We start from the raw sequence: 57671 nt of genomic DNA on the forward strand, positions 1-57671 counted from the left end.
CTACAATAATTTAAAGCCGGTATTTTCACATAACCCTACACTATTTTAGAGCGCCTATTTTTGTAAGTTTTCGTATTCTGATACTTTGTTTCCTATGATAATGATATCTCCTTGGATCACAATCGGTCTTTTTACTAACATACCATTTGAGGCAAGTAATTCAATCAATTGTTCTTCTGTATATGTTTCGCGTTTTTCTTTTACATTTAATTCACGATACAACATACCACTTGTATTGAACAATTTTTTTAATTCCACACCACGATCAATCCAACTTTGAATCTCTTCTTTTTTTGGATTATCTTCTTTAATATTTCGATATGTAGCTTCAATACCCAAATCTTGTAGAGCTTTATATGCCTTTTTACAAGTTGAACAAGGAGGATAGCCAATAAACAATGTTTCCATATTAGTCATCAAATGCGTGTGCTAATACTTCTGATAATGAAGAATTTTCTTCAACTGCATGAATCAATCCAGCTAACAATGGTGCCATTGAAAGAACAGTCATTTCTGGATAATTTTTTTGGTTTTCTGTTTGATCAATTGTATTTGTACAAACGAATCCAGTTAACTTAGCAGCTTTTAAACGATCGATAGCAGGTCCTGAAAGGATACCATGTGAACATGAAGCATAAACCGCTTTAGCTCCCTTGTCTTTCAACATTTTGATACCAGCAGTTAATGTACCAGCTGTATCTACCATGTCATCGATGATGATTGCAGTTTTACCATCAACATCACCAATTAGGTTCATAGCTTCAGCTACATTTGGTTTAGGACGACGTTTGTCGATGATTGCGATAGGTGCACCTAATGCATTTGCTAAGTTACGAGCACGTACAGCTCCACCGTGATCAGGAGATACAACTACGATTTCACCTAATCCTTCTTGGTGTTTGAAGTAATCAGCAATCAATCCATTCGCAGTAATATCGTCTGCTGGAATATCGAAGAATCCTTGAATCTGAGTAGCGTGTAAGTCAACTGTAACTACGCGATCAGCTCCAGCTCTTTCTAATAAACTAGCAACTAATTTAGAAGTGATTGGTTGGCGAGGTTTCGCTTTACGATCCTGACGAGCATATCCAAAATATGGAATGATAGCCGTAATGCTTGCAGCACTTGCACGTTTACATGCATCAATACCAATTAAAATTTCCATTAAATTTGAGTTTACAGGTTTATTTGTACTTTGTACAAAATATACGTGTTTTCCACGAACAGATTCTCCAAGTTCTACTAAGATTTCTCCATCCGCAAAATGTTTAACTTCACATTTACCTAATTCCAATCCTAATTCTTTACAAATATCTTCTGCTAAACCAACGCTAGATGATAAAGCAAATACAATAGTGTTTTTCATGATTTATCCTTTCTCATACCCTATCAGGTTTATTTTATGGTTTTATTATTGCTTACATAAGACATAGGCCCTACAACAGAACCTTCTTCTATGCAAGAATTGACGACTTTACTTGAATCTACAATTGCACGATCTTCAATTTTCGAATTATTCAAATAAGAACCTGGTAAAATCTCAACGAAATCACCGATTTCTGTATGTCCAAGAATTTCAACATTTGGATGAATAATTACATCATGTCCAATCGTTACATCTTTTCCAATAACTGTTCGCAATGGGTCTACAATCTGTACCCCTTCTTTCATCCAGTTATTGTTGATTCGATTGCGCATCCATTCATACGCTTTATGTAATTCTACACAATCATTGATTCCCATGACTTCATCACGGTCTTCAACTACCAACCCCTTAACAACCTTTCCTTGATTTGCCAAAATCTTAACCAAGTCTGTTAAGTAATACTCGTGTTGAGCATTATTTGTTGTTAATTTATCAAGATTGTCAAATAAATCTCTGTTCTTGAAACAATACATACCTGCGTTGATTTCACAAATTTGTTTTTGTTCTTCTGTACAATCCTTTGCCTCTACAATCGCTTGAACATGACTATTTTCATCACGAACAATACGACCATAATGAGCTCCATCATCCAATACAGAAGTTAATAGAGTTAATGATGCATCTTGATTGGTTTGGAATAGTTTTTCCAATGTCTCAGGCTGAATACATGGTCCGTCTCCATTAATAATCAATGTATCCCCATCTTCATCCTTTAATTGTGTAGCTTGCATAACCGCATGACCTGTCCCCAATTGTGGTTGCTGCAAAGCAAATTCAACATCTGGAAAAGCTTCTTTGATACTTTCAGCCTGATATCCGACAATCACTACAATTCTTTCTACAGATACCGCTCTTAAAGCATCAATAATGTAAGCCAACATTGAACGATCAATAATCGTATGCATTACTTTGCTACGATCTGATTTCATTCGAGTTCCTTTTCCTGCCGCCAGAACAATCGCATTACGCATATTTTCACCTGACTTTCTGTATATATTCTAACAAAAATCACAAGACATTAAAAGGTCACACAAAGAAAAAGACAATACATTTTGTATTGTCTAATCTAATTGATTCAATTGATTTTGATAATCATTGATTTGTGAATTCAATGAATCTACTTTTGATTGTGCATCTGTTACATCTGAATTTGCACTATCCAATTTCGTCTTCGCTGATTTTAACTTATTCTGTAAAGAAGAAGTATCCGAATTCTTTTGTGCAGCACTTAATGCCGTTTTTGCATCAGCCAAAGCCGATTTTGTTGTGTTTACATTATCAACCAATCCCTGATGTTCAGCATATAATTGCTGTAACTCTGTATATTGATCTTGCGTCAATTCGCTATTTGGAATTTGCTCCAATTCACTGCGACGATTCTCACATACCTGTAGCGCACTTTGTGCATTATCGTAATCCGCTTGTGCACTAATTACAGCACTTTGAGCATCACTTACACTGCCACCTGCAGAATCAATCTGAGACTGTAATGAATCGACATCACTTTGAGCTGAAGACTGTGCATTCTGCGCATTTTCTAATTCTGATTGTGCACTCAACAACTGCTTTTTAAGATCATTGATTTTTTGTTTCAACTGCGCTTTCTTTTCAGCAATTTCAGTGTTGTTGTTGTCTTTTTTCGTACTTGTCTTCTTATTTGCACTCGCAAGTAATTCATTGAAAGTTTTACCGGTAACCTCTTCTAAAATTTCATCAATCTTCTCTCTTTGTTTACGCGTTAAACTGTTATATTTACTTTCAAAACCAATAATTTTCTTTTGGTCACTTGAAGATAAATCATCATAGTTGTTTGCAAAATCTAATAATTCCTGGTAATTCTTCTTTTGAACCTCCGATGTTTTTTCATCAGAACTAGACAATCCACCAGTCATTAGTTTCATGCCACCAAATATCAATAATGAAACCAACAACACACCTACAACACCTAAGGCAACATACATTCCAGTTTTAGAATGGCTCTTTTTTGGTGCTGATTTCTTTTTGCTCGGCTCTTTTTTCTTGTTGATTACTTCTCTTTTTAATTGAGGACCCTTACCCTCCTCTAACAGAGACTGAATTTCATCATCATCAATCACAACAGTTTGATTTGTAGAATCTGCTTCCTGTTTTAAATCATCCGCATTCCACATTACTGTACGAGTTGCAGAAAGATCTTCTTTTGACTCATTTAAATCCTTTGATCCAACCACAAACGTATCTCCTAGTGAAGGTTCCTCTTTTTTTGCTTGAAACGGAATTTCCGGTTCAGGTTTATGTTTTTCTACTCGACTACGAGTTTGATTCTTTGTGAATTGATCCATTTTTTGTTCTAACGTATCTTCCTCGTTTGTTTGAAATGAATCTAATAATTGAGAAATCTCATCATTCTCATTCTTTCTTTTCTTATCCATAGCTTCTATCGCCCCTTTTAGAATATTTTACCAAAACCCCTTTGATTTGACCACTATGTTTTCTTGATTTGCCAAAATCCAAAGTGGATGTGCCGCTAAAACAAACATGCAGTCCGGATGGATCAACTGCTTTGCGGCCAATAGTGTGCTTCCAGTTGTACAAACATCATCCACCAACAATATTTTCTTTTTAGGCAATGGATACAATTGTTTCAAACCCAATACATTCTTAATTTGTGATCTTTGCAATTTTGTTGCTGAAGACTGCTTTATATCCTTCTTTTTGTAGAAAGGAGAATGAACAAAAACATCTAACGACGAATACATATCAATAGCTGGTTCAAATCCCCTTTCCATACGTTTTGCATCACTACTGCATAAAGTACAGACACAATATTTTTTAAAGATATTCTTTAAATATAAGTGTTCACACAAAAAAACATCTTTTAATACAACATCCCTTTGTTCCTTATACTGAAAAAACAACCTCTCTAAAAACTCATCATACTCATAGAGAACATATAAAGGGATACCATCTATATTATAGACTTGTTTATGTAGCTTGAAATTTTTTGAACAATCCGGACATATCAAAAGATCATTATAAAAGAAAATCTCAAAATTGCGAATTGCACTCATTTTTTTGTGGCAACATAAACAGTATCGTTCATCTTCGTAATTTGACTCACACAATCTTTGATAGATTCGCTTGAAGCTTGGCATAAACACACACCCTTTCCCTCTGGATCTTTAAAACTTCGTCCCACACGTCCAAAAATCTGAATAAGACTGGCCGTGGTAAAGACTGAATGATCTCCTTTAAAAACAACAACTTGAACGCTTGGAATCGTGATTCCTCTTTCTAATAGTGTGGTACAAACTAGTGCACTCAATTCTTTATTGCGAAAACAATCTAAAATTTCATCTTTATTTTGTGTAGAAGAATGAATAAAATCTGTCTTCACAAACACATTAAGAATCAGCTTCATCCACTTTCCATCTTTTTTTCGAGGGACAAAAACTAATGTTTGTTTTCCCTCTTTTTGGAATTTTATGCACAAATAAATTACAATCCATACTTGAATTAAAATAGATACCTGTATCACTTTAGGCACAATCAACGGGTGTTTATGTGGCCTTTCAAACAAACACACAAGCTCTATTTTATTTTGTTTCACAAGTTCCATACTCTCTTTGTCTGGTGTTGCACTCAACATTAGTTTTTGTCCAATACACGCCTGATTAGCTATGGCCTGAAGCACTTCGTTGCCCACAAAAGGAAAGGCATCTAACTCATCTAAAATTAATAAATCAAAGGCATATGGATAACGATACAACTGGTGTGTAGTACATACAATAAGGTCTGCATCTGTAACTTGGGTATATCCTTGAGCAACTTCACATACACTTAATTCAGGAAACGCTATCCGCAAACGATTTGCGATTTCAAGAACAACCTGTCTTCGACTGATCGCAAATCCTACTTTCTTTCCTTGTGCTAAATATCCACAGATACTTTCAAAACAAATTTCTGTTTTGCCTGGCACCTGTACTGGCGTAAAGTATTACGTCTTTTCCTTTACTTAAATATTGATATACTTCGTGACTTGCACATTTTTGCGAAGCAGTAAGTTCATAATCAAGTTTAGGTTTACCCTTCCACGTTCTATGCTTCAATTTAACCGGATTTATTTTTTCATTAACCTCCAACCTAGAAAAATCAATGCATTTACGACAATAATAAACTCCATGATCATACGCAAATAATTTAGGATCTTCATTTTGACATCGATTACACTTCATATACTCTTATACGAAAAAAAAGTGCAAATTTTTGCACTTTACTTAAAAATTTCAGATTTTTTTATTCTTTCTGCCGCTTTTTGGATATCCTCAATATCTTGAACAAGAGCTAAACGCACATATCTAGTACCATGAACGCCAAAAGCCTGGCCAGGTGTAACGACAACACCTGTTTTTTCCATCAAATCTTTTGTGAAGGCATATGAATCTTCATATTGATCTGGAATTCTTGCCCATACGAACATTGTTGCAGGACTCTTATCAATATGCCATCCTACTTCATCAAATGCTTCACATATAGCATCTCTTCGATCTTGATAAGCCTGACAAGTTGAGTGAATGCTTGCGCCTCCATGTCTTAGTGCTTCAATACCTGCATATTGTATAGGTAAGAAGATTCCATAATCCATATTTGATTTAAGGGTATTATAACAATCAATCACTTCTTTATTACCAACACACACACCAAGTCTTGCACCAGCCATTCCATATGTTTTCGAGAAAGAATTTAATTCAATTCCTATTTCTTTAGCTCCTTCAAAAGATAAGAAACTCTTTCCAACTTTACCATCGAATACAAGTTCACTATATGCATTATCATGTAAAACTACAATATCATATTTCTTTGCAAACTGAATCAACTCTTCATAGAATGAATCTGGTGCTATAGCACAAGTTGGATTGTTTGGATAAGATACAATCATAATCTTCGCTTTTTTCGCAATTTCTTCATCAATTTGATCCAATTGAATGACATAGTTATTCTCTTGCAACAAAGGCATATATTCAACTTTAGCCCCTGCAATCTTTGGCCCATCACTAAAAATTGGGTAATAAGGGTCAGGCACCAATACAATATCACCTGGATCACACATAGCTAAAAACAATGTGCTTAAAGCTTCTTGAGATCCTTGTAGACAGATCATTTCATCATATGTTAGCTCTACATTATAACGGTTCTTATACCAATCGTGGATTGCTGATTTCATTTCAGGTAATTCATTGATCGCATACTTATAGTTTTCTGGAACCATAATTGATTCTTGCAGTACCTTCATAATGGATGGTTCAGGCGCAATATTTGGCGATCCAACTGAAAAATCAATTGTTTCATTTCCTGTTCTTTGTGTATAATCCAGCTTCATATTTTTCAATTCTGTAAATATAGAAGATTGAAATACATCCATTCTTTTAGCTCTTTTCACTTTAATACACCTCACTATTTTTAATTTATTTTCTTTATTATAAACGTAGCAATAGAAGTTTTCAAATACCACAGTTATTCTCGTGTAAATTTGATAATTTTAATATAACCGAGCAAGCTTGAAACGTCTATTTTAAAGTATATTTAATTTTTAATAACGATTTTTTTATAACCAAAATAAAAAACAGTGCCATTTCTGACACTGTCATTATATTACTACTTCAAACCATATTTCTTGTTAAATTTCTCAATACGTCCCTGAGCAGCAGCGAAACGTTGACGACCTGTGAAGAATGGGTGGCAGTTACTGCAAGTATCTACACGTAATTCATCACCTTTGATTGTACTACCTGTTTCGAATTCTGCACCACAAGATGTACAGATACATTTAACTTTATGATAATTAGGATGAATTCCTTGTTTCATATTGATGTATCCTCCTTCCGCCTTAAGTCATATTGACCCAAAGTAAGTGCTATACAATTATAGCAAGCCTTTTTTCAAATCGCAAGATGTTTTTTTAAAATTGTGAATCGTCTGCTTTTTCAAACCATTCGCGAACCAATTGAACAGTATCTTTTAAGCATCCTGATTCAAAAGGAACCTTTAATCCTGCTTCTTTTACAATTTTTCTGAATGGCAATGTTCCACCAATCTTACAAATGTGTTTGTAATCTTCGAAAGCCTTTTCATCATTCTTTTGAATACGAGCCCAGAACTGCAACGCGCATACTTGAGCTAATGTGTAATCAATATAATAGAATGGATCCATGAAAATGTGAAGCTGGCGCATCCACCATCCACCTTTTTCTAGAATATCAATACCTTCATAGTTTTTATGAGGCAAGTATTGTTTTTCCAACTTTCTCCAAGTAGCCAATCTTTCTTCACAAGACATTTCTGGTTTTTCATATACTTCATGCTGGAAGTGATCTACTAAAACTCCATAAGGTAAGAACTTAACAGCTCCTGACAAATGATTGAAATAATATTTATCTACATCTTCTTCAAAGAAAGATTTCATCCATGGATATGTAAAGAATTCCATAGACATAGAGTGGATTTCACAAGATTCATAAGTAGGCCATACACAATCGATTGGGAAAATATCCTTACTTGAATACACTTGGAAAGCATGTCCTGCTTCATGTGTTAGTACTTCAGCATCATGGCTAGTCTGATTAAAGTTTGCGAAGATAAATGGAGATTGATAATTTGGAATGAATGTACAATATCCACCAGCTGCTTTACCAGGCTTTGAATCTAGATCTAATAATTCTCTTTCTGTCATAAATTCAAAGAATTCACCTGTTTTAGGATCTAGTTCTTGATACATCTTTAATGCACGTTTAACTAATTCTTCACGAATATATTTAGGGGCTGGATTTCCTGAAGTGAATTCAAACTTTTCATCCCAAGCATGCAAAGTATCATAACCCAAACGTTTTTGTTGACGAGCATACAACTCATTATCTAAAGGAACAACATCTTCTAATACTTGTTTACGATAGTTTTCTACATCATTTTTATTGTAGTCAAAACGCATCATGCGATAGTAACCAAGTTCAATATAGTTTTCATATCCTAATTTTTTAGCCATACGCGTACGCACTTGCACTAATTGATCATAAACTTCACCGATTTCTTTAGCATGTTCGTCATACCATCCCCAATAGGCTTGCATTGCACGTTTACGAGTATCTCTATCTTTATCATTTGTCTTTACTTCTAAAGCAGCAAGAGTATATGTTTCACCATCAAACTCAATTTGTGCACTCGCAATGATTGCTTGGTATTTAGAAGCTAATTTATTTTCTTCTTGCATTTCAGGAATGATAATTGGATCAAATGATTTTTCTTCCATTTCTCTTTGTAAGAAATATGTTTCTGGTACTTCTTTCTTTAATTCAGATACAAAAGAACTTTCCATTACAGCCTTATTACAATTCACAATATCTTCCTTTAATACTGGAAGCATTTCATTTAAAAAGTCATTTTCTTTTGTATAATATTCATCTCTTGTATCTACTGTATGACGCACTTCAACAAGAGTCTGATTAGTATTGATATATTTATTTACGTCATTCAATTCAATAAACGCATTTTTAAAATCATCATAAGAAGCTGCATTCTGTAATTTTGTACAAATCGCCTTTAATTGTGCCTGCAAAGCTTCAATATCCATATGTTCATATTTATAATCTGTAAATTTCATATCTTTCTCCTAAAAAAATAGAGAAGCCGAAAGCTTCTCGTATTATGCAAAGATGGCATTCCAACCAAAAATTAATAGCGCTAAAATAACAATGGCACCTAATAAAATTGGCCAGAATGTACTACTAGCTGCAATTAATAAGGCTAGAAAATCCCCTTTTTCAAGACGATCTTCTTTACCTTTTTGTTTATCTTTTTTTTCTAACATCTCACGCATAGATGGGCGCTTAGACATTAGAATTCACCTCCAAAGTGACACTTAACAAAGTGATTTGGCTTAACCTCTTTTGTTGCTGGTTCTTGTTCACGACAAATGTCTTTCGCAAATGGGCAACGAGGGTTGAATTTACATCCCTTAGGAATGTTTACGTTACTTGGAATTTCACCTTGAATCACTTGCATTTCTTTACGTTTTGTAGGGTCTGGTAAAGGAATTGCACCAATCAACGCTCTTGTATAAGGGTGTTGAGGGTTAGAGTATATTTCATTCTTATCTGCAAGTTCCATCATACTACCTAAATACATTACACCTACACGGTCAGAAATATGTTTTACAACTGACAAGTCGTGTGAAATGAAGATATAAGAAATGTTCTTTTCTTCTTGCATATCTTTCATTAAGTTGATGATTTGTGATTGGATAGAAACGTCCAATGCACTTACTGGTTCATCACAAATAATGAAGCTTGGATCTAATGCTAAAGAACGTGCGATACCAATACGTTGTCTTTGTCCACCTGAGAATTGGTGAGGATAACGATAGCAATAGTAGCTTGGCAAACCACAACGGTCCATTAGGTTTTTAACATATGCATCTAGTTCTGGACCTCGTTTGAATTTCCCGTGAGCAATCAATGGTTCAGCCAAAATATTGAATACAGTCATACGTGGATTCAATGAAGAATATGGATCCTGGAAGATAAACTGCATTTCTTCACGTAAAGCACGCATTTCTTTACGAGATTTCTTCGCTACATCTTCACCTTCGAAGATTACCTCTCCGCTTGTTGGTTCATAAAGACGAATGATTGTACGACCTAAAGTAGATTTACCACATCCTGATTCACCTACTAGACCTAATGTTTCACCTTCGTATAAGTCGAAAGTAATATCATCTACGGCCTTAACACATGGATCACCATCTTTATATTTTCCTTTTTTTAGAGGGAAGTATTTTTTTAAGTGTTTTACTTCAAGAATTTTTCTTTTTTCTGCCATGACTATCCCTCCTGTTTCATTTCTTCTTCAACTTTGAAGCACCATACGTGGTGACGTGATTTAACTTTTGTATCTACTGGTTGACCTTCTTTACAACGATCTGTTACATATGGACAACGATCTGCAAAGTAGCATCCTTTTGGTAAATACAATGGGTTAGGTACACTACCTTCAATTGTATTTAATCGTTTTCCTTCTTCTGCTAATGAAGGCATTGAATTCATTAATCCAATTGTATATGGGTGTTTAGGGTTGTTGAACAATTCTTCTACTGGAGCTGTTTCAACAACTTTACCTGCATACATAACGTTAACGTTATCAGCAACCTGAGCAACTACACCTAAGTCGTGTGTGATCAACATGATAGATGTACCTGTTTCATTCTTTAATCTGTTCATTAAAGAAAGAATCTGAGCCTGAATTGTAACATCTAGAGCTGTTGTAGGTTCATCGGCAATCAATAATTTTGGATGACAAGATAAAGCCATCGCAATCATAACACGCTGACACATACCACCTGATAATTGGAATGGATAGTTATCAACAACTTTTTCTGGACGAGAAATACCAACTTCTGCCAACAAATCAATTGCGCGTTGTTTAGCTTCTTCTTTAGAAACTTCTTCGTGCGTCAAAATGTTTTCCATAATCTGATCCCCAACTGTAATAACTGGGTTCAAACTTGACATTGGTTCCTGGAAAATCATAGAGATTTCGTTACCACGAATGTGACGAATTTGTTCATCTGTAGCTGTAGCTAAGTTTAAACCATCTTCATCACGGTCCACATTTCCCATATATACGATTTTTGATCCAGGCATAATTTCTCCTGGTTCACTTACTAAGCCTAAAATAGACATGGCAGTTACTGATTTACCACAACCTGATTCACCTACAATCGCAAGTGTTTCATTTTCATACATTGTAAAGTGGTTTCCATCAACTGCTTTTGAATCACCTTTTTTTGTATGGAAGTATACACGAAGGTCTTCCACTTTAATTACTTTTTTATTTACAGACATTGTGTATCCTCCTTACTACTGTAATTCTTTAGGGTCGAATGCATCACGCAATCCTTCACCAATCAAGTTGATTGAGATTACAGTTAACAAACACATTAAACCTGCAGGCATCCATTCCCAAGGATAGTTTTGGAACACGTAAGAATCACGCGCTAAGTTCATTAAGTTACCCCAAGAAGGAGTTGGTGCAGTCACACCCATACCTAAGAATGATAAACCAGCCTCAGTCAAAATAGCACTTGCCATTTGTAGTGTAGCATTTACGATTACTAAAGAAATAACGTTTGGAAGTAAGTGTTTAAAGATTTTTGAGAAATCTGAAATACCCAAAGCTTCACAAGCTTGCATAAATTCTTGTTCACGCAAAGTCAAAATCTGTCCACGAACCAAACGTGCTAGTCCTGGCCATGATAACAAACCAATTAATAATGATACAGTATACATTTTTTGACTTTGTGGAACCCACAACATAGTTGAGGCAACCGCAATAATCATTGGTGTAAATGGCAATGAATAAACGATTTCTGCAAAACGCATTAATACGTTATCTAATTTTCCACCATAATATCCTGAAATGCCACCAATTGTACATCCTAAGATGACAGTAATAACAGCAGCAATAATACCAACCATGATAGAGATTCGTCCACCTAAGAATAAACGGAATAAGCAGTCACGACCTTGTTTATCTGTACCTAATAAGTGTTCTCCTCCTGGAGCTAAATTAGGATTTGATAAATCATAGTCATTAACGCTATATCCAAGCATTGGTGGTATAACAATAACAGCAACAACAATTAATACAAAAATAATCAAACCAGCCATGGCAACACGGTTTTGTTTGAACTTACGCCATGCTATGGTCCAAGGACCTATAGATTCGATTTTTTCGCCAGATTCTAATACTACAGCATTTTTTTTAGCCATCTATAGTTCCCTCCTATTCATCTACCTTGATACGTGGGTCAACTAATGTATAACAAATGTCAGACAATAAGTTACCTAATAACATCAACAAGGCACTAAACATCAAACAAGCCATAACTAAAGAGTTATCACGTTGGTTGATCGCATCAATTAACACTTTTCCAATTCCTGGCCAGATAAATACAGATTCCAAGATTACGGCTCCTGAGAATAATGATGGAATGTATAATCCTAGTAATGTTACTAAAGGAATTTGTGCATTTTTAAATGCATGTTTGTAGATAACAGTCTTTTCTTTAAGACCCTTTGAACGTGCTGTACGAACATAATCCATGTTGATGACTTCAACCATAGAGTTACGTACATAACGTGAGAACGAAGCAAATGAACTAAACGCCAATACGATTACAGGTAAAATTGAGTGTAAAGCTATATCTCCAATTTCTTGGAAAATACTTGAGTAACCAAAGCTTGATAGCATTGTGTCACGCATTCCGTTGATAGGCATACCTGGAATCTGCAAACCTACGAAGAAAATTAATACTAAGGCAAAGAAGAATGTTGGAACACTTATTCCTAACAATGAGAATACAGTCCAGAAGTTATCAAACACTGTACCTTTCTTTACTGCCTGTTTTATTCCAACTGGAATGGCAAAAATCAAAGCCACAATTAATGATACAACATTCAAATAGAATGTATTCCATACATAGTCACCAATGATAGTTCCAACTGGTTTTTTAAGGGTAATACTTGATCCTAAATCTCCTGTACACATACGTCCAACCCAACGTACATATTGTTCAGGTAACGATTTATCCAATCCTAACAACTCACGAACGTGATCACGTTGTTCTTGTGTAACCTTTGAACCGGCTCCAAAATAAGCTGTTACCTCATCACCTGGCATCGCCTTTACAGTACCGAAAATAACGATTGAAATGATGAAAAGGACAGGAATCATCGCTAAAATTCTTTTAAATACATACTTTAGCATAGTTATCGATCCTTTCTATCCACTAAATGCATATAAGAGCAAGTCAATACGGCTTGCCCTTAATTTTATAAACAATCCACGAGTTTTTCATGCAGACTATTTAACGTTGCCACGTTTCTGTTAATGAACATTTGTCCTTTAACATCAACTATTTTAACACACCTTTGTGCAAATTTTAAATTATTTTACAGTAATTGTATCCATTGATTGAGACCAGTTACGCAATGTTCCTGTTCCAGTCAAGTCAACTTTCTTATTGTAAAGGTTGAACATCATACCTGAGTAAACTGGCATGTATCCTGCATCATCAGCAGCCATCTTCATAGCTTCAGCATAATCAACTTTTGATTGTTTTTCATCAGAATCAGCACGAGCTTTTGTCAATTGATCAATCAATGCTTGATCATTGATACGAGAGTAGTTATTTACAGCCATGTTTTCTGGATCATTTGAATATGAATCATTAGCTGAACTATCTTGGTTACTTGTGAAACTAGTAGCTAAGAAACACATATTCCACTCACTATCGTGACTAGTATCTTGAACGTTACTTAATAATGTAGAGAAATCAACTGTAGTTTGTTTTAGATCAACACCTAAATCTCCCCAAGTTTTCTTAACAATAGGAATTAAAGTTTCAAGTACTGAGTTACCTTCTGACAATAAGAATTTGATTTCTAATTTTTGTCCGTCTTTTTCACGGATTCCATCAGCACCACGAACCCAACCAGCTTCATCTAATACTTGGTTCGCTTTATCCATGTCAAATGCATAAGTATTTAATCCATCGATTGTTTCTTCATTACGAACAACTGCGCCAAAGTTTACTGATGCTGGATTCCAGTATGCAGCTGGTACATATCCACCTTTAACTTTTTTAACTTCGTCACTTGCTTTTTTATCCCATCCGAAGTATGAATCACAGAATCCTTGGCGATCTGTCGCATACATCAATGCTTGACGAACTGCTTTGTCAGCTGTAGCTCCATTGTTAGCGTTCAAAGCTACGAAACCAACAGCACTACGAGTATAGTAGTTGAATGCCATGTTGTCAGCTTGACTCGCTTCACTAACTTTATTTGTTTCAATTACTTCTGGAATTAAATCAACTGTTCCTTTTTTCAATTCAGAAACTTCTGTAGTTACATCTGTTTTCTTCATAACAATACGATCTACTTGGTATTGTCCTTTTTCAGGTTTGAATTCTTCATTACGAACAAATGAAGCTCCACTTGCTTTATCATAGCTCTTTAATTGGTAAGCACCAGAACCACATGATTCTTCTTGGTTCTTTTCAACAACTTTTACATTCCCTTGTTTGTATTTTGAGTAATGATCAGCACTTGCGATTCCCATTGTACCAAATAATGAGACTGCATCGATTTGAGGTGATACCAAGTGGAATACAACTGTATAATCATCTGGAGTTTCAACACCAGTTAATTCTTTAGCAGCTCCGCTATTATATTCTTTATATCCAACGATGTTATCCATTCCACCACCATTAGGACCAGTATAGCTTGGGTCAGCTAATGTTGTGAATGTAAATTTAACGTCTTTTGCAGTTACTTCAGTACCATCACTGAATTTGTGTCCTTTTTCCAATTTGTAAGTTAATGTTAAACCATCTTCACTTACTTCTGGTAAATCTTTAGCCAATACTGGTTCCAATTCGTTATCAGCATTGTACTTTAACATTGATTCGTAGCATAAGTTTACTACATATTGATCATAAGCACTTGATGCATATTGAGGTGTAAACTGTCCAGTTAAACTTTGGTTTACAGATACTGTTAATGTTTTTGCGTCACTGCTAGATCCGCCTGAACATGCTACTAAAGTAGAAGCCATTGCTACAGATGCTAAACCAGCAACAATTCTTTGTTTATTCATTTCTCTTTCCTCCTATAGTTTGCTCACTATGTGTGATGAAATTATACTATGCTAGAAACACATTTTCAAGGGTTTAAGAAAGAAATTTACATACAATTTTACATTTATGTATATTTTTCATGAACAAAACATAGCATTTTGTCTTTATATCATGCGTTTTCATTGTATTCGCTTTCATTTGGTTTTTCGTATTTCATTTACAAACATTTGTCTATAAGCACTAGATTTTATGTAAATTATGAAAATCTGGTTCAATTTTAAATCCCATCCTCATTTATTCATTTCTCTCTTTAAAAATAATAAACAAAAAGGAATCATTCTAGATGCCTACACTAGAATGGTTTTCTTATTCTATGCTAAAATAATCAAGAAAGAAGTGAATTTATGAATAAAGCATTAGCCCATTTACATACGATCAACAAGCACAAGTTAAAAGTTACTTGGCTTTGTTTTCGTTGTCACCTATATAAACAAGGTTTACTCCATGATTTAAGCAAATACTCTTATATTGAATTAAAAACAGGTTTTCACTATTATCAAGGTTTTCGTTCTCCTATTGATGCCGAGAAAGAAGAAAAAGGTTATTCATTAGGTTGGCTACATCATAAAGGAAGAAACAAACATCATTGGGAATATTGGCTTGATTTTGGAGTAGATGGCATTTATGCATGTAAAATGCCTACAAACTATGTCATCGAAATGTTTTGCGATCGAGTTGCTGCAAGTATGATCTATCAAAAAGAAAAGTACACAGACTCTAGTGCACTTGAATATTATGAAAATGGACGAGGTAAAATTCTGATTCATCCGGAAACAGACGCCCTCATCCATCATTTATTAAAATATTTATCTGAGCATGGTTTAGATCAAACCATTCACTATATCATCACTGAAATTAAAGAATAATTATTCTACAGTTACACTTTTCGCAAGGTTACGAGGTTTATCTACATCGCAACCTTTTTCTTTTGCGACATAGTAAGCTAATTCTTGCAATAAAACTGTTGCTGGAATACAACTTAGTAATGGATCTACATCTGGAATGCGAATCACATACTCAAAGCCTTCCGTATTCTGGCTTTGTGAAGCAATCAAAATGACCTCGGCTCCTCGAGCAACCGTTTCCAAAATATTCGAAATTGTCTTCTGTGCAACACTAGGCTGCGTAGCTAACGCAATCACAACTGTATCTTTTTCAATTAATGCGATAGGACCATGCTTTAACTCTCCAGCCATATATGCATCGGCATGCACATAAGAAACTTCTTTTAGTTTCAACGCCCCTTCTAAAACACTTAAATAATCCAATTGTCTACCTATAAAGTAGGCATCTTTTTGATTCGTTAATAGTTTAGCAAATTCAGCCATTTTTTCTTCTTGCGCAAGCATTTGTTCAACTACATCTGGCATTTGTTTCAACTGATTGATCATATGATTTTTACATGCCACACCCTTATTAAATAAAGACGCTAACTTTAAACATAGACATGCCAACAGCACAAGTTGTGTTGTATAAGCTTTTGTACTTGCGACCGCAATTTCTGGTCCAGCACAAGTATATAAAACGTAATCAGATAATCGAGCTAAACTAGAACCTAACACATTTGTCACAGTCAGTGTTTGTGCTTTGTTTTCTTTCGAAAGTTTTAATGCTGCCAAAGTATCTGCTGTTTCTCCAGATTGTGAAACAAAAATACATAGCGTATTTTCATTGACACGATAGTTGCCATATCTAAATTCACTTGCACTAATGCAGTAAATTGGTAAATCAATCCATGTGCGCAATAAGTATTGAGCATACAAACTCGCATGGTAAGCAGTTCCACACGCAACATAATAAATTTGATTGATTTTTGAAACATCTAAACCAGATAATTCTGGCATAGCCAAATTATTTTCAATATGAGCTCTCAACGTTTCTTTGATCACATACGGTTGTTCATGCATTTCCTTCTGCATAAAAGTATCATATCCACCTTTTTGAGCTGCACAAGCATCATATGAGATATGCACCCAAGTTGTTGAAACGGAATCCCCAAAGAAATCATAGACTTCAATACTTCCGGGTCTTAATACGGCCATCTGTCCATCTTCTAAAGCACAAATATCTTTTGTGTAATCTAACACAGCTGGAATATCACTTGCACAAAATGCAGATGTATCTGTTTTCCCTAAAATCATTGGACTTTCTTTTTTTGCGACAAAAACGCAGTCAGGATAATCTGTACAAACTACACATAGCGCAAAACTACCTTGAAGGTATTGCACACATTTTTTTAAAGCGTACATCATATCGCCTTGATAATAGTAATCCAACATATGAACAATAACTTCACTATCCGTCTGTGACTGGAATGTATATCCTTGTTCTAATAAACATTCCTTGATTGATGCATAGTTTTCAATGATTCCATTATGCACGATTGAAATTGTTTCACTCTCATTTGTATGAGGATGTGAATTCATATTACTTGGAACACCATGTGTTGCCCAACGTGTATGTCCAATTCCTGTATGTTCAGGATGTTCTTTTTCATTCAACAATTCCTTTAAATTTGTAAGACGCCCCTTCGCCTTATACGTTTCTAGATGGTGATTCGAAACGAGAGTCACGCCTGCAGAGTCGTATCCTCGATATTCGAGTTTTTCTAAACCCTGCAATAAAAATGGTAAAGCACTCTCTTTACCTGCGTACGCTGTGATTCCACACATTATAAAAAATCCTCCTATATATTATTATCATGGAGGATACCAAATGGCTTTGTTCAATGTTCACACATTGGTTTTGTCCATCGTTAAAGGTTGTATCAACCTCCAGACTACCCGCCGAATCTTTCGATAAGTCTGGTCCTCGTCAACTAAATACTTAGTCCTGGCGCTATTTTTTTACTACATCTCCATGAATAATGAATATTATACAAAAAACAGAACATTTGTCAAAAAAAGAAGACTTACTCTTCTTCGACTAGATTCAATAATTCTAGCACTCGATTTAAGTCTTCTTTATTTTCATAATGAATAGAAATAGCGTTTTTACTGATAGATACCGATGTTTGAAAGAATTCCTGAAGCTTTTCTTTAGCTGCCTTCACATAAATATCTTCTTTTGGCTTTTCTATCGTTTTTTTATTGTTTGTATCTTTTACAATTTGTTCTACTTTACGAACAGATAAACCTTGATCAATAGCCTGTTTAGCAACTTTACGCATATTTGCCTCTGTCTTAAGACCGAGTAAAGCTCGTACATGCCCCATACTTAATTGTTTACTCACAACGTATTCCTGGACATCTTCTGGAAGTTTTAACAATCGCAATAAGTTTGTGATATGTTCACGTGATTTTCCGACACGATGAGCTAACTGTTCTTGTGTATATCCTAATCGTTGAATTAATTTTTCATACGCTTTTGCTTCTTCTATTACATTTAGATCTTCACGTTGAATATTCTCCAACAAAGCAATTTCCATCATTTCCTGATCATCAAAATCAACAATGATAGCTGGAATATCTTTTAATCCGGCAAGTTTTGAAGCTCTTAATCTTCTTTCACCGGCAATCAAATCATATCCTTGAATACTTTTTTTTACTAGAATCGGCGTAAATACACCATGTTGCTTAATTGATGAACTTAATTCTTTTAAAGCTTCATCATTAAATACTTTACGAGGCTGATATGGATTTGGACGGATCTCATCCACAGGAATTTTTGACTGTTCCTGTCTTTCAACTTCCATATCTCCATTTTGAATATCATCTAATACTTTAGAAACATCTTGCCCAAAAATACTGGACAATCCTTTTCCTAAACGAGCATTATTTTTGTTATCCATAGCTATGCCTCCCTTGAATTACGTTTTAGTACTTCTTCAGTTAAACCAGCATATGCCTTGGCTCCTGTACTTTTTGGTTCATATTCAAAAATAGACATGCCACGGCTAGGTGCTTCCGATAATTTTACATTTCTCGGAATAGAATTTTGATATACAAGCTTGCCAAAAGTTTGACGCACATCCTGCGAAACTTCTACACTTAATCTTGTACGAATATCAAACATTGTTAATAAAATACCTTCAATTTTTAAATTTCGGTTACTTGTTCTTTGGACAAGACGAATTGTGATCAACAACTGCGTAACTCCTTCCAATGCATAATATTCACACTGTACTGGAATCAAAATACTGTCAGCTGCTGTCAATGCATTGGTATTCAATAGTCCAAGTGATGGTGGACAATCAATAATAATGTAATCATATTGATCTCGAATAGGAGCAATGGCTTTTTTCAACAATTCTTCTTTACCGGCTTCCATCTTATCCATATCTAAATCAGCTCCAGCTAAATTAATGTTGGCTGGAACAATATCGATTCTTGGATTCATTTTAGGTACGATGGCCTGCTGAATAGGAACTCCCTCCATTAATACAGAGTGAATCGTAGCTTGTGAATTATTTTGATTTGCATTTAATCCTTGCGTGGCATTTCCCTGCGAATCGAAATCAATCAACAATACTTTTTTTCCTACATGTGCAAGTCCGCTTGCTAAATTTATCGATGTTGTAGTTTTACCTACTCCACCTTTTTGATTCGAAATTGCGATAACTTTTCCCATACTCAACCCTCCAAAGGTTTTTTCTTGATTTGCCCATACGCTCTAGGATATTTATTTGGCGTATGTTTTACCTTTTTAAAATATAAATTAATGCGTGTTGCATTCTCTTCAATCATAAATTTTTCTTCATCAATCAATTCAACACCTAATGTATCAATTGCCTTTTGCGCATTGATCAACTCTTCGTGACCATTCTTGCCTTTTAAAGCCACCATAGTATGATCCATCTTCACAAAAGGAACACAAAGTTCTAATAAAATAGATAGTTTAGCAACCGCACGCGCACTGACCACGTCGAAACATTCACGTTTTTCTTTTGCCAAATCTTCAGCTCGAACATTTAATATATCGAGATTATCCAAGTTCAATTGAGTTTTCACTTCATTTAAAAAACGACAACGCTTTTGTAATGGTTCCACCAAAGTCATATGAACATGTGGAAATGCAATTTTTACAGGGATGCCTGGAAATCCTGCGCCTGAGCCAATATCACACATTGTTTCAAATTTAATATTTGAAAACGGCATGATTGAATCATAAAAATGTTTCTCCCATACTTCTTCTTCCTGTGTGATTGCCGTTAAGTTCATCTTCTCATTCCATTCAACAAGAAGCTGCATATATTTTTCAAATTGATTCATTTGTTCTTCATTTAATTGGATGCCGGCTTCTAAACAAGCCTTCTGAAATTCTACTTTAGTCATGAAAACCCTCCACGCTATCCATTATAACATATAATCGTTTCCGTCGTATTTTTACTATACTCAATAATTTGACACTATGTATGTCGGTTTATTTACTTTATTCATTTATGATACAATTTTAATGAGGAGGTCACTTATGAAAAATTTAAAGAAAGTTTTATTTGTTGTTGTCTTTATCTTAATTGCCTTTGTAAGCGGTATGTTCTTTGCGAACAAACAAACGGAACCTGAAATCACATCGACATTAATTCAGAATCGAATTGAACAGGCAAGTGATTTGGTAACCACAAAATATCATTATGCGAAAGTAGGAAAATTTGAAAATTCTTTAAGTCTGAATGGCTGGTCCATTCCTTTGACAAACAAATACTTCATACTAACATTTGAAGGGGAAATTCAATTAGGTACAGATTTATCTAAGGCAAATGTAGAGATCAACGATTCTACTATTTATGCGACAGTTAATAAGCCAACTGTTCTTTCAAATTCAATCGATGAATCAAGTATTGAAGTCTATGATGAAACAAAAAATATTTTTAATCCAATCAGTGTGAGTGACTATAAAGCTTTTGCGGTTGAACAAAAAGAGAAGGCTTTATCTGAAGCTAAGAAAAAGGGTTTAATGAAAACGGCTCAAAAGAACACAGAAAAAAGTATTAAAGAGATCATTTCCATTATCCCAGATACAGATGATTATACAATTGAAGTCACATTCAAGGAGTAATTATGGCAAATTTGAAATTAGTTGATGCTTTTACGGATTTTGTAGAAGAAAGTACTCTTCCCTATCGTCAAATGATGACCTATTATAATTGCGCGTTAATGGAAGTGGAAACTAAATTTAAAGTTCTTAACGAACAATTCTCCCTATTCTATGATCGCAATCCCATTGAATCGATTCATACGCGTATTAAATCGCAATCTAGCATTCTTAAAAAGCTTCAAAAAAAGAATCTTGCTTTAACCATCCCAAACATTGAAAACAACCTATTTGATATTGCCGGTGTTCGAGTTATTTGCTCTTTTACAGAAGATATTTATTCTTTGGCCAACTCTTTTCTTAGCCAAGATGATGTGCGCTTGATTGAAAAAAAAGATTATATTCAAAATCCTAAAGAAAATGGATATCGTAGTCTTCACCTAATTGTAGAAATCCCTATCTTTTTATCAGATGAGAAAAAATGGGTTAAGGTAGAAGTACAATTTAGAACCATTGCGATGGATTTCTGGGCAAGTCTAGAACACAAGATTCGCTATAAGAAGAACTTATCAAAAGAACGCTTAGATGAAATTGATAAAGAATTACTAGAGTGTGCCAAGATTTGTAAGACACTTGATGAGAAAATGGAAGAAATAAAGACGGGAAATTGATTTCCCGTCTAATTTTTTTCGTATGCTTCTTCAAAAGAAACTTTTGCATCTTGTGCATTTTCTTTCATGAATTTACGATTCTTATAGAATCCTACTGTCAACAATGGGACGATGATGATGGCGATACCTAGATATCCACAATATCCATAGCCATACTTAACAACGTTTGTTAGTCCTACAAATGAGATTCCCATAGAAACTACCATGATGAATGCAGAAACTAAAGCTCTACGTACAGGTACATTTTCAACTTTTTGAAGGAATTTCACATTTTCAAAGCGATTCACAAATCCAAAGATGACACAAACTGCACTTGAGATCAAACATAAGAATAATACCAATCCATATAGTGCTACAAGCCAATTTGCTCCAAATGATTTTAATGTTGTTAACGTTGGTAAAGTTGTTCCGTTTGGCTGAGTCAAATAATAGTGTTGCCAACAAAGTAACATTAATACGGCAAGACCTAATCCTAACATATTTAATGTGAATGTTAATGCCATTGAGCGATCACAATCTTGTTTTGTTTTTAAAACACTTGTTCCACAAACTAAGATAGCTGGTACTGTAACCCATTGGAAAGCTGAATAAGTAACACCGTTCCAAACTGCTTTTGGAAGTTGACTCCACCCATGTACTGAAAAATCAACACGCATAACATCTAACAAATTGTGTCCATTTAATAAACCTACTGTATAAATAGAAACAGCTAGTACTAAGATTACTACACCCATATATGTACTTGCTCTACGAATCAAATCTACGCCAAAAATTGTTAAGAATAATACAACAAGGCCAATCACAAATGTTCCTAGATAGTAATTCAATCCAAAGTATTGGGTTAATGCACTGGCTGCACCAGAGATACATGATGCAACAACCATTAAAACCATGATATTAAAGAATAATTCAAATAATAATTCTAATTTATCAAATGGATGATATAAACATTCAAATAGTTCTTTATACGTTTTTAATCCTCTTGAATTCATCATAATCTGGCCTTCACGAATTGTCATAGATAAAAGTAACATCGCAACGGCAACCCCAACAATAGCTGGCCACCCTAAACTAACAAACCATGTGTTTTCCTGATTTCCTGTCGCAAATCCTCCACCTGCGTGTGCTGCAAATGCGGTTGTGGCCACTGAAAATGCAGCCATCCATGATCGATTCAATTTTGTGTTCTCTTTCTTTTTCATTCTCAAATTCTCCCTTTCTGCAACAAAAAAACCTTCCGCCTCTTGTTGCCTAATTAACAACTTCAGAGACGAAAGGTAATAATAATCTTATTCTTCCGCGGTACCACTCTAATTCATTCTAATGAATGCCCTCATCGATGCTATCACATCTAGTCTTTATATCGTAAGACTTACGTCTATAACTACATTATCGCTATAGCCACTCCATGGTGATTTTCATTCTCTAGCTTTACGATATTTTCCACCAAACAATATCTCTCTAGGCTAAAACGTAGTGAATTACTCTTCCATATCAATGCGTTGACTGTATAATACTATGATTTACATTTATTTTCAAGTTAAAATGTAATTATTTTCATTATTGATGTAAAAAAAGAAGAGGGCCTATACCTCTTCCATAATCTGATTAATTGTATCGATGACTCGACTTGTATTTTTTCCATCCGTATATACCATGTACTTTATTTGGAAATAAGACAATTTATCATAATCATAATCTTTAAATTCTAACGCCTTGACGAGTTGATCTTCATCTGTACATACAGGTCCTGGAAAATCATCAAAATCAATGTTCAATCCAATATTATGTTTATATTCTTTTACATCAGGAATGTAACTAATCATTGGCTTATTTAATAAAGAGTAATCAAATATTACGCTTGAATAATCCGAAATCAAACAATCGCTCACTTGCATCAATGTATACAAGTCTTCCTTATTCATGTTCACTCCACCATTACATTGAATATCTCCAAGTAATGGATGAAATTTATATAGAACCACGTAATCTTTTACTTTTGTGAAATCAAAAGACTGAATTTTAAAACCATCGATAATGTTACCCCTAAAAGTAGGTGCATACAAACATAATTTCTTATCTTTTAATTCTGGATATTTCAAAAAGAACTCATCTCTTTCATTTCTATTTAATAAAGTATCAATTCTTGGCATTCCAGTCACTAACACTTGATTTGTATTTACCCCAAAAGCTTGTGAATATGGTTCCTTCCAATATTCAGCATTACATAGAACATAATCGTAATTACGTACAGGATATTGTCTTTTGATTTGATTACCAAATTTTTTCACGGCTCCACACGCGTGCCAAACTTGTAGCACTTTGACATTGGTTGGTTTCATATGACTAATCACATAGTTATTGTCGTTTAAAATCACAAGACTTGATTTTTTTATTTCAACTAACTGTTTTAAACAATTCAAGAAATATTTAAAATTACCCCATAGATTTTTTTCAAACTTTAATAATATATAATGAATATCATACTTATTTTCGTGACGTAATTGTTTATCGATGAGTTTAAAATCACCTGACAATTCACTTTGTGTTAAACTAATAAAAGTAATTCGATTTTTTTTAGGATGTACATAAAAAGTTAAAACGTCCACGATCCATAAGGCAACATTTAAGATTATTTTGCTTAATCCCATTTTATTGCACCGCCTTATATAAGATATCTACTACTCTTTTAGAAGCATTTCCATCTTCATGGTTATTAAAATAAAGATTAAAATCATTCAATTTAGAATAGTCATAAACTTCATTTTTAATATCCATCAACAATGTTTCTTCATCCATATAAATTTTGCCTGGAATGTCCTTATGAATATCTAAATAGAATCCTCTTAAGTCTGTCGCATATTCTTTTAAATCATACATATAAAAATAGATGGGTCTTTTCAATATCGCATAATCAAAGAAGACGCTTGAATAGTCCGTAATCAATACATCACTAATCACATACAATTCATTGATTTCTGCTTGAGCAGGAATGGAATACAAAAATCCATCTAATTGTGGATCATATTTGGAGGTATTAATGATTAGATAGTGTGGCTTAAATACAACAATTGTATCTTCACCTAAAATTTCTTTCCATTTTCTAAAGTTTGCCTTCAATTCAAAAGTATATCCTGCTGAAACATAAGAATTATCTCTCCATGTTGGTGCATACAATACAATTTTTTTATCTATAGGCAAATGATACTTATTCTTGATCGCATCACATTCTTCTTTTGTCGCATTCGAAATAAAATCATTTCTAGGATATCCTGTTTCAATCAATCTTTCTCTATTGATTTGGAAAGATGTTTGAAAAACTTTCGTACAGAAGGCATTTGGACTGATCATATAATTGTATCTTGCGACATCTACATCATAGGAATTGCACATCTGTTCATAACTGACACCTGAACGATAAAATGTAGTATCTTCACTCACATCAATATCATGAGCTAATCGCTTTAATGGTGTTCCATGCCATGTTTGTAGGTAAACCTGATTTTCCTTTTTAAAGATATATGTAGGTAATTTGCAGTTCACTACCCATAATTTTGCCTTGGACAAATAATAAAAATAAGGAATGCTGAAATATTCCTTTATTTCAGCTCCTTCAATATGAATATTCTTTTCTTTATGATTTTTTATAAACCAAATAAAACGGTATCCAACAAATCGTGGATCTTGCCTCATTTGTTCATAAATAGCTTTAGGATTATCCGAATAGCCACGACCATGGAACGATATAAATATGGCAAGCTTATCATCTACTTTAAATAAACGATAGGTTAATTTATATGCCAAGCGAATGCATTTTCCTGCAAACTTTTTAAATGGTCTTAAAAGCTTTATCAACATGGCTATCCTCTCCTTTTTTTACTTAAATACTTCTTCTACAATATGCTTTGACGCATTTCCATCGTCGTAGCAACAGAAACGTTTGTAGAATTCTTCGTAACGTTCTTTATATTCTTCATTTATTTGATCAATATTCAAAATCGCATCCACAACTTCTTCACTCGTATACAATAGTGGACCAGGAACTTCTGTATTCATATCAATATAGAATCCACGTAACTGATTTTTATACTTTTCAATATCATATGTATAGAAAAGTACTGGTCGTTTTAAGTTCGCAAAGTCAAAGAATACACTTGAGTAATCCGTGATACAAATATCACTGATCAAATAGATTTCACTGATATCATCATATTTACTTAAATTGTACACAAAGCCTTCAAGACCTGTTGTATCAATGTTATCTGCGATATAGTGGTGTGTTCTTAATAAAACAACATATTCATCCGATAATTTTTCCATCATCAACTTCAAATCTAAAGCCAACGTAAATTTGTACTCCCCTTTTCCATAGTGCTCATCATCACGCCATGTCGGAGCATATAAAATTGTTTTCTTATCTTCTGAAATGCCTAGTTTCTTTCTTAGGTCTTTCGAAATTTCATCTTTGTTGGGCCAATATAAAATATCATTTCTTGGATATCCATATTCAAGCATCTTGCCTTCATACATAAAACAGCTTCTAAATGTTTTCGTACTAAAAGGATTGGCACTCACTAAATAATCCCATTCTTGTCTTTGACGATAGAACTGCTGTTTATATTTTGGTGATGCAGAAGTTACTTCTTCTTGATCAAATACAAGACGTTTCAATGGTGTGCCATGCCAAGTTTCAACAAATACTTGTCCTTCTCTTTTGCGATACCACAATGGTTGTCTTACATTAAATACAAAATATTTACTTACAGCTAGATAATAAGCATATTTGAATGAAAAACGTTTTACGACTTCCGCTCCATAAGGAACTTCATGACCATCATTCAATGCCCATACACACTTGTATTTTCCTGGATAATTTTTGGCAATGTATTCATAAATATATTTTGGACTGTCCGAATAGTTTTTAGCCATGAATGTCTCGAACAGAATCACATTATCTTGAATTGGTTTTTTTGAATAAATGTGATAATAAGCTAATTTAAATAATACATTCTTATTTTTGAAGACTCTAAAGAATTTTTTAATTCCTAATTTTCTTCGAACACAGCTTTGTACTCCCTTTAAATCACGATTCTGTAAACAAGCCACCATCTTTTTCGAATTACGCTTATATCGATTCATCACTTCTGGACGAATGCCATCGATTGTTTTAGCAATTCTTTCAAAATAGTCTGTACGCCATAGATCATCTTGGCTGCGACGGATTCGTTTAGACATTTTAGATACAAAGTAAGATACAATTTTACGATCTAAACAAAAACGCACAACACCCTCTTCTTTTAAAAGTATACGTGTATATTCAACCGCATCACATCTTTCATTAAAACGATTGTCATTTTCTTCCTGACTCAAAGCAGGTTCGTTAATTGGATCATTGTGTTTACGTTTTACATAAATCGCATTTTCCACTCTTAAAGCTGTATTTAGCTTTTCTAATAGAGGACACATAAACGTCATATCACTGTAATATCTGAAGTCCTCATTAAATTTAAAATTATTTCGAACGACAAAATCACGACTATACAAATTGCCTAATACAGTAAAAGTTCGGATACCTCTACGATTGTCCATTGTATAGAAAATAGCATGAGCTTGCTGCTCATCTTTTTCATAGGATGCGAATGAAACAAAATTAGAAAGCTTATTTAAGCGACGTTGCTCCCTTTCTTCTTGATCTTCTTCATCTACTTCTTTATTTTCTACTTTATGAAGATAATTGGCCTTGTTATTCCAAGTGTGATTCAATTTACCATAAACCATATCCACATCATGATCCATAGCTTTGATCATGTTTTGTAGAGTATCTTCTAAAACATAGTCATCGCTATCTAAAAAGTAGAGGTAGGCACCTTTAGCTTGTTGAATTCCAACATTTCGACATGCAGCTACACCTGTTACACCTTCTGGCAATGTATAAACGCGCATATCAAAAATAGAATTATATTCTTCTAATAAATCGTCAATATCTTCAGTTGGATGATCTAATACGACAATCAATTCAAAATCTTTAAATGTACTTTGTGCTAAGTTTTGTAGACATTCTTTAAAGTAATGTTTGTACTTAAAAAAAGGAAGGATAATACTGATAGTACGCATATTAACCCTTCAATTCCTCTTTCAGCTGTGTTGTACTGATACCCTCAGTTCTTGGCAAATAAACAACTTCACAATAATCCTTTAAAAAATCAAATTTTCCTTTCCAATCATCACCCATGACGAATACATCTACATTATATTTTTTAACATCTTCGATTTTTTGTTCCCAACTTGTTTCTGGGATTACCTTATCGACATATTTAATAGCTTCTACAATCTTCATACGATCTGTATCTTTGATCTTACAAACTTTATTTTTACCCAAATTAAACTCATCACTACTTACCGCTACAATTAAATAATCCCCTAATTCTTTTGCACGGCGTAATAAATTTAAATGGCCTACATGAAATAAATCAAAAGTTCCATATGTTATTACTGTTTTCATGAGTTATAAACCTCCCTATATAAACACTGTAATTGTAAACTATTTTTGATAAATTGAAAAGGAGTCACTAAAACTCCTTTATTAACCAAATAATTTTGCGATGCCCTTCTTTTCTTTTTTAGGTAATAATCGCTTCTCAAATTTTTCATCCAAGAATTTTTTCTTTTCTTTTTTACTCATAGCCTCTAACTTATCCACATAAACCGAATAATCATCACAAACCTTGTCAATATCTCCCATTTCAACAAGTTGCCCACCTTCGATCCACATTCCTGTTTTACAGAATTCACGAACCTGACTTAACGAGTGAGAAATAAAGAAGATTGTTTTTCCTTCTTCATCTCTTAATTTCATCATTCGTTTCATACATTTCTTCGCAAAACCTTTATCACCAACACTTAATGCTTCATCGACAATAAAAATATCTGGATTTAATGCAAGTGAGATGGAAAATCCTAAACGAGATTTCATACCTGATGAATATTTTTTAACTGGTTGATATAAGAAATCACCTAATTCTGCAAAATCAATGACATCATTCGTGATTTCCTGGATACGTTTCTTTCTTAACCCCATCAAAGCTCCTTTAACATTGATGTTTTCAAGTCCTGTTAATTGTTGGTTCAATCCTGTGTTAATAGCAATCAATGCTTGTTCTCCATTAATTTTCATCGTACCACTATTGATTTCAGAAATTCCTGACAACAATAAAGATAAAGTTGATTTACCAGAACCATTGGTTCCCAAAATTCCAACAACATCACCTTTTTTCACTTTGAAAGATACATCTTTTAAGGCATAGAACTCTTTTTTATCTGTTTTATATTGATTGTTTTTATTTCTTAAAGTATAAATTTTTGAAATATTTTCGACTTCAACAGCATATTCTTCTTTGGACATAAAAGCCTCCTTAAATCATATCAATGAATTTCTTTTTGAAGGTATACATCAAAAAGCATCCTAGCGCAAAAATCGCAAAAACTAAACACCAGAAATAAAGTGTAATTGCAGGATGATCAAAAACATTTCTTCCATAGAATATAGCATCTCTATATCCTTGAATAATATAATAAACTGGATTTACCTTTACAAGCTTATTTAGAATACTCGCAAATGGAACATCCGGTTTAAAATGACAATCCCATAAGATTGGAGAAAAATACATCAACATACGCATGATTGAAGAAATAAATTTCTTTACATCACGCCACAACATAGTAAGCACAGATAATACAAGTGAAATCGCTTCTCCAAGCATAAATGCACAGAACATATAATAGATGATCCATAACCAATTTAGATTTGGATACCACCCACTTAAAATTAAAGCGACAAATGTGATAATCAACATCACAAAGTGATTAAACAATTCTTTTAAACAAACGGTTGCCGGTAAAACAGATACAGGAAACTTCATTCTTGTGATGACATTGGTTTTTGAGAATACCGCAGAACACCCATCTACAATGCATGGACGGATATACCACCATACACTAAATGCCACAACAAGCCATGGTAAATATTCTACCGTAATACCTTTGTATGTCTGAGCTTTTCTTCCCCAGGCAATACCAAACACTAGCCAATATGTGAAAACTTGGATAGCGGGAGAAGCAAAGTTCCAAAAAATACCAAATTTTGAATCTCGCATATCTGACAACAATTCATATTTTGCAATACAGAAAATACGATAAACATTTGAAAAATTCTCTTTTATAACATATGAAATGCTTTTAAACATATAAAAATTCTCCTTAACAACTTCTAGTTTATCAAATTTTTCATAGAAAAAAAATCTGCATGATGCAGATTTTCTTGCATTCCTTCTCCTTTCCACTTTAATTCTAACAATTCAAAGTGAATTTATTGTGAAAAGAGCGCTTTTTATTCGTTTTCTTCTTCGTCCATTTCTTTTTCTACTTCATCTAATTCATCTTCAATCAATTCTGAATCTTCTTCATCCTCATCATCTTCATCGATTGCGATAGAATCTGTATCCATAACACTTTCTGAATACGTGTGACGTGAACGCAAATCCCAAGTATTTTGTGACATATTCAAGAAACGTCCGTCTAAAGATAAATCTGTGTAAAATTGAGCAATATTATCTTCAAACTGCGTTTGATTAAATCCCATTTCCTGACTTACATCTTTCCAAAGATCAACAAATGGCATAGATCCATTATTATTTGTCAATACTTGATATGCAACTTCAATCATAGACTTTTTCATAATTCAATAAAACTCCTCTTAATACTTACATTGATTCAACGGCTTCAACACCAATACATTCTAATGCGTTGGCCAAAACAATTTGTGTTGCCTTTACTAAGGCTAGACGTTGTGCACTTAGTTCTAAATTATCACGATCTACAACTTTACATACGTTATAGAAACTGTGGAACTTACTAGCTAAATTTTGAATATAGTGACACATTTTGTGAACTTGACGAGACTGAGCAGTTTCAACGATTACTTTATTGAATTCTTGTAAAGACTTCATTAATTCAATTTCTTTTTCGTTTGTCAAATCTTCAAAACTTGTTGCCAATTCAATATCCTGTGCCTGTTTTTGAATAGAACACATACGAGCATGAGCATATTGTGCATAGTAAACTGGGTTTTCATTTGATTTCTTAGTTGCCAATTCAATATCGAAATCTAAATGTGAATCCAATGCACGTTGTACAAAGAAATAACGAGCTGCATCAACACCTACTTTATCACATAGTTCATTAATTGTTGTTGCGTTTCCTAAACGTTTTGACATTTTCATTTCTTCACCATTTGATACTAAACGAACCATCTGGATAATATCAACATGCAATTTATCCGCATCATTTCCTAATGCTGTCATACTTGCTTTTAAACGAGGAATATATCCATGGTGATCCGCTCCAAAGAAGTCAACCAACATGTCAAATCCACGTTGACATTTATCGTTGTGATATGCGATATCTGGAACCAAATATGTTAATGAACCATCTTGTTTTCTTAAAACACGATCTTTGTCATCTCCAAATTTTGTAGTTTCAAACCACAATGCTCCATCTTTTTCATATACATATCCTTTTTTGTTTAATTCATTGATAGCTGCTTCTACTTTACCAGCATCACGAATGCTTTGTTCACTTGACCAAACATCGAAGTGTACACGATAACGATTTAAGTCTTTTCTAATTTTATCTAATTCAAATTTGATTCCTTCTTTTCTGAAGAATTTCAAATTCTCTTCTGTTGGTTCTAAGTATGTTTGTGGATATTCTTTCGCCAATTCATATCCTTTTTCTTCAACATCCTTACCCATGTATCCGTCCTGACCAATTTCAGTTGGAATTCCTTGTGCCTGACGATAACGAGCATTTAATGATAATGCTAAGTTTGTGATCTGATTACCAGCATCATTCACATAGTATTCACGAGTTACATCGTATCCAGCTTTTTTCATGATACGAGCACAACTGTCTCCCCATGCAGCTCCACGAGCATGTCCTAAGTGCAATGATCCAGTTGGATTGGCACTAACATATTCCAAATCCACTTTAATGCCGTTAGCTGGCTGTTGTCCATAGTTTTCTTTCTGAGCTAACACTTCAGAAATAACTGTACTAAAACGGTCTTTTGATAATGTAAAGTTTAAGAAGCCAGGTCCTGCAATTTCTACGTTAGAAACCATTTCCAATGAGAACGTATCTAATATACTTTGTGCAATCATTCTTGGATTCTGGTGTAATTGACGAGTTAATTGCATCGCAACATTACTTGAGAAATCACCGTGATCTTTATTTTTTGGTGTTTCAACCACAATGTTTTGTACATCTAAATCTAAATCAAATGCTTTTTTTACTGCATTTTGAATAGCCTGCTTTAATTCAACTTCAATTGACTGCATATGTCTCCTCCTTATTTATATATAGTACAAAGTGAAATTCTTGTTTTTCATTCCCTTGTATAAGACTGTATTTAACTTCTACACAATTTTCATCTACATCATAATGACTTGTATGACAATCCAAATCTATTTTTCCAAATTCAGTTTCTATGTGACCTTTTGTTTGACTATTTAAACGTAGTGTCAAATTCACAATAATATCCGATTCACTACGAATTACCAATCCTTTTTTCCAAATTCTCCATTCGAAATGATGTGTATCATTATTAAAAGAAACTAATAGACCTTCATTACCAGAAAAGTCAATCTTAGCCTCTCCTTTATACAATGTTTGATTCGAAATTTTATCAAATAAATATACCTGATTTGTCATAGCTAGTGCATAATATCACACTCTGATTTTTTTGCAAGAAAATTTATTAAAAAACATAACAATTTAATGAAAATATATCAAAATTAATCTAAAATTCTCCTTTTTTTATAAAATTACGCTATTTTTTCACAAGTGAAAACGGTAACACATCACATGTTACCGTAGTTTTTAAAGTATTTCTTTTGGAAAATAAATACGTTTATTTGTTTGATTTTTCATCTTTAATAATGCCTTAACAATCTGTGAACAACTCGATAAAGATACCCGTTCTTTTTTAGAATCTAACATCCATATTATTTGATTCTCATCATTTTCTGTATAAGGCAAATATGCTTTAGAATGTGAAATAGCTTCATAATAGTAATAATCTAAGTCATGTCCGGAGACCACCAATTTATTCTTGATTTCTTGAATTTGTTGGTGACTTGGATCTTCTATCCATTCAAACAAATGACGATTCAAAATTCGATTTGCGAAATCCTTTAGAATTTCATCTTCACATTCTAGAGCTTGTTGAAAACCATAGAACATTCGATGTTCATCCATTAAATAAAAATCCTTATTCGATAACTCGCCATTCAATAATGGTTCAAATACTTCTATGTTTCGTACTTGTGTATATCGTTTAAAGAATTGTTGAATCATAATTTCATATGATTTGGCATCTGGATGAAGGTAAACCTGCCAATACATGTGGTATCTTGCCATAATATAGTCTTCAATACTGTGCATTCCACTCATTTTCACACATAGAGAATCATTTTTTACTCGTAAAGTACGTAAGATTCTTTCCAAATCAAAATTTCCATAGCTTGTACCTGTTTCGTAGGCATCTCTTAATAGATAATCCATTCGATCCGCATCCAGTTGTGAACTAATCATTTGATACATCATTGGTTTTGCATGTTGATGTGTTAGAATCAACATAATATTTTGTGGAAGAGCCTCATCCTCTTTAATTAGTGCTTTATGAATTTCTGTTTCTGGATCCAAAATTAAATCACAAGTCATTTGTTCATGATGTTTCTTGTGAAGTGTTTCAAAGAAGTGAGAAAATGGTCCATGTCCTAAATCATGCAACAAAGCAGCACATAAAACCTGAATTTTTTCATATTCACTTAAAGTAGCCGCAATTGAATCCACTTCTTCACACATCCGTCTTGTGATTTCATATACACCTAAACTATGAGAAAACCGGGAATGCTCCGCCGTATGATAGATTTGAAAATCTCCACCCAATTGATGGATACGATGCAATCTTTGAAATTCTTTTGCGTTGATGCAATCCCATATCACTTGATACTTCACATGAATATATCCATGCACAGGATCTCTTAATACTTTGGTTTCATTGGTTTTGTTAAACATGGCCATACCCCCTTTAATGCTTCTACAAGCATTTTATCAGATTTAAAGAAGTTATAGTCATATATATGATCTGGAGTTGTCCAAATATATTCTGAATGCACACTTAATTTTGTTGGTTTTTCATTAGAAGTACATGTGAAACAAGTTAAGTGAATTTCATATCCATTTTGATAATCTACGCTAGAAGCTAAATATTGCACATTGTGAATGTCAATATCACATTCTTCTTTCCATTCCCGAATTAATGCCTCTTCTTTTGTTTCACTTTTCTCAACTTTTCCACCAGGAAATTCAAAGAAACCTTTGCTTGAACCATAATTTCTTTGGGCAATCATCACTTTTCCATCTATGATAAGAGCTCCGCACACAACATTAAGCTTGTTCATCTTCGATTCTTTCTTCGTGTATAATTTCAAACAACAGTTGGGCATTTTGTTTCGAAACTTGTTTTTGAATATCTAATACACGAATTTCAAGAAGTCTTGCTCCAAAACGAATACGAATTGTATCACCTATTTTTAATTCTGTACTTGGTTTTGCCACTCGTTCATTGACCCAGATACGTCCTTGTAAAGCTAATTCTTTAGCAGCTTCTCTTCTTTTTAAGATTCGTGCTGTTTTTAAATATTTATCTAATCGCATCAAAACTCTCCTTCTAATTTATCAATAACCTGCATCAACAATTCAATATGTTTCTTTAATCGTTTAGAAATCATGATCTTAATTTTTCCACTCTCTAATTTCAAATTGATCTTTCGACTAATATCATTGATAGCTCCAAATAATTTGACACCATCACAATTCTTTGACCATTCAGCACTCATTGTGATTGTAACGACGTCATCTGTTTCTTTTAATGATTCAACACCTTCTCGATTCACAAAGAAATCCAGTTTTTTCTGTTCAAACAATTGTTTTACTTCATTTGGAATATGCCCAAATAAGTCTTCAACACGTTTTTCATATTCAATCAATTCAGTAAGACTCTCTGTTTTCTTAATGTGTTGATAGATTTCTAATTTATCTCCATCATTATCTGTGAATTTTTTAGGTATATATCCCGATAGCTGAACTTGAGCCACTTTATCATTCTTTTTATTCTCAATTGGCTTGCCTTGCTTTTCCTTAATGGCACTTGCCAACATTTCAAGATATAAATCCAAACCAACATCATCAATAAATCCTGCTTGTTGCGGCCCAAGCATGTCTCCGGCTCCACGAATTGTTAAATCTCGCATAGCCACTTTATATCCACTGCCTAAAGATGTAAATTCTTTAATGGCTTTTAACCTTTTATGTGCCTGTTCTGTTAATTCTTTTTGTGGCTGTACCAATAAATAACAATATGCGATTTTTTCACGACGCCCCACACGACCTCGAATCTGATAAAGTTGAGACAATCCAAAACGATCGGCATCATCAATGATCATCGTATTCGCATTCGCAATATCTAGTCCAGTTTCAATAATTGTTGTACAAACTAAAATTTGATATTTATCTTGTTCAAAATCAATCATCGTCTGCTCAATATCATTCTTATCCATACGTCCATGTGCCACTGCTACTTTGGTATCAGGGAACATATTTTGAATATTTTTAGCTACAGAATAGATATTCGATACGTGGTTATACAAATAAAAAACTTGTCCTCCACGAGATAATTCTCTTTGAATGATTTCTTTCACGACACTCTTTTTGTTTTCCATCACATACGTTTGAATTGGATGACGATGCAATGGTGGTGTATTCAATTGTGAAATCGTACGTACCCCAATCAAAGACATCTGTAAAGTTCTAGGAATTGGTGTTGCACTTAAAGATAAAACGTCGATTGTGTTTTTCATCTCTTTAATTTTTTCTTTGTGCTCAACTCCAAATCGCTGCTCCTCATCAATAATCAATAAACCTAAGCTTTTATATTGAAAAGATTTATTCAATAATTTATGTGTACCAATAATAATATCAACTTGCCCATCCGCCAATTCTTTTTTAATCTGACTCATTTCTTTTGTTGGCACAAAACGATTCACTACGCGAATATTAGCACCTACATTTTCAAAACGCTTTATAAACGTCTGATAATGTTGCATAGATAAAATTGTAGTTGGGCACAGTAAAGCTACTTGTTTATTATTTGAAATAGCCTTGAATGCAGCACGCATAGCTACTTCTGTCTTACCAAACCCTACATCTCCACATAATAAGTGATCCATTGGTTTTGGCTTTTCCATTTCTCGTTTGATTTCTTCTGTAGCTTTCATTTGATCTGGTGTTGCCTCATATTCAAAGGCTTCTTCAAATTCTCTTTGTAGATCATCATCTTTACTGAACGCAAAACCAATATCTTCATTTCGCTTCGCATATAACTCAACTAATCGAGACGCAATTTCTTCAACCTTTTTAGAAACCTTTTCCTTCGTCTTTTTCCATTTGTTAGAACCCAATTGCGATAATTTGATGCCCACACCTTCTTTGGACACATATTTTCTTACCAACTGAAATTGTGATAATGGGACAAATAATTCATCGCCTCCATTGTATAAAACATGTAAATAATCTAATGTCTTTCCTTTTATTTTTCGCGTTGTAATTCCAACATATTGGCCAATACCATATTGTTCATGTACAACATAATCGTTTGGTTCTAGTTCAAGAATATTCTGTAAAATCTGACCTTGCTTAAATGTTTTCTGATAACGCTTAATTTGACTAGGATGATGAAATAATTCCTGTTGTGTATAAACAGAAATATCTTCATATGTAAATCCTTCATAAAAGTCATCTTTAATAAATGTGATATTCCTATGAATTGAATAAGCTTTTAAGGCTTCCTGCACTTTTTTTGTATGTTCCTCATCCAAAGAAATATAGATATTTTCCCCTTTTAGATTCTCTAGAATTTGAATCAATGGTTGATCTGATTGTTCTAATGTCTCTATATTTGAGAAGATTGGATGTTTAAAATCTAAGAAATCATGGAACATCTGAATCGTATGTTCTTTTTCAAATGTAAGTATGTCATGGAACATACAATACTTAGGTAAATATTGATGCGATTCAACCATTTCCTGAATAAAAGATATCGTTTCCTCATTCAATTTTTTATATCCACTTTCCACTTCTTCCTGACTTGAGAAAATAATGTGTCCATTGACATAGTCAGTTAATTTATTGGCATTTAAATAACTAAAATAAATATACAAATGTGGATCAATATTATAGTTTTCTATAGAAATCTTATCTTTTTCAATATAATCTAATAAGAAGTCATAATCATCTTGAATTAATTTTGCCTGTTGTTTTTCTAATTCAGAATCAATTTCTTTTTGAAGATACTCAATCTGATCATCTGTAAACAATAAATCTGTAGCTGGATTAATCAATACAGAATCTATTGTTTGAATTGTTCGTTGAGTTTCTTCATGAAATAAACGAATGGATTCAATCACTGTATCAAAAAATTCAATACGAATTGGATGTTCATATTCAAGGCAATATACATCGACAATTCCTCCACGACTTGCGTATGTACATGGACGATCTACATAATTGACCTTTGTATAGCCGGCACGATTTAGTTTTTGTTTCAATTCTGCCATCGTAATTTCTTGATCTACTTCAAATTTGTAACAAAGACTTTTAAATAATTCTTTATCGGGTAAGTAACGTAAAAAGGCCGCCGTATTACATATGATAATACGTGGCTTATCTTCTTTCACAAGCTGAGTTAATACATAGAGTTGTTCTTGTTTATCTTCTGGACTTGAAGCGATGGCTTGTACACGCAAAGATTCTTCCATCACAAATAATAATGTATCATTGATAAGTGGTTTCAATCTTTGATAGAGTTGTTGCGCTTCATAACGATTTTTCTTAACTACAATTCGTGTTTGTTGATCCTGCATAAAAGCACTGGCCATACATAAAGCTTCTTCATTTGGAAATAAGTTACCAATATTATTGCCAAATTGAAGCATTTGTTGAGCTACTGGATTGGACTGTAATTTATTTAATATTGTATCTTTCAAAAATATCACCTTCTACTTCTTATTATACCTATTCATTGTGTCACTAAAAGAGTGTTTTATTGAAAATTTAGCTGCTTTCGCGGCTTGTTCTAAAGCATGATTTAAATCCTCTTGTTGTTCTTGAGGGAATTTACCCAGTACCCAGTCTACAACTGGAATTAATTTATCTTTACCAATTCCTATGCGAATACGATCAAATTCCTGTGTGCCAATATGAGAAATAATACTCTTGATTCCGTTATGACCACCAGCACTACCTTTTTGACGCAAACGAAGTTTTCCAACAGGCATATCCATATCATCATATAATACAAGGATATCTTCAGAAGGCACTTTATAGAAATCCATGCATTGTCTTAATGCGATACCACTATTATTCATATATGTGGTTGGTTTTAATAAAATTATGTCTTCTCCATCAATTTTCTTTTTCGCAAAATAAGCCGAAAACTTTTCCTGATTAAAATCCATTTCTAGCATTTGTGCCAATTTATCAATCGCCATAAAGCCTGCATTATGACGCGTATTTTCATATTCTCTACCAATATTCCCTAATCCAATAATAATTTTCATGAAGCCCTCCTTCAAAAAAATAACGGGATTATCCCGTTATTCTTCATCTTTTCCTGGTGTATACAAAATGTGTAAACGACGTCCTTCGCCTTCACCTTCACTCTTAGTAGAAATATCGTTCATTCCTGCTAAAGCATTGTGAATTGCCTTTCTTTCATCGGCTGGCATTGGATCTAATACTGCATCTACTTTTGTACGACGTACATCTTTTGCGACGCGAACTGCCATTTTACAGATTTTTTCGTATCTTTCTTCCTTATAACCATTCACATCGATTAAAAGTCCGATACGCTTTTTGAATGCTGCACTTACTGCAGCTTTAACTAAACGATTGAATGCTTGTAAAGACTTACCCGCTTTACCAATCATAATCGCATTGTTTTTTGTGTTTACAGTAATACGATAAAAACCATGATCATTTTCAATTTCAACAGTTCCATCTAATTCTGCATTGTCAAAATATGTTTGAATATATGACTTAATGAAATCTTCAATATCTTTTGGGCAATATGCTTCAATTTCAATTGTTTTTCCGATTCCTAAAAAACCACTTTTTTCTTCTGTAACTTCATAATGAAGTTCTTCTTTTGTACATCCTTTAGCATTGCAAGCAGCTACTAAAGCTTCATCTAAAGTTTTTCCAGTAAATTTAGCGAATTCCATATGTTATACCTACTTTTTGTTCATAACTTTGTGTAGGATCAATGATTGACATACACGAATTACACTTGATACTAACCAATAGAATGACATCGCCATTGGCCATGAAATATACATAATACAAATCATTGCTGTCATGAAATACATTGACATGTTCATGCTGTTAGCCATAGGATTTGTTTCTTCCTGTGCATATTTTTTAACTTTAACGTTATCTTTCTTATCTTGCCATTTCTTTAACCATTGAGGTAATTTCATTGATACAATATAGAAGATAACCATCAACACATAAATTGAGATATATGCGATATCGAGTGCTTTAAATCCATCAAGTGGAGTACCTGCTAAAGAAATACCCATAAAGCTTCCGCTAACAACACTTACTGAACGCATTGTTGCATAATACATACCCATCATGATTGGCAGCTGGATGAAAGTAATTAACATTGAACCAAATGGGTGAATATCGTATTTTTGATAAATATTCTGCATTTCTTGAGCCATCTGCATTTTAGAACGCTCATCTGTTTTATCTTTATATTTATTTTGAATCTTTTGAATTTCAGGTTGAATTTCCTGCATTCTTTGTGTAGACATTTGTGATTTACGTGTAAATAAAAATACAAGCACCTGAATTAACAATGTTGTTAAAATAATACCTACACCGGCATCTGTTTTTGCTGAAATTAAGTTGATAATTTGTGCAATTGGCCAAACAATTAAACCTTCGAACCATCCTTTTGACATAGATTCTTTAAAAGTTGTTGGTTGAATTGTATATTGTCCATCTTTAATATTCTTTTTAATTTCTTTCTTTAATTCTTTATCAGAAATGTCTTTGTAATTGATTTGACTTGCATCAATTGTTGTTTCTTCACTTGCAATAATTTGGTCTGCTAATGTTTTTCCATCTCTACCTCTTGGATTTGCACAAGCCGTACATGTTAATAATACCAACATACATAGAAAGACCAATTTTGCTTTTTTCTGCAAAAATTGTTTCATTTTTTATTCCTCTACTTCTTCAAAAATCTTTTATTTATCCGATTTTGATTTTCTTTCATTTCATTTTTATTTTCTTCAAACAATTTATTTGCGTAGGCAGGTCGGACTATAATAATAAGATCATATCCCTCTTCAAATGTAAAAATATCATCTACTATACTACGAAGCTGTCTTTTCACTTTATTTCGACAGACCGCATTTCCTAATTTTTTGCCAACACTGATTCCGACTCTTGCATGGTCTAGTTTACGTTTTTGAAAATAACAAACAAAAGACGACGACTTAACAAATTGTCGATTCTGGATGATGGAAGAAAACTCATAGTTTTTTAATACACGAAATTCTTTTTTCATGTTATTTCCCTATCCAGACAAAAAAATCACCTAGCAGGTGATTTCTATGCGGATAAAACCTTTCTGCCTTTCGCTCTTCTTCTAGAAAGAACGTTACGTCCACCAACAGTTGCCATACGAGCACGGAAGCCATGAACTTTTTGGTGTTTTCTCTTACTTGGCTGATATGTTCTTTTCATCTTGATTACACCCCTCAGTCTTCTTCTTCTAAATTTTCAAATAAGATTGCTCAAACATTATAAACATAAATTAAAATGATTGTCAATAAAATAATTATTACTTATGCTTACTTTTAAGTATTTCATACGCTTTTTGAGTTAAACGCTACATAAATGGATAAACCGGTATATCAAATTCTCCTATCATTTCATTTATAGTTGGATTAAAGTTATCTTTAAATTTTGTCAATCCATCATCTAAAGATCCTTCTACACCACCCATATTACTCCATAAACATCCTCTATCAAATGCCCAGTTAAAGTTTTCAACATATTCTTTATATTGAGGCATAAATTTTTTGAATCTTTCGTCCATTCCTGCATACAACATTTCACAAGTATTTCCATATTGAATACTAAGTATTCCTGCAATCGCAATCTCTTTATCTTCTTGACCAAATTCATCAAACAATTTCTTATATTCATTAATATCTTTATTTACACTTTGCAATTAATCTTCTAAACGATGCAATTTCTTTTTAGCATTTTCAGATGTTGCAGCATTTCTTTTTCAAGCTGTACCTTCTTTTCCTTTGCCTCTTTATCTAATTGATATACGTTACAAGTCGCTAAAAAGATGACGCTTCCTTCAGGACAATTTTCTAATAATGTCTTGAAATATTCTTTATCTCTTAACGCAACGCCTTTTCTTGATTCCGTCAATTCTACAAGTCGGCTGAATTCATCTAGCAATTCACCTTGTCCATGAATAATTTGAACATTTCTACGCTATGAATCCTTAATTAAACGTTTCGTATGTTTTGGCAATGTTTTCTCTATATTTTCATATGAATATACGTTCGATTGAAATCTAGCCTGTACTGTATCCGCAATACTCATTGTATAGCCATGATGTATAGCTTTACAGCTTTTGAATATTTTTAAATATGTATCTGTATATTCATATCGATTTGTATTATATGATTTTGAATCATAATCATTAACATGAATAGCTGGATCAAATTTAATAAAGATACAATGATCTTTTTTTTGCGACCTTTTTTTATTGATCAAAATAATATTGAACAAGCACGTTATCCTTATAATCCATCATAGGACCTCTGGGTAAATAGTACATACAAAATGATAATGGCAATCTTTTTATCAATATTAAACCTGTTGCGACTAATACATTGTCTTTATACACACCTGTATACATATGATCCCAATTACTTTTTACTTTTGCTCAGTTATAGCTTTGTGGTTAATTACAATATTCATGCTTTTCTACAAATTCATCAAATTCTTCACGGTTTATCTCTTTAAAAAATAAATACGACATGTCAAATTCCATCCTTACTTGGATATAATAGATGGTCGTACTTAGATCATGCTTAAATTATTTGTGTTTTGCGTTTCTTTCCTTAATCTTCTTATAAAATTTAAATGCAACATTATACAATATTGAATTAACCGGAATATCAAATTCACCAATGTATTCATTGATTCTAGGATGATATATTTCTTTAAAATCAACAAGTCCTCCCTTAAGAGTTCCTTCAATTCCACCCATATTACTTGTTTTACATCCAAGTTCAAAACATTTTTCCATTGTTTTATACCAAGTTAAATAGGGGCCCATCAAACGTTTAAAATCTTCATTCATTCCTGCATATAAAATTTCTGATGTATGTCCATATTTTACGGTTAGTGTTCCACAAACACAGACTGTTTCACCATATGTTTTCACATCTTCTTCATATTTACTGATTTTCTTCTCTAATGAGTCTTTTAATTCTTCCAAGGTAAAACGTTTCTTCTTTGCGTTCTCTGGACAACTCTCTAAATCTAGTAAACACTGTTCATATCTTTCTTTTGTCTCTTTTAACATATCGTGGATATGGAAATAGGCTAAAGTGATAAATGCATCATCTGCATATGTATCTAGAAGTAATTCATAATACTCTTTTGTTCGTAAAGAAATTCCTTTTCTTTCCTCTGTACATTTCATGACTTTATCAAAGTCTTCCAATAATTCTTTGTGTCCAAATTGAATATCTAAATTTTGTTTCTGAGCAATTTTAATGTTCTTTTTCCCTTTTTTAGATAAATTGTCCATTCCAAAATCATCCGCATACTCTACCATATTGTATCTTGGTTGAATGGTTGTATCAAAATCTTTATTGAATCCATAATGAATGGCTTTACATGATTTAATATTTTCAAACTCTTCCTTATAATTAAATTCTTTTCTTTCTTCGTCTAAGTGGAAGCTTGAAATTAAAATACTTGGATCAAATTTAATAAATAAACAATGTTCTTTTTTGGCAATTTTCTTTAATTCTGTAAAGTAAAAATTCAATAACTCTTTATTTTTATAATCTAAAATTGGTCCTCTAGGCAAATAAAACATAGAAAAAGAAAGTGGTAATGGACGAATCAATACCAACCCGGCGGCTACTAATGTATCCTTTTCATAAACCCCTGTATAAATGGAGTTCCAATTATTTTTTATATTTGACCATTTGTAGCTTTGAAGCAAACTACAACTAGGATGATTTTCTACAAAGTGATCGTATTCTTTTTGATTTATATTCGATTTAAAAATATACATATACTTTTATACCCCTTTATATTCCTACACTTCATTATAACATTTTATTAGTTTTACACAAAATGGTCTATATATTATCCACATATTATATATATGGATCTGCATTCTATTTTATTTTAATTCAAAATATACATATAAAATGTATATAAAATCATAAGTTATACAGTGGATAAAGACATTCTAAATCCATGCTCTGTATAACTTGGGAAAAGTCATTGAGAGCCTTTGTTTATCAATAATTCGCTATGTATTTAATATGAATATAAAGTGAGTTATCCCGATTTTGTTCATTTTTTTTGCACATAAGTCCACATTGGGAAAAGATTTATCCCAAAAGAATAAATGGGGATAAGTGTAAAAATCGTGTATAATAGTAATACTGCAAGGAGGTTTTACTATGTCTACCATGTCTTATACATCGATATGGAATGAAACTTTACAAAAGATACAAGAATCCAACTATTTTGATAGTCATACATTCAATTCATGGATTTCAAAAACAACTCTATTTAAAATAGAGGATAATATAGCTTATGTAGCCTATCGTTCTACAATCACTTTTAGTATTTTAAAGAAACAGAAAGAAAAAGAACTGTTTGAATCCACTTTAAGTGAGGTATGGGGCGATACATTAACAATTCAGTTTATTCACCAAAGAGAAATGGAAAAAATGATGCCTGAAGAGGTTGTCAAACAAAGAACGAATGTTTTATTAGAAAATAAATTCAATCCTTCTTATACATTTGAAAATTTTGTCGAAGGTAATTCTAATGCGGAGGCTTATGCCGCATGTTTAGCTTGTTGTACACAAACGACTTCACATCTTTTTAATCCACTTATGTTATATGGTAATTCTGGCTTAGGTAAAACCCATTTACTACATGCGATGGGAAATTATCTAGCTAAGGAACATCCTGAATGTAAAGTCATCTACATGTATAGTGGTGATTTAGTTTCTTTATTGATTGAAGCTATGAAAACCAAAAATGTTCATGGCAATACTGTAGAAAGAGTAAAAGAACAACTTTTAGATTGTGATTATTTTTTGATTGATGATATTCAAAATTTGCAGCAACATTCTAGCAGTCAGGAAATCTTCTTCACTGTCTATAATCAGTTGATTCAAAAGAACACACAGATTATTATCACAAGTGATATGCATCCTAGTGAAATTAGTGGATTACAGTCTCGTTTAATTTCACGCTTTGTTTCTGGGCTTACAATCAGTATTTCTAAACCGGAATTTGAAACAAGTAAAGCAATTTTAAAGAAAAAAATCGAGGGACGTGAAGAAAGTGTGAACATGAGTGAAGATGTTATTGATTATTTGGCTGGTAAATATTCAAATGACGTCAGAAATCTAGAAGGTACTTTAAATCGCTTAATTTTTAATGCAACTTTATTCAATCCAGATGTAATTGACATGGATTTTGCGCGTAAAGTGCTTATTAAAGAGCCTATTGTATCGCAATCGGATGAATTGACAATCAAAAAGATTAAAAAAGCTGTTACTCGCTTCTATGGCCTTTCTTATAAAGATTTAGAGGGAAAATGTCGTCAAAAATTTATCGCAAATGCACGTCATATTTGTGTTTATTTATCCAGAGACTTGCTTCATAAATCTTATGTATCTATCGGCCAAGAATTAGGTGGTAGAGACCATACTACAATCTCTAGTTCGTATGAGCGTGCTAAAAAATTGATTCAAAAAGATGAAGCTTTTAAAACAGCTGTTGAAAAAATTCGTAGCACTTTGGATTCTTAATTTATACACTGTATTCCTCATGGAATCCACACCCTAAAAATTAGCATAGAGTAGGTATTTTAAAGGGTCTGTGCAATTTTTACACACTTATACAGTCCCTTATATTATAATTTATATATAAATATATTAATAAAAGGAGGATTTTATGCATTTTTCTATTGATCGAAAATATTTTTATGACAAGCTATCTATTGTTTCTAGAGCTATTAGTGTCTTTTCTCCATTGCCTGCACTATCAGGTATTTGTATTGATTTAAAAGATGGTTCAATGATTTTAACTGGTAGTGATTCAAATATATCCATTCGTACTGTAATTGTTCCTGGTGAATTGAATAATTTAGATATTGAAGAAGAAGGATCTATTATTATTGATTCTAAGTATTTGTTAGAAATTGTTCGTAAGTTGGATTGTAAAAATATTGAAATTGAAGTAATTGACTACTCTTTAGTTCGTATTTCTAGTGATAATGGTCAATTTAATTTAAATGGTATTCGTTCTAATGAATATCCTGATATTGATTTTACACAACCTAATCATCATTTTGTATTGAAGGCAACAGGTTTAAAATCTATTGTTTCTCAAACTGCATTTGCGTGCAGCGATAAAGATCAACGTCCAGTATTAACAGGGGTAAACTTCAATTCACAAGGTAATATGTTGTATTGTTCTGGAACAGACTCATATCGTTTAGCTAGAAAAACAATTGAATTGAATTCAAGTCAAGATTTTAATATCACAATTCCTAGTAAATCTTTAACTGAGGTTGTTCGTTCTGTTTCGGATGATGATACAATCGATATTTATGCAGATTCTAAAAAAGCACAGTTTGTATTTGATAAAACAATTATCCAAACTCGTTTGATTGATGGAACTTTCCCAGATGTACAAAGAATTATTCCTACAAGTTGTGTATCTAAGATGTTGGTGGATTCATATGAAATTGCAGGTACAATTGATCGTACTAACTTCATTCGTAATGATAAAGTACATTTAATAAAATTGGAATGTTCAACTGCAGAAACTCATGTTAAGACGTATTCAAGTGAAATTGGAAACTCTGATGAAGTATTGACTAAGTGTGAATATGAAGGAGAAGATATTTCATTGACATGTAATGGTACATATATGTTGGATGCGATCAAGGCATTGGGATGCGAAAAAGTATTAATTGAATTTTCTGGATTTATGAAGCCTATCAAGGTATCAAATCCGGAAGATGCTTCAGTCTTAATGATTTTAGTGCCAATTCGTAGTTATGATTAAAGAAAATGCCGTTTAAACTCGTTTTAAACGGTTTCTTTTTATATCGGTATCTCTGTACGCATAGCTATTTATGTCGTTTTATGATATAATTATAGTGCGAAAAGAGGTATTTTCATGGAATTTGAACTTAAAGATGAGTATATTACATTAGCACAATTGCTGAAAGCTTGCGATGTTGTCTATAGTGGTGGACAGGCCAAGGAATATTTAGCAAACATGGAAGTATTAGTCAACGGCGTTAATGAAAATCGTCGTGGAAAAAAGATCTACCATGGAGATATTGTAGAAACTAATGGAATAAGGATTGAAGTGAAATGAATGTTGAAAAACTGACATGTTTTCATTTCCGTAATTATGAAACCATGTCTTTTTCTTTTACACCAAAATGCATTCATTTTTTATATGGAAAAAACGCACAGGGAAAAACGAACTTAATTGAAGCTATTTATTTTTTAAGTCATTTGCGTTCGTTTCGAACAAATCAATTGGACAGTATGATCATGCATGGGTGCAATGAATTTTGTGTTCAGGCAGCGGTGGAGTCTAATCACAGAAAAGAAGAATTGAAAGTGATTGTGGATCATCAAAAAAAGCATTTGTTTCGTTTTCAAAATCCAGTTAAGAAGTATTCGGATTTTATTGGAATTGAAAATGCGATCTTATTTTGTCCAGACGATTTATCTTTATTTACTTCATCTCCAAAAAATCGAAGACGATTTATTGATATGGAGTTAATGAAATTGTCAAAAACGTATACGGTTACGTTATCTTCGTATCAAAAAATTTTAAAGCAGAGAAATCAAGCTTTGAAACAGAGTAAAGTGGATGAGTGTTTAGTTCAAATTTATTTGGATCAGATGATAGATGTTCAAAAAATCATTATGAAACAAAGAAATGAATTTTTGAATTCTTTGATGATAAAAGCGCGTGAGCTATATCCATTCTTTTCAAATGAAAAAGAATATATAGATGCTAAGTATATAACGTTTATTGATTTGGATGGAGATATGAAGGAAGCTTATGCCAAGGTTTTTGAAAAAGAAAAAAAATATCATCAGACTTTGATTGGAATTCATAGGGATGATATTTTATTTGAATTGAATGGAAAACCTGTATGTGAAGTGGCTAGTCAGGGGCAGAAAAGAAGTTTTGTATTGGCACTTAAATTGGGTTTAGCCCAAATTATTTATGAAAAGAGTGGGCAATATCCAATTTTATTATTGGATGACGTATTTAGTGAACTGGATAATCTTAGAAAGCGACAATTAATTGAAAAGCTTCCTAATGATATGCAGATTTTTATAACAACAACAGAACGATTGAATATGCATTGGAATCGTGAAGTTCGATTCTATGATATAGAACAAGGGAGAATCAAGGAGGTCTACAAATGAGTCAGGATGAATTACAAAAAGAGATTCTTGAATTTGAAGAATTAGAAACACAAGCTACACAAGTAGAACATTCGTATACAGCGGATGATATTCAGGTGTTAGAAGGGTTAGAAGCGGTTCGTTTGAGACCAGGTATGTATATTGGTTCCACTTCTGTACGTGGACTTCACCATCTAGTTTGGGAAATTGTAGATAATGGTATTGATGAGGCCTTGGCTGGTTTTGCGAATCGAATTGATGTGACAATTGAGCCAGAGGATATTATTGCGGTACGTGATAATGGTCGTGGTATGCCAGTTGGAATTCATGAAAAGACAGGGATTAGCGCAGTAGAAACAATTATGACGGTATTACATGCAGGTGGAAAATTTGGTGGAGGTGCTTATAAGGTTTCCGGAGGTTTGCATGGTGTTGGTGCCAGTGTCGTTAATGCGTTGAGTGAATGGTTAGAGGTTACTGTTTATCAGGATGGTAAAATTTATTTTATTCGTTTTGAAAATGGTGGACATGCGGTGGAGCCTTTAAAAATTATTGGTACAACAGAAGAAACAGGTACTTTAGTTCGTTTTAAAGCAGATCCAACGATTTTTAAGGATACAACAGTTTATGATTATGAAACGTTGAATTCTCGTCTGCGTCAGCTTGCCTTTTTAAATAAGGATATACGTTTAACTTTAACTGATAAAAGAACATCAGATGGTCCAAGTAATGACTATAAATATGAGGGTGGAATTATTGAGTATGTACAATTCTTAAATAAGAATAAGAGTACAATCAGTGACAAAGTCATTTATGTAGAGGGATTGCAGGATGGTATTCTTGCAGAAGTTGCTTTGCAATATAACGATGGCTATCAATCTAGTATTTATTCTTTCTGCAATAATATTCATACGCATGAAGGTGGATATCACGAAGATGGTTTCAGAATGGCTTTGACTCGTTGTATTAATGCCTATGCGAAAAATAATAATATGATCAAAAAGGATGAGAGTTTATCTCAGGATGACGTTAAAGAGGGATTGGTTGCGATTATTTCTGTTAAGCACCCGGATCCTCAGTATGAAGGACAGACAAAGACAAAATTAGGAAATAGTGAAGTTCGTAAGATTGTTTCAAATATTGCGGGTGAACAGATCAATCGTTTCTTCTTAGAAAATCCAGATATTGCCAAGGCTATTGTAGAAAAGGCAGAAATTGCCAGCAAGGCAAGAATTGCAGCAAAAAAAGCTCGTGAATTAACACGTCGTAAATCTGCATTGGATGGAATTAGTTCATTACCAGGTAAATTAACGGATTGTTCAAGTAAAGATGCTAGTGAATGTGAAATTTATATAGTCGAAGGTGATTCTGCCGGGGGCAGCGCGAAACAAGGTCGTGACGCGAAAACACAAGCTATTTTACCTTTGCGTGGTAAGATTTTAAATGTTGAAAAAGCTAGAACGCATCGTATTTTTGAAAACCAGGAAATTCGTAGTATGATTACTGCTTTTGGATGTGGAATTCAAGAAGATGTAGATGTAACGAAATTACGTTATCACAAAATTGTTATTATGACCGATGCCGATGTCGATGGTAGTCATATTTGTACATTGATGTTGACTTTCTTATATCGTTTTATGAAACCTGTTATTGAAGGTGGATATGTTTATATTGCACAACCTCCTTTATATAAGGTGCAAAAAGGAAAAAAGATTGCCTATGCGTATAAGGAACAGGAAATGGATCAGTTGCGCGAAGAATTTAAAGATGGGTACAAAGTTCAGCGTTATAAAGGTTTAGGGGAAATGGATGCAGAACAGTTGTGGGAAACAACAATGGATCCACATCATAGAGTATTGAAACGTGTCACAATTGATGATGCGATGGAAGCGGACAGTGTATTTGATATGTTGATGGGTGAGGATGTAGAGCCTCGGCGTGAATATATTCAGGAAAATGCTGTATACGCTAATTTGGATTACTAGTAGGAGGTCCTTATGGAAGAAGAAAATAAGCGATATGACTATGTAGAAGATGTTGAAATATCCAAAGAAATGCGTACAGCCTTTCTAGATTATTCAATGTCTGTTATTGTTTCACGTGCATTACCAGATGTTCGTGATGGTATGAAACCAGTTCATCGTCGTATTTTGCATGCGATGAATCAATTGGGAATTACTTCAGGTGTTGCACATAAAAAGAGTGCACGTATTGTTGGTGAAGTTATTGGTAAGTATCACCCTCATGGGGATACAGCTGTATATGATGCGATGGTTCGTATGGCCCAGGATTTCTCTTATCGATATCCATTAGTGGATGGTCATGGAAACTTTGGTTCTCTAGATGGAGATGGAGCTGCGGCAATGCGTTATACGGAAGCTCGTATGTCAAAAATCTCTATGGAGATGCTGCGTGATATTCAAAAGGATACGGTTGATTTTATTCCAAACTATGATGGAGAAGAAAGCGAACCGGTTGTGCTGCCTAGTCGTATTCCAAACTTGTTGATCAATGGTGCTGTGGGTATTGCGGTTGGTATGGCAACAAATATTCCACCTCATAATTTATCAGAAACAATTCAAGCCATTTTTGCGGTAATGGATGATCCGGATATTACAGTTCCTCAATTAATGGAAGTAATTAAAGGACCAGACTTCCCTACTGGAGGAATCATTTTGGGTCGTAAAGGTATTCGTCAAGCATTTGAAACAGGACGTGGATCCATTATGATTCGTTCTAAGTATCGTGTTGAAGAATTATCAAACGGAAAGAAACAGATTATTTTCTATGAAATTCCTTATCAGGTCAATAAGGCAAACTTAATTACTAAAATGGCTTCTTTAATTCGTGATAAAGCAATTCAAGGTGTTACTTATTTAAACGATGAAAGTAACCGTGAAGGTATTCGTATTGTAATGGAGCTAAAGAAGGATGCGCAGGAAGAAGTAATTTTAAATCAGTTGTTTAGATTAACACCACTTCAAACTTCATTTGGTATCAATATGTTGGCACTTGAAAATGGTCGTCCTAAACAATTGCCTTTAAAAGATATTATTCATGATTATATTGATCATCAGGTTGATGTAGTTGTAAGAAAAACACAGTTTGAGTTAAAGAAGGCACAGGATCGTGCACATATCTTAGAAGGTTTACGAATTGCGATGGATCATATCGATGAAGTTATTCATATGATTCGTAGTTCTAAAAAAGATGAGGCCGGTTTATCTCAAGATTTATGTGATGCGTTTGGATTGAGTATGATTCAAGCTAAAGCTATCTTGGCAATGCAGTTAAGAAGATTATCTGGATTGGAACGAGATAAGATTGAAAATGAATATCAACAATTATTATTGACAATTGAAGATTTGAAGGATATCTTGGCAAATCATGATCGTGTTCTTCAAATCATTCGTGATGATTTAACTGAAATTGATCAGAAATATGGTGATGAAAGAAGAACTGAAATTAGTGATGCTTCTGTTGATATGGAAGATGAAGACTTAATTCCAGTGGAAGATGTAATTATCACATTAACTGAGTCTGGATATATTAAGCGTCAGCTTGTAGATACATATCGTGCTCAAAATCGCGGTGGTCGTGGAATCAAATCATTGACATTAAATGAAGAGGATTCTATCGATACTATGATTTCGATGTCGACACATGATTTCTTGTTGTTGTTTACAGATAAGGGTCGTGTATATCGATTAAAAGGATACAATGTTCCAAGTGGATCTAGAACATCTAAAGGTATTCCAATTGTGAATTTAATGACTTTGGAAAAAGGTGAAAAAGTTAATGTTCTTGTAGCTGTTCCTAAGGATGATGAAAGTGAAACATTATTATTCGTTACAAAGAATGGCATTGTGAAACGTACATCTGTATCTGAATTTGAAAATATCAATCGTAATGGTAAGATTGCGATTAGTTTAAAACCAGATGATGAATTGCGTTTTGTGAAATTAACTACAGGACAAGATGAAGTAATTATCTCTGGATCAAATGGTAAAGCTGTTCGATTCAATGAAGATCAAGTTCGTATCATGGGACGTAGTGCAAGTGGTGTATTAGGATTCAATTGTGATGGCAGTGAAGTTGTAGGTGCTGCACTATCAAGTGAAGGAGACACAGTTCTTGTTGTTTCTGAAAATGGATATGGTAAGCGTAGTAAGTTCGAAGATTATCGTTTGACTTCTCGTGGTAAAAAAGGTGTTAGCACAATTAATATCACAGAAAAGACAGGTAAGCTAATGTGTATGCGTGCGGTTACTGGTAAAGAAGATGCGATGATTGTTGCGAGTGATGGAATCATGATCCGTGTAGCTTTAGAGAATGTAGGAATCTACGGAAGAAATACACAAGGTGTAAGATTGATCAACTTAAATGGAGATGCGAAAGTAACGCGTATGACATTGGTAGATCATGAAGAGCCTGAAGCAGAATCAGAAGAAAACACAGAAGAATAAAGCATGCAAGGAGTAAAATTATGATTTTACTCCTTTTTCATATGATAAATCAGATAGAAATAATCCAAATATATAATGTAGACAAAAAAAGAGTGAGAAATGTAAATATAATAGATATGCAAATTCTCACTGTTTGCGGTGAAAAATAATCAGTGGAATGAATAAGTCGCAAATATAATCTGCAATTTTGATGTATACAAAATGGAAAGTTGTAGACAAGATAGAACTGTAGATATAATTTCTTTCGTATATATGATCTTTGTCGCTGCATGTATTTATATTTCTGGTCATGAAAATATTATAGGTTCTTTATGTACTGTAGCTGTTTTTGTGATATCTGTAATTGGATTATATTATTTGTATTATACAGAAACATCAAAACGAATTTTTGCCTTCTTTTCTCTACTAGGCTTACTATTATTCATTTAGTTTTACTGTTTATAGGAATGGATTACAGATGGATTTCTTATATTTTGATACTTTATATCGTCGTAACATTAAATATGATTTGTAGATAAGTAGAATCATATGATAAATCCGATTTAATGTGGCTATTTCACAGAATAAGCGGTTGACTTTAGCTTTGTATTAATGGTATAAATGTGTTGAAAACAAAGATAAGGATAAGTAGATTATTCCATATATTAAATAGAGACAGTATGGATGGTGAAAATACTGATATGAATAATTGAATAGCACCTTAGAGTGATTGAATGAAACTAGTAGTTTGATCCGGTACATACCGTTATCATGTTAAGAGATCGTATATGTATATATATGGTAAAAAGGGTGGCAACGCGAGACATCGTCCCTTTATGGGTGCGAGTGTCTCTTTTTTTATGCAGAGGAGGATATCATGTTAGATATGAAATTTGTCCGTGAAAATCCGGACATTGTCAAAGAGAACATTAAGAAAAAGTTCCAAGACTACAAATTGCCTTTAGTAAATGAAGTGTTAATGGAGGATAAAGAGCTTCGCCAAACACAACAACATGCGGATGATTTACGTGCTAATCGTAAAAAGATTTCTAAAGAAATTGGTAAGTTGATGGGCCAAGGTAAAAAAGAAGAAGCTGAAGAAATTAAGCAACAAATTGCTGAGATTGCTCACGAGTTAACAGCTTTGGAAGAAAAAGAAATTAAATTAAGAGAGTCTGTTACTGAAAAAATGATGCAGATTCCAAATATCATTGATGATAGTGTTCCTATTGGAAAAGATGATAGTGAAAACGTTGAATTAGAAAAATTTGGAGAACCTGTTGTTCCTGATTTTGAAATTCCTTATCACACTGAAATCATGGAACGTTTAAGTGGTATTGATTTGGATGCAGCACGTCGTGTAGCTGGAAATGGATTCTACTATTTAATGGGAGATATTGCTCGTCTACATTCAGCAATCTTAAATTACGCTCGTGATTTCATGATTGATAAAAAAGGATTTACTTATGTAATTCCACCATATATGATTCGTAGTTCAGTAGTTGATGGAGTAATGTCATTTGCAGAAATGGAAGGTATGATGTATAAAATCGAAGGTGAAGATTTGTATTTAATTGGTACAAGTGAACACTCTATGATTGGTAAATTCAAGGATACAATTCTTGAAGAAAAAGATCTTCCATATACTTATACTTCATACTCACCTTGTTTCCGTAAAGAAAAAGGTGCTCATGGTATTGAAGAACGTGGTGTGTATCGTATTCACCAATTTGAAAAACAAGAAATGATCGTTGTTTGTAAGCCAGAAGAAAGTATGGAATGGTTTAAAAAATTATATATGAATACTGTAGAATTCTTCAGAACATTAGATATTCCAGTACGTACATTGGAATGCTGTTCAGGTGATTTGGCAGATTTAAAATGTAAATCAGTGGATGTTGAAGCGTGGTCTCCACGTCAAAAGAAATACTTCGAAGTTGGAAGTTGCTCTAACTTAACAGATGCTCAGGCACGTCGTTTAAAGATTCGTGTTAAGGGTGAAAATGGAGAAAAGTACTTTGCGCATACATTAAACAACACTTGTGTTGCTCCACCAAGAATGTTGATTGCATTCTTAGAAAACAATTTACAGGCTGATGGATCAATCTTGATTCCAGAAGTATTACAACCTTACATGGGTGGTAAAAAGAAAATTGGTTAATCTTAAAAGCTGTCTTTGACAGCTTTTTTCTATTGCTAATTGAAAATGGATTTGATATAATAACTTAGCTACTACAATGATGTCTTATGAATCAGGTCAGGTCGGGAACGAAGCAGCCTTAAGTAAGCTCCATCATGTGTAGTAGTTTTTTATTTTTTGAGGATATGAGTATGGATGATGTGAAATGGATGAAGGAAGCTATCAAGCAGGCTAAAAAAGCAGAAAGCTATGATGAGGTTCCAATTGGATGTGTCATTGTGAAAGATGATAAAGTTATTGCTCGTGGATATAATAAGCGTGAGACTTTACAACAAAGCATTGCACACGCAGAAATTATGGCAATTCAAAAAGCATGTAAGAAATTAAATACATGGAGATTAGAGGACTGCATATTATATGTAACTTTAGAACCATGTCCTATGTGTGCAGGTGCGATTATACAATCTAGAATTAAAGAAGTTGTATATGGAGCTTCAGATCCTAAAGGTGGCTGTGTGGGTACATGTACAAATTTGTTTGAAGTGTCTGAATTTAATCATCATCCTGAATATAGAAAAGGAATTCTTGAATCAGAATGTTCAGATTTATTAAAACATTTTTTTAAGAAGAAAAGAGATATGAAAAAGAAGCAGAAATCATAAATTTGAAAGATTTCTGCTTTTCATATATATTGCACTTCCCTATTTCAACCAATTGAACCTCTCATCACTGAAGTGACGAGATTCTTGGGAACAGGCTTCTATCGAAACCTTTCTTACCAAGCTATCCCCGCAGTTCCTGCGGTTGTTTTATTAATTTTAACTAATTTGCTAATATGCCTTGCATCAATATATTGATAGATGCATTTACATCTCTGTCATGATTTGAATGACATTTTGGACATGTCCAATCTCTTACATTTAAATCTTTTGTTTCTTCATTCTTATATCTGCAACAATGACAGGTTTGACTGCTCGCATAGAATGTGTCTACTTTTTTGATCACTTTTCCATACCACTGGGCTTTATATTCTAGCTGTGTGGTGAACTTTGACCAGGATACATCCGATATAGACTGGGCTAGATTGTGGTTTTTAAGCATGTTCTCTACTTTTAAATCTTCAATGCAGATGATGTCGTATTCTGTAATGATTCTAGTAGATAGTTTGTTGATAAAATCCATTCTTTGATTCGCTATTTTCTTTTTTGACTTCTTATATACTCTATAATCTGTTCTTCTGTATTTTCAGAAACTGTAGCTACAAAATAAGAAGGATTCCATAGATGTCCACCCCATAACTTGGATCTTAGATCATCCCCAAACTCTTTCATCAAGAGTCTGGCTGATACACCCTTCATAGCTTTTATAATATTTGGAATGTAATGCTGCGGCGTACAATTGATCAGCATACGGATGTAATCTTCCTCCATATTCATTTCCAAGATTTGAAAACCATTATCCTTTGAAATCTGAGTCAGCAGCTCTTTTAAATTTGTTGCGACCTGTCCATTCAAGACATAACGACGATACTTTACACACCATATGATATGATACTGTATAGAATAGACATAGCTCTTCCTTTAACAACTTCCATACGTTTTTTTCTCATCAATATTATAACATCTGTATATATTTAAAGCACTATATTTATCATTTATTATTAAATTATTTATCTAACATTTGCCAATCTAAGAACACTCGTGACTTTAGTCATGAGTGTTCTTAGATTGCACTATAAAATAGATAAAACTATGATAAAATAAGATACAGATAAACATATAGAAAGGATTTTACGAATGGCATATCAAGCGTTATATAGAAAATATAGACCAACGAATTTTGATGAAGTTGTTGGACAAACACATATAATTCAGACATTGAAAAATGCGATTGTTCAAAATCGTATTGCTCATGCTTATTTATTCTGTGGTCCTAGAGGAACAGGAAAAACTTCAATCGCAAAAATATTTGCGAAGACACTAAATTGTACGAATAATCAAGATGCTCCTTGTGGAGTTTGTGAGAACTGTAAAATGGCTGCGAATGGAAGTCATCCAGATATTATTGAAATTGATGCCGCCAGCAACAATGGTGTAGATGAAGTAAGAAATCTGATTGATAAAGTGAAGTATGCTCCAATGCAGGGAAAATATAAAATTTATATTATTGATGAAGTTCATATGATGACATCTGGAGCATTCAATGCATTGTTAAAAACAATCGAGGAACCTCCTGCTCATGTAATTTTTATTTTTGCGACTACAGAACCTAATAAAGTTTTACCAACTATTATTTCTCGTTGTCAAAGATTTGACTTTAATAAAGTGAGTATGCATGACATTAAATATAGATTATCTGTTGTTTGTAAAAACGAAGGAATTGAAATTGATGAGAATGGATTAACGTTAATTGCTCAATTGGCTGATGGAGGAATGCGAGATGCGTTATCCATATTGGATCAATGTGTTGCATACTGTTCATCTCATATTGATGTGAATGATATTCGTAAAATTTATGGTGTCGTAACATCTGAAGATATTGGAAAATTATTTTATTCAGTATATAAAAAAGATGTAGATAGTTTTGTCAAAGATATTCAGAAATATTCAGATATGGGAATGGATATTAAACGATTGACAGCAGACTTTATTCATATGTTGAAGGATAGTCTGATTTTAGATTATTCTGAAAATTCAACTCTAGTTTCAGATATGAACAAAGATATGATTCGGAAATATTTCAAATTAGCACCTATTAATTTCAGAATTAAGTGTATGGAAGAATTGATGGATACATATAATAAATATACATATGCATCTAACGCACTAGATTACTTAGAAGCCTCTTTATTAAAGATTTCAAGTTATTCATATGAATCGAAAACACATATTATTGATTCAGATCATAATGATTTTAAAGAGGTAGAGGAAGAAGAAAACTATGAAACATCATATGACGATACTTCTGATGACTCAGATATAATTGAGAAAAACACTCAAAAAGATGATAATAATGGGGTTTTAGAGAAATCTGAAATTTCTGATGTTTCACGTGAAACATTAAAACAGTCAGAAAATAAAAATAATAAAATCATATTAAACGATGAATTTGTCATTCAATTGTTAGTTGGAGCTACAAAGATGGAAAGAAGTATTGATACGAATAAGTTCAATAATATAGGACAATTCATATCAAGTTTAGAATTTGGAAAATATGCGGCTACATTGAGAAATAGTACTATTATGGCTAGTGGATCTAATTATATTGTCGTATGTGTATCTAGTGAAATCTTTGCGAAACAAATAAATGAATTTGAACTGAATTATGGATATGAAGATTTCATGGAAGTGTTATTAGGA

General features: G+C 33.3%; 56 protein-coding genes, 1 other RNA gene, 2 pseudogenes and 2 other annotated features (1 of these 61 running past the window's edge). Of the genes and pseudogenes, 14 read left to right on the forward strand and 45 right to left on the reverse strand.

From position 1 onward, the window contains the following. Positions 1-54: 54 nt before the first annotated feature. The 16 genes from LJE08_RS02210 to LJE08_RS02285 form a co-directional block, all read right to left on the reverse strand. The gene (locus LJE08_RS02210; protein ID WP_227402317.1) at positions 55-417 is read right to left on the reverse strand and encodes a Spx/MgsR family RNA polymerase-binding regulatory protein; all 363 of its coding nucleotides are present in this window, start codon (positions 415-417) and stop codon (positions 55-57) included. Further along, the gene (locus tag LJE08_RS02215) at positions 410-1366 is read right to left on the reverse strand and encodes a ribose-phosphate pyrophosphokinase (RefSeq protein ID WP_117924530.1); all 957 of its coding nucleotides are present in this window, start codon (positions 1364-1366) and stop codon (positions 410-412) included. The genes LJE08_RS02210 and LJE08_RS02215 overlap by 8 nt, the downstream gene beginning before the upstream one ends. Positions 1367-1395: 29 nt before the next feature. Beyond that, complete coding sequence (locus LJE08_RS02220; protein ID WP_117924529.1) at positions 1396-2397, reverse strand: bifunctional N-acetylglucosamine-1-phosphate uridyltransferase/glucosamine-1-phosphate acetyltransferase; 1002 nt, start codon at positions 2395-2397, stop codon at positions 1396-1398. 90 nt (positions 2398-2487) lie between these two features. Then, the gene (locus LJE08_RS02225; protein WP_217255912.1) at positions 2488-3837 is read right to left on the reverse strand and encodes a hypothetical protein; all 1350 of its coding nucleotides are present in this window, start codon (positions 3835-3837) and stop codon (positions 2488-2490) included. Positions 3838-3864: 27 nt separating this feature from the next. After that, positions 3865-4476 (reverse strand): ComF family protein, encoded by a 612-nt coding sequence (locus LJE08_RS02230; protein WP_117924525.1) that lies wholly within the window; start codon positions 4474-4476, stop codon positions 3865-3867. Continuing rightward, positions 4473-5384: a helicase-related protein gene (locus tag LJE08_RS15235; RefSeq protein ID WP_227402318.1), complete on the reverse strand. Its 912-nt coding sequence runs from the start codon at positions 5382-5384 to the stop codon at positions 4473-4475. The genes LJE08_RS02230 and LJE08_RS15235 overlap by 4 nt, the downstream gene beginning before the upstream one ends. Next, positions 5356-5640: a hypothetical protein gene (locus LJE08_RS02240; RefSeq protein WP_199593118.1), complete on the reverse strand. Its 285-nt coding sequence runs from the start codon at positions 5638-5640 to the stop codon at positions 5356-5358. Before LJE08_RS02240 ends, LJE08_RS15235 begins: the two co-directional genes overlap by 29 nt. A gap of 38 nt (positions 5641-5678) precedes the next feature. Next, positions 5679-6845, reverse strand: coding sequence for an aminotransferase class I/II-fold pyridoxal phosphate-dependent enzyme (locus tag LJE08_RS02245; RefSeq protein WP_227402319.1), 1167 nt, complete (start codon positions 6843-6845; stop codon positions 5679-5681). Between the two features lie 215 nt (positions 6846-7060). Further along, a complete protein-coding gene (gene rpmE / locus LJE08_RS02250; protein WP_003865737.1) occupies positions 7061-7270 on the reverse strand; it encodes a 50S ribosomal protein L31 in 210 nt (69 codons plus the stop codon). Between the two features lie 94 nt (positions 7271-7364). Continuing rightward, on the reverse strand, positions 7365-9059 hold the full coding sequence (locus LJE08_RS02255; RefSeq protein WP_186998601.1) for a M3 family oligoendopeptidase: 1695 nt from the start codon (positions 9057-9059) through the stop codon (positions 7365-7367). A 42-nt stretch (positions 9060-9101) separates the two neighbouring features. Next, positions 9102-9293, reverse strand: coding sequence for a hypothetical protein (locus LJE08_RS02260; RefSeq protein ID WP_003865735.1), 192 nt, complete (start codon positions 9291-9293; stop codon positions 9102-9104). Next, positions 9293-10276 (reverse strand): ABC transporter ATP-binding protein, encoded by a 984-nt coding sequence (locus tag LJE08_RS02265; RefSeq protein ID WP_117924517.1) that lies wholly within the window; start codon positions 10274-10276, stop codon positions 9293-9295. The genes LJE08_RS02260 and LJE08_RS02265 overlap by 1 nt, the downstream gene beginning before the upstream one ends. A gap of 2 nt (positions 10277-10278) precedes the next feature. Beyond that, the gene (locus tag LJE08_RS02270; protein WP_117924515.1) at positions 10279-11298 is read right to left on the reverse strand and encodes an ABC transporter ATP-binding protein; all 1020 of its coding nucleotides are present in this window, start codon (positions 11296-11298) and stop codon (positions 10279-10281) included. 15 nt (positions 11299-11313) lie between these two features. Beyond that, a complete protein-coding gene (opp4C, locus tag LJE08_RS02275) occupies positions 11314-12225 on the reverse strand; it encodes an oligopeptide ABC transporter permease (RefSeq protein WP_117924513.1) in 912 nt (303 codons plus the stop codon). 13 nt (positions 12226-12238) lie between these two features. Next, positions 12239-13222, reverse strand: coding sequence for an ABC transporter permease (locus tag LJE08_RS02280; RefSeq protein ID WP_117924511.1), 984 nt, complete (start codon positions 13220-13222; stop codon positions 12239-12241). A gap of 180 nt (positions 13223-13402) precedes the next feature. Continuing rightward, positions 13403-15115: an ABC transporter substrate-binding protein gene (locus tag LJE08_RS02285; RefSeq protein ID WP_227402320.1), complete on the reverse strand. Its 1713-nt coding sequence runs from the start codon at positions 15113-15115 to the stop codon at positions 13403-13405. Positions 15116-15499: 384 nt separating this feature from the next. Here LJE08_RS02285 and LJE08_RS02290 point away from each other — a divergent pair, with 384 nt between their 5' ends. After that, the gene (locus tag LJE08_RS02290) at positions 15500-16021 is read left to right on the forward strand and encodes a DUF5662 family protein (RefSeq protein WP_117924507.1); all 522 of its coding nucleotides are present in this window, start codon (positions 15500-15502) and stop codon (positions 16019-16021) included. Here LJE08_RS02290 and glmS read toward each other — a convergent pair whose 3' ends face one another. The 4 genes from glmS to rsmG form a co-directional block, all read right to left on the reverse strand. Then, positions 16022-17827, reverse strand: coding sequence for a glutamine--fructose-6-phosphate transaminase (isomerizing) (gene glmS, locus LJE08_RS02295; RefSeq protein ID WP_227402321.1), 1806 nt, complete (start codon positions 17825-17827; stop codon positions 16022-16024). A gap of 239 nt (positions 17828-18066) precedes the next feature. Beyond that, a complete protein-coding gene (locus tag LJE08_RS02300) occupies positions 18067-18945 on the reverse strand; it encodes a ParB/RepB/Spo0J family partition protein (RefSeq protein ID WP_117924503.1) in 879 nt (292 codons plus the stop codon). Between the two features lie 2 nt (positions 18946-18947). Beyond that, positions 18948-19724 (reverse strand): ParA family protein, encoded by a 777-nt coding sequence (locus tag LJE08_RS02305; protein ID WP_227402322.1) that lies wholly within the window; start codon positions 19722-19724, stop codon positions 18948-18950. Between the two features lie 2 nt (positions 19725-19726). Further along, positions 19727-20428: a 16S rRNA (guanine(527)-N(7))-methyltransferase RsmG gene (rsmG, locus tag LJE08_RS02310; protein WP_227402323.1), complete on the reverse strand. Its 702-nt coding sequence runs from the start codon at positions 20426-20428 to the stop codon at positions 19727-19729. A 136-nt stretch (positions 20429-20564) separates the two neighbouring features. Between rsmG and LJE08_RS02315 the strand changes: the two genes are divergently transcribed. Then, a complete protein-coding gene (locus LJE08_RS02315) occupies positions 20565-21152 on the forward strand; it encodes a DUF4230 domain-containing protein (protein WP_117924497.1) in 588 nt (195 codons plus the stop codon). Between the two features lie 2 nt (positions 21153-21154). Further along, complete coding sequence (locus LJE08_RS02320) at positions 21155-21799, forward strand: GTP pyrophosphokinase family protein (RefSeq protein WP_117924495.1); 645 nt, start codon at positions 21155-21157, stop codon at positions 21797-21799. A gap of 8 nt (positions 21800-21807) precedes the next feature. On the opposite strand, the gene LJE08_RS02325 is transcribed toward LJE08_RS02320, so the two are convergent. The 23 genes and pseudogenes from LJE08_RS02325 to LJE08_RS02425 form a co-directional block, all read right to left on the reverse strand. Continuing rightward, positions 21808-23001 (reverse strand): hypothetical protein, encoded by a 1194-nt coding sequence (locus LJE08_RS02325; RefSeq protein WP_117924493.1) that lies wholly within the window; start codon positions 22999-23001, stop codon positions 21808-21810. A gap of 61 nt (positions 23002-23062) precedes the next feature. After that, positions 23063-23306: a binding site (T-box leader), on the reverse strand. 79 nt (positions 23307-23385) lie between these two features. Then, positions 23386-24450: a CDP-glycerol glycerophosphotransferase family protein gene (locus tag LJE08_RS02330; RefSeq protein WP_217255916.1), complete on the reverse strand. Its 1065-nt coding sequence runs from the start codon at positions 24448-24450 to the stop codon at positions 23386-23388. A gap of 1 nt (position 24451) precedes the next feature. Beyond that, positions 24452-25657, reverse strand: a complete 1206-nt coding sequence (locus tag LJE08_RS02335; protein WP_227402324.1) for a CDP-glycerol glycerophosphotransferase family protein — start codon at positions 25655-25657, stop codon at positions 24452-24454. 18 nt (positions 25658-25675) lie between these two features. After that, positions 25676-27913 carry a CDP-glycerol:glycerophosphate glycerophosphotransferase gene (locus LJE08_RS02340; RefSeq protein WP_217255918.1) on the reverse strand — a complete coding sequence of 746 codons (2238 nt, stop codon included), beginning with the start codon at positions 27911-27913 and terminating at the stop codon, positions 25676-25678. A 1-nt stretch (position 27914) separates the two neighbouring features. Then, positions 27915-28301, reverse strand: coding sequence for a glycerol-3-phosphate cytidylyltransferase (gene tagD / locus LJE08_RS02345; RefSeq protein WP_040466417.1), 387 nt, complete (start codon positions 28299-28301; stop codon positions 27915-27917). An 81-nt stretch (positions 28302-28382) separates the two neighbouring features. Continuing rightward, complete coding sequence (locus LJE08_RS02350; RefSeq protein WP_154555299.1) at positions 28383-29201, reverse strand: ABC transporter ATP-binding protein; 819 nt, start codon at positions 29199-29201, stop codon at positions 28383-28385. A gap of 10 nt (positions 29202-29211) precedes the next feature. Beyond that, complete coding sequence (locus LJE08_RS02355) at positions 29212-30042, reverse strand: ABC transporter permease (protein WP_217255919.1); 831 nt, start codon at positions 30040-30042, stop codon at positions 29212-29214. 143 nt (positions 30043-30185) lie between these two features. Further along, positions 30186-30533 carry a DNA-directed RNA polymerase subunit delta gene (gene rpoE / locus LJE08_RS02360; protein ID WP_117924481.1) on the reverse strand — a complete coding sequence of 116 codons (348 nt, stop codon included), beginning with the start codon at positions 30531-30533 and terminating at the stop codon, positions 30186-30188. Positions 30534-30558: 25 nt separating this feature from the next. Then, positions 30559-32193, reverse strand: a complete 1635-nt coding sequence (gene argS / locus LJE08_RS02365; protein WP_117924479.1) for an arginine--tRNA ligase — start codon at positions 32191-32193, stop codon at positions 30559-30561. Then, positions 32180-32566, reverse strand: a complete 387-nt coding sequence (locus LJE08_RS02370; protein WP_117924477.1) for a DUF1934 family protein — start codon at positions 32564-32566, stop codon at positions 32180-32182. The genes argS and LJE08_RS02370 overlap by 14 nt, the downstream gene beginning before the upstream one ends. A gap of 168 nt (positions 32567-32734) precedes the next feature. Continuing rightward, on the reverse strand, positions 32735-33934 hold the full coding sequence (locus tag LJE08_RS02375) for an HD domain-containing protein (protein WP_227402325.1): 1200 nt from the start codon (positions 33932-33934) through the stop codon (positions 32735-32737). Beyond that, positions 33901-34320: a (deoxy)nucleoside triphosphate pyrophosphohydrolase gene (locus LJE08_RS02380; protein WP_227402326.1), complete on the reverse strand. Its 420-nt coding sequence runs from the start codon at positions 34318-34320 to the stop codon at positions 33901-33903. The genes LJE08_RS02375 and LJE08_RS02380 overlap by 34 nt, the downstream gene beginning before the upstream one ends. Beyond that, entirely contained in the window at positions 34307-34576 is a 270-nt protein-coding gene (locus tag LJE08_RS02385) for an RNA-binding S4 domain-containing protein (RefSeq protein WP_117924471.1), read from the reverse strand. Before LJE08_RS02385 ends, LJE08_RS02380 begins: the two co-directional genes overlap by 14 nt. Further along, the gene (gene mfd, locus LJE08_RS02390; RefSeq protein ID WP_227402327.1) at positions 34576-37971 is read right to left on the reverse strand and encodes a transcription-repair coupling factor; all 3396 of its coding nucleotides are present in this window, start codon (positions 37969-37971) and stop codon (positions 34576-34578) included. Before mfd ends, LJE08_RS02385 begins: the two co-directional genes overlap by 1 nt. 3 nt (positions 37972-37974) lie before the next feature. Further along, the gene (pth, locus tag LJE08_RS02395) at positions 37975-38535 is read right to left on the reverse strand and encodes an aminoacyl-tRNA hydrolase (RefSeq protein ID WP_154555293.1); all 561 of its coding nucleotides are present in this window, start codon (positions 38533-38535) and stop codon (positions 37975-37977) included. Between the two features lie 36 nt (positions 38536-38571). Beyond that, positions 38572-39198 carry a R3H domain-containing nucleic acid-binding protein gene (locus LJE08_RS02400; protein WP_227402328.1) on the reverse strand — a complete coding sequence of 209 codons (627 nt, stop codon included), beginning with the start codon at positions 39196-39198 and terminating at the stop codon, positions 38572-38574. A gap of 9 nt (positions 39199-39207) precedes the next feature. Next, positions 39208-40200: a YidC/Oxa1 family membrane protein insertase gene (locus LJE08_RS02405; RefSeq protein WP_117924463.1), complete on the reverse strand. Its 993-nt coding sequence runs from the start codon at positions 40198-40200 to the stop codon at positions 39208-39210. A gap of 11 nt (positions 40201-40211) precedes the next feature. After that, the gene (gene rnpA, locus LJE08_RS02410) at positions 40212-40553 is read right to left on the reverse strand and encodes a ribonuclease P protein component (protein ID WP_117924461.1); all 342 of its coding nucleotides are present in this window, start codon (positions 40551-40553) and stop codon (positions 40212-40214) included. Between the two features lie 44 nt (positions 40554-40597). Next, on the reverse strand, positions 40598-40732 hold the full coding sequence (rpmH, locus tag LJE08_RS02415) for a 50S ribosomal protein L34 (protein WP_003865695.1): 135 nt from the start codon (positions 40730-40732) through the stop codon (positions 40598-40600). A 145-nt stretch (positions 40733-40877) separates the two neighbouring features. Further along, positions 40878-41222 carry a peptidoglycan bridge formation glycyltransferase FemA/FemB family protein gene (locus tag LJE08_RS14980; RefSeq protein ID WP_186998588.1) on the reverse strand — a complete coding sequence of 115 codons (345 nt, stop codon included), beginning with the start codon at positions 41220-41222 and terminating at the stop codon, positions 40878-40880. Between the two features lie 8 nt (positions 41223-41230). Next, positions 41231-41800 (reverse strand): annotated as a pseudogene (locus LJE08_RS14985) (peptidoglycan bridge formation glycyltransferase FemA/FemB family protein). Next, positions 41775-41930, reverse strand: a complete 156-nt coding sequence (locus LJE08_RS15240) for a peptidoglycan bridge formation glycyltransferase FemA/FemB family protein (RefSeq protein WP_117925487.1) — start codon at positions 41928-41930, stop codon at positions 41775-41777. Before LJE08_RS15240 ends, LJE08_RS14985 begins: the two are co-directional and overlap by 26 nt. A 180-nt stretch (positions 41931-42110) precedes the next feature. Then, positions 42111-43325, reverse strand: coding sequence for a peptidoglycan bridge formation glycyltransferase FemA/FemB family protein (locus tag LJE08_RS02425; RefSeq protein ID WP_186998585.1), 1215 nt, complete (start codon positions 43323-43325; stop codon positions 42111-42113). Between the two features lie 397 nt (positions 43326-43722). Between LJE08_RS02425 and dnaA the strand changes: the two genes are divergently transcribed. The 10 genes from dnaA (at position 43723) to tadA (ending at position 54974) form a co-directional block, all read left to right on the forward strand. Further along, positions 43723-45090: a chromosomal replication initiator protein DnaA gene (dnaA, locus tag LJE08_RS02430; protein WP_199593193.1), complete on the forward strand. Its 1368-nt coding sequence runs from the start codon at positions 43723-43725 to the stop codon at positions 45088-45090. Between the two features lie 145 nt (positions 45091-45235). Beyond that, positions 45236-46354 carry a DNA polymerase III subunit beta gene (gene dnaN / locus LJE08_RS02435; RefSeq protein ID WP_186998584.1) on the forward strand — a complete coding sequence of 373 codons (1119 nt, stop codon included), beginning with the start codon at positions 45236-45238 and terminating at the stop codon, positions 46352-46354. A 114-nt stretch (positions 46355-46468) separates the two neighbouring features. Beyond that, positions 46469-46672 (forward strand): S4 domain-containing protein YaaA, encoded by a 204-nt coding sequence (gene yaaA / locus LJE08_RS02440; RefSeq protein WP_117573367.1) that lies wholly within the window; start codon positions 46469-46471, stop codon positions 46670-46672. Then, the gene (gene recF, locus LJE08_RS02445) at positions 46669-47748 is read left to right on the forward strand and encodes a DNA replication/repair protein RecF (RefSeq protein ID WP_186998583.1); all 1080 of its coding nucleotides are present in this window, start codon (positions 46669-46671) and stop codon (positions 47746-47748) included. Before yaaA ends, recF begins: the two co-directional genes overlap by 4 nt. Next, a complete protein-coding gene (gene gyrB / locus LJE08_RS02450; protein WP_186998582.1) occupies positions 47745-49712 on the forward strand; it encodes a DNA topoisomerase (ATP-hydrolyzing) subunit B in 1968 nt (655 codons plus the stop codon). Before recF ends, gyrB begins: the two co-directional genes overlap by 4 nt. Positions 49713-49724: 12 nt before the next feature. Then, entirely contained in the window at positions 49725-52193 is a 2469-nt protein-coding gene (gene gyrA, locus LJE08_RS02455) for a DNA gyrase subunit A (RefSeq protein ID WP_186998581.1), read from the forward strand. A gap of 201 nt (positions 52194-52394) precedes the next feature. After that, entirely contained in the window at positions 52395-52622 is a 228-nt protein-coding gene (locus LJE08_RS02460; RefSeq protein WP_227402329.1) for a hypothetical protein, read from the forward strand. Between the two features lie 176 nt (positions 52623-52798). Then, positions 52799-53009, forward strand: a binding site (T-box leader). 40 nt (positions 53010-53049) lie between these two features. Then, positions 53050-54333 carry a serine--tRNA ligase gene (gene serS, locus LJE08_RS02465; protein ID WP_117925499.1) on the forward strand — a complete coding sequence of 428 codons (1284 nt, stop codon included), beginning with the start codon at positions 53050-53052 and terminating at the stop codon, positions 54331-54333. 63 nt (positions 54334-54396) lie between these two features. Continuing rightward, positions 54397-54486: signal recognition particle sRNA small type (ffs, locus tag LJE08_RS02470), an RNA gene on the forward strand. Positions 54487-54497: 11 nt separating this feature from the next. Continuing rightward, positions 54498-54974: a tRNA adenosine(34) deaminase TadA gene (gene tadA, locus LJE08_RS02475; RefSeq protein WP_199519615.1), complete on the forward strand. Its 477-nt coding sequence runs from the start codon at positions 54498-54500 to the stop codon at positions 54972-54974. A 160-nt stretch (positions 54975-55134) separates the two neighbouring features. On the opposite strand, the gene LJE08_RS02480 is transcribed toward tadA, so the two are convergent. After that, complete coding sequence (locus tag LJE08_RS02480; RefSeq protein WP_227402330.1) at positions 55135-55494, reverse strand: transposase; 360 nt, start codon at positions 55492-55494, stop codon at positions 55135-55137. Positions 55495-55505: 11 nt separating this feature from the next. Further along, positions 55506-55889: pseudogene (gene tnpA / locus LJE08_RS02485) on the reverse strand (IS200/IS605 family transposase); the annotation flags it as partial. Positions 55890-56108: 219 nt separating this feature from the next. On the opposite strand from tnpA, the gene dnaX reads away from it, so the two are divergent. Further along, positions 56109-57671: the 5' portion of a DNA polymerase III subunit gamma/tau gene (gene dnaX / locus LJE08_RS02490; RefSeq protein WP_186998579.1), read on the forward strand. It continues 201 nt past the right edge of the window; 1563 of the gene's 1764 nt are visible here — the first part of the coding sequence; the start codon lies at positions 56109-56111; its stop codon lies off the right edge, out of view.

Source organism: Holdemanella sp. DFI.5.55, from assembly GCF_020593575.1.
GTDB classification, from domain to species: domain Bacteria; phylum Bacillota_I; class Bacilli_A; order Erysipelotrichales; family Erysipelotrichaceae; genus Holdemanella; species Holdemanella hominis.

Coding starts and splice junctions, on each gene's coding strand:
- rpmH (WP_003865695.1), bottom strand. CDS start 40,732: ATGAAAAGAACATATCAGCCAAGTAAGAGAAAACACCAAAAAGTTCAT.
- LJE08_RS02305 (WP_227402322.1), bottom strand. CDS start 19,724: ATGGGAAAAGTTATCGCAATTTCGAATCAAAAAGGTGGAGTAGGTAAA.
- LJE08_RS02380 (WP_227402326.1), bottom strand. CDS start 34,320: ATGAACAAGCTTAATGTTGTGTGCGGAGCTCTTATCATAGATGGAAAA.
- LJE08_RS02350 (WP_154555299.1), bottom strand. CDS start 29,201: ATGTCCAAAGAAGAATATGCTGTTGAAGTCGAAAATATTTCAAAAATT.
- LJE08_RS02405 (WP_117924463.1), bottom strand. CDS start 40,200: ATGAAACAATTTTTGCAGAAAAAAGCAAAATTGGTCTTTCTATGTATG.
- LJE08_RS02315 (WP_117924497.1), top strand. CDS start 20,565: ATGAAAAATTTAAAGAAAGTTTTATTTGTTGTTGTCTTTATCTTAATT.
- LJE08_RS02210 (WP_227402317.1), bottom strand. CDS start 417: ATGACTAATATGGAAACATTGTTTATTGGCTATCCTCCTTGTTCAACT.
- gyrB (WP_186998582.1), top strand. CDS start 47,745: ATGAGTCAGGATGAATTACAAAAAGAGATTCTTGAATTTGAAGAATTA.
- LJE08_RS02375 (WP_227402325.1), bottom strand. CDS start 33,934: ATGTTTAACAAAACCAATGAAACCAAAGTATTAAGAGATCCTGTGCAT.
- LJE08_RS02255 (WP_186998601.1), bottom strand. CDS start 9,059: ATGAAATTTACAGATTATAAATATGAACATATGGATATTGAAGCTTTG.
- LJE08_RS02460 (WP_227402329.1), top strand. CDS start 52,395: ATGGAAAGTTGTAGACAAGATAGAACTGTAGATATAATTTCTTTCGTA.
- LJE08_RS02285 (WP_227402320.1), bottom strand. CDS start 15,115: ATGAATAAACAAAGAATTGTTGCTGGTTTAGCATCTGTAGCAATGGCT.
- LJE08_RS02300 (WP_117924503.1), bottom strand. CDS start 18,945: ATGGATAACAAAAATAATGCTCGTTTAGGAAAAGGATTGTCCAGTATT.
- LJE08_RS02355 (WP_217255919.1), bottom strand. CDS start 30,042: ATGTTTAAAAGCATTTCATATGTTATAAAAGAGAATTTTTCAAATGTT.
- LJE08_RS02330 (WP_217255916.1), bottom strand. CDS start 24,450: ATGGGATTAAGCAAAATAATCTTAAATGTTGCCTTATGGATCGTGGAC.
- LJE08_RS02260 (WP_003865735.1), bottom strand. CDS start 9,293: ATGTCTAAGCGCCCATCTATGCGTGAGATGTTAGAAAAAAAAGATAAA.
- tadA (WP_199519615.1), top strand. CDS start 54,498: ATGAGTATGGATGATGTGAAATGGATGAAGGAAGCTATCAAGCAGGCT.
- LJE08_RS02480 (WP_227402330.1), bottom strand. CDS start 55,494: ATGGATTTTATCAACAAACTATCTACTAGAATCATTACAGAATACGAC.
- LJE08_RS02340 (WP_217255918.1), bottom strand. CDS start 27,913: ATGCGTACTATCAGTATTATCCTTCCTTTTTTTAAGTACAAACATTAC.
- LJE08_RS02320 (WP_117924495.1), top strand. CDS start 21,155: ATGGCAAATTTGAAATTAGTTGATGCTTTTACGGATTTTGTAGAAGAA.
- LJE08_RS02215 (WP_117924530.1), bottom strand. CDS start 1,366: ATGAAAAACACTATTGTATTTGCTTTATCATCTAGCGTTGGTTTAGCA.
- rpmE (WP_003865737.1), bottom strand. CDS start 7,270: ATGAAACAAGGAATTCATCCTAATTATCATAAAGTTAAATGTATCTGT.
- LJE08_RS02265 (WP_117924517.1), bottom strand. CDS start 10,276: ATGGCAGAAAAAAGAAAAATTCTTGAAGTAAAACACTTAAAAAAATAC.
- rnpA (WP_117924461.1), bottom strand. CDS start 40,553: ATGAAAAAAGAATTTCGTGTATTAAAAAACTATGAGTTTTCTTCCATC.
- LJE08_RS02425 (WP_186998585.1), bottom strand. CDS start 43,325: ATGTATATTTTTAAATCGAATATAAATCAAAAAGAATACGATCACTTT.
- LJE08_RS02220 (WP_117924529.1), bottom strand. CDS start 2,397: ATGCGTAATGCGATTGTTCTGGCGGCAGGAAAAGGAACTCGAATGAAA.
- argS (WP_117924479.1), bottom strand. CDS start 32,193: ATGCAGTCAATTGAAGTTGAATTAAAGCAGGCTATTCAAAATGCAGTA.
- dnaA (WP_199593193.1), top strand. CDS start 43,723: ATGTCTACCATGTCTTATACATCGATATGGAATGAAACTTTACAAAAG.
- serS (WP_117925499.1), top strand. CDS start 53,050: ATGTTAGATATGAAATTTGTCCGTGAAAATCCGGACATTGTCAAAGAG.
- LJE08_RS02230 (WP_117924525.1), bottom strand. CDS start 4,476: ATGAGTGCAATTCGCAATTTTGAGATTTTCTTTTATAATGATCTTTTG.
- LJE08_RS02325 (WP_117924493.1), bottom strand. CDS start 23,001: ATGAAAAAGAAAGAGAACACAAAATTGAATCGATCATGGATGGCTGCA.
- LJE08_RS02335 (WP_227402324.1), bottom strand. CDS start 25,657: ATGTTGATAAAGCTTTTAAGACCATTTAAAAAGTTTGCAGGAAAATGC.
- LJE08_RS02225 (WP_217255912.1), bottom strand. CDS start 3,837: ATGGATAAGAAAAGAAAGAATGAGAATGATGAGATTTCTCAATTATTA.
- LJE08_RS15240 (WP_117925487.1), bottom strand. CDS start 41,930: ATGTATACAGGTGTGTATAAAGACAATGTATTAGTCGCAACAGGTTTA.
- yaaA (WP_117573367.1), top strand. CDS start 46,469: ATGGAATTTGAACTTAAAGATGAGTATATTACATTAGCACAATTGCTG.
- tagD (WP_040466417.1), bottom strand. CDS start 28,301: ATGAAAACAGTAATAACATATGGAACTTTTGATTTATTTCATGTAGGC.
- recF (WP_186998583.1), top strand. CDS start 46,669: ATGAATGTTGAAAAACTGACATGTTTTCATTTCCGTAATTATGAAACC.
- pth (WP_154555293.1), bottom strand. CDS start 38,535: ATGAAAATTATTATTGGATTAGGGAATATTGGTAGAGAATATGAAAAT.
- gyrA (WP_186998581.1), top strand. CDS start 49,725: ATGGAAGAAGAAAATAAGCGATATGACTATGTAGAAGATGTTGAAATA.
- LJE08_RS02240 (WP_199593118.1), bottom strand. CDS start 5,640: ATGAAGTGTAATCGATGTCAAAATGAAGATCCTAAATTATTTGCGTAT.
- LJE08_RS02280 (WP_117924511.1), bottom strand. CDS start 13,222: ATGCTAAAGTATGTATTTAAAAGAATTTTAGCGATGATTCCTGTCCTT.
- LJE08_RS02370 (WP_117924477.1), bottom strand. CDS start 32,566: ATGACAAATCAGGTATATTTATTTGATAAAATTTCGAATCAAACATTG.
- dnaN (WP_186998584.1), top strand. CDS start 45,236: ATGCATTTTTCTATTGATCGAAAATATTTTTATGACAAGCTATCTATT.
- rsmG (WP_227402323.1), bottom strand. CDS start 20,428: ATGACTAAAGTAGAATTTCAGAAGGCTTGTTTAGAAGCCGGCATCCAA.
- LJE08_RS02385 (WP_117924471.1), bottom strand. CDS start 34,576: ATGCGATTAGATAAATATTTAAAAACAGCACGAATCTTAAAAAGAAGA.
- LJE08_RS02270 (WP_117924515.1), bottom strand. CDS start 11,298: ATGTCTGTAAATAAAAAAGTAATTAAAGTGGAAGACCTTCGTGTATAC.
- opp4C (WP_117924513.1), bottom strand. CDS start 12,225: ATGGCTAAAAAAAATGCTGTAGTATTAGAATCTGGCGAAAAAATCGAA.
- rpoE (WP_117924481.1), bottom strand. CDS start 30,533: ATGAAAAAGTCTATGATTGAAGTTGCATATCAAGTATTGACAAATAAT.
- LJE08_RS02400 (WP_227402328.1), bottom strand. CDS start 39,198: ATGGAATTCGCTAAATTTACTGGAAAAACTTTAGATGAAGCTTTAGTA.
- glmS (WP_227402321.1), bottom strand. CDS start 17,827: ATGTGTGGAATCACAGCGTACGCAGGTAAAGAGAGTGCTTTACCATTT.
- LJE08_RS02290 (WP_117924507.1), top strand. CDS start 15,500: ATGAATAAAGCATTAGCCCATTTACATACGATCAACAAGCACAAGTTA.